This is a genomic window from Novosphingobium olei (assembly GCF_012927405.1).
Taxonomy (GTDB): Bacteria; Pseudomonadota; Alphaproteobacteria; order Sphingomonadales; family Sphingomonadaceae; genus Novosphingobium; species Novosphingobium olei.
In genome coordinates this window covers 168,155-221,758 of sequence record NZ_JABBGM010000003.1, presented here as the reverse complement: position 1 = coordinate 221,758, position 53,604 = coordinate 168,155, and the positions used below count along the sequence as shown (strand labels likewise).

Below are 53,604 nucleotides of genomic sequence, written 5' to 3'. Positions count from 1 at the left end.
GGACACCGAGATAGATATGCTCGAACTCGTCAGCGTCCTCGGCCTTCGCCGCGTCGATCACGTCGGTCATGGTGCGCGATAGAAACGGGTTCTCGGTGTAGTTGATCTGGCGCACCAGCGTCCCGCGCGGTGGCGACACGACGAACCGACGCCAGGCGAAGTCGGTACTGAGGCGCGGGTTAAAGATGATCCAGAACTGCGAGCCTTCCTTGCGGACCGTCGGCTCCAGCACTTCCCATTGTTCCGCTGTGAGGGCATGCGCTTCCTCAAGCCAGCAGATGTCGACGCCTTCGAGCGACTTGATTTCGGAGATGTGACGCCAGAGCCCGTAGAACAGGAACTCAGAACCGGTGCGCCGGTGAATGATCTTGTTATCAAGGATGCGGAACTGGTCGCGCAGCCCGAACCGTTCGATCTGCAGCACCAGCAGCGAGTAGACGGATTCCTCGATCTTGTTCTGGAACTGGCGGGCGCAGAGGACGCGGATCTTGTAGTTGCAGGCGAGGTAGACCGCGAACCCGGCGGCGTCCCACGACTTCGACGAGGCACGGCCGCCGTAGAGGACGCGGTTGCGGATCGATTCACCGCGCTCGTTGCGTTTCGCCAGCCAGAACGGCCGCAGCACAGGATTGAGCGTCGGGCCCTCCGCAGCGCGGCGGCAGGCATGCAAAGTTCCTTCGATCATTGGCCTTCTCCTTCTTCACCGTAAAATTTGTCCAAGCCCGGCGCGATGTTTATGTTTACTTGCGCTCCGCCCTCCTTGAAGGCCAGCACGTCGATATGCTTGCCAACTAATTCGAGGGCCTTGGCTGCGCCGGCCGCATTGAATTCGAACAGGGGATTGCCCGCCTCGTCGGTGACTTGCTGGCCCTTGCGGTCGAGGATCGGCGACACCTCCTGCATGCACCGCTCGTGCAATTTGACCGCTTGGCGCAGGACGTAGGCGGCATCGACCGAAGCTTTTTCCGACAGCTTCGAGCGCGCCTCTGTGAGCGCCGCTGAGACGTCAACATTCGTCAACAGCCTCCCACCCTGCTGCTTCGCCGTCTTCGCGCTGTAGCCTGCCCGGATCGCCGCCTGCGTGGCATTGAGATCGACTAGGTACTCCTCCACAAACCGCTGCTGCTTCGGGGTTAGCGCCATCTCACATCTCCATCCCTTGAACGTGCTTGTAATTCCGACCCGAAATCACGTTCCTGATCGTGCCTTCGCTGACACCAAACCGTTTGGCGATACTCGCGCGGGTCTCGGTGGACGCGGAGCAACGCCGTCGGATTTCACGCACCTGGCTGTCGGACAGCTTTCCCCGCCGCTGCTCCCAGATGACAGGGGCCTTCGCATGCGGCTCGAACCCGATCTCGTGGCGCCAGCGAGTTATGGTCGAGGCGCTCGCATTGTAGTGTCGCGCGCATTCTTTCGAGCCAATGAGCGAGAGCAATTGCGCAAAATCTGAAGGCACTGGTCGCCGGAATGTTGCGACGGAGCATGGCTTGCATCTCCCTCGCGAATGCCGATCGATAGCTGTCCCGCAATCGATGCAAAAACGTTCGGACTTGGGCAGCGCTACTTTCGCGCCGGGCCTAAGACTGAATTCACTCCAGCATTCATGGCAACGCACGGATCCGGGCCTGATAGGCTCGCCGCAATCGATGCAGGGTTTCATGACGCCATCCATGGCGCGGGCTCGGTGCTTCGCTGCGCAGGGGACGCAATATGCGTTTGCCTGTTTTGTGATCGGTGCGCCGCAGTCTGTGCAAGAGCGATCCATCACATGAACTCCCTTTTCCAGCCCAGCTTCTCAGCCCGGGCGATCAATTGCTCATCGCTCAGCACGGCATAGTTGCGCCGCCAGTGCGTGCCCTTGGGCTTCGGCGATCCGGTCTCGTCGCAGCGGTAGACCGAACCGAAGCGCCGGAGATAATCCGCAGCCTGTCCGGCCAGCGTCATGTCGCGGTTGTGGATCATGGGGCGGGGCACGAAGCCGCGATCGGGACGCGACTGGCCGATGCCCTTCTTCATGCGCGCCTGAGGCTGCAGCTTCAGCTCCCGACGCCAGCGCGTCACCGTGGCGAGGCTGGCCCGGTAGTGCTGGGCCGCACCCTGCGATCCGAACCGACGCAGCATCGCAAGGAAGTCGTCGGGGCATTCGCGCTTCAGCCCGATATGCGCACAGGCCTTGCAGCGTCCGCGGCTGCTGCGGTTGATCTGGCAGCCACAGTCCCGGCAGTGCTTCGGCGCCGGTTTCGCACCACGGCGGCGGCGGTGCATCGACGGGCGACTGTCTGCCCAGGCGAAGAGCGGGAGGTCCGACACGTTTGCCCTGATACGGACGGCCTGCAGTGAAAGCGCGGTCATGCTGCCCCCATGAGATAAGCGATGGCGTTGCGAAGGTTCGTGTCACGCGCGGTGCGGTAGTGGGCGCGGATCGGCTCAGGGTCCGAGCCATCGCGTGCCGTGCGCATCGTGTCGGCTAGGATCTGGGCTGTGTGCTTGGACCAGCAGGCGGAGAGGTCGAAACACTCGAGCGGGGCATGGGCGAAACACTGGGCTCCCCCTTTAGGGGGAGAGCCCCGCAGTGTTTCGCTCCCTGCCTTTGCCGGGGCATGCGAAACATCGATGTTTCGGTGAGTGTTTCGCTCTGTTACGCGAACCATACGACCTCACCCTCCGCATGGATTTTACCCTTAGAAATCAGAGCTTTCTTGATGCGGTTGAACTGCACGCGCGAAACATCGCGGTTGTGCGGGTCTGTTACGCCGCACCCCGACAGGTGCCTGCGCCAGTTGCCGACCGAAACAGCCGTAACAGTCTGGTTGTTTCGGCTTGTTACGGTCTCGAATCCGGCCGTCAGCATGATCCGATCAAGGGCCTCCAACGCGACGAGCTCCTTGTCGGAGAGCTTGTCCGGCGAGCGCCCGATCACGGTCTGTTGGTCGGGTTCCATGACGACGCAGGAGGTCACTGGCTTCCCCCTGCGGTTGTCTCCCAGTGCCACCGATTGCAGTGTGAAATTGAATGGATCACCGGCTTCAAGATCACGCTGCTTGGCAATACGGACACTGGAAAGGGTAAGTTCGGGATCGCGCTTGATCTCGATCTCGGTATCGGTTGCGGCACGCAGGGAGCTGTGACCGCGAGCGCCGCGTGCCTCGTCCTTGCCGCTGTGGTGAACGATGCAGACATGCGAGCCGGTTGCGTGCCGGATGGCATCGCAGTTGCCGATCAGCGCGGTCATGTCCTCAGGGCTGTTCTCGTTCCCTCCTGCCATTGCGCGTGAGAGCGTGTCGATGATCACCATGGCGACGGTGAGGCCGGTCTGCTCGGCGACGTGCTTGACCAGGGCGATGACCGCATGAACGTCCGCGTCGTTGTCGAGCAGGTTCACCGGCTGCGGCATGGCGACAAAGGGCAGGTCGAGCCCGGGCACGTTGTGATGCCGGCGAAACGCTGCGAGGCGGTTGCGGATGCCCTGAGCGCCTTCAAGCGACAGGTAGACGATAGCGCCGCGGTCAACCTCCCGGTTGCGCCACGGACGCCCCCAGGCAACGTGCAAAGCGAGGTCAACGATGAAGAACGTCTTGCCGCAGTTTGACGGGCCGTAGACCACGGACATGGCGCCTGAGGTCAGCAAGCCCTCGACGAAGTCGTTCGCCTCGAGATCTGGTTCGGCGTCCTTGAACCAGAAGAAAGGGAGCGTCTTGGGCGCGCCCGCGGCCGCCTCGGACGCTTCAGCAGCGGGCTCGGCATCATAGCCCCATTCTGGCGCCTCATCGTACGGGGGCAGGTCGTTCATCCACTCCGGCGGCTCGGCGTCGAACTGCGGCGGATAGATCACATTGTCGGCGCGGCGCTCAGCCCCCAGCTGACGAAGCGCGGCCTTGCGGTCGCCGCCGAACTTGTAGTGCGCAAACAGATCGAAGGCGTCGCCGTAGCACCCCGCGTCGTGTTTCTCGCCAAGACCGGACGCCGCGTCACTGGCGGAGAGTGACACCCACTTTGAACCGATGACCCGTGTGGCGTAGGTATCACCAGTCTGTTGCGGCGATTTCCAGTCGTCCCCATTGCGTGGAGACTGTTCGTAGCCGGACATCTCCAGCATCGAAGTCACGGAATTACTGGCGTTAAAATCGTCGATCAACGACGCGCCATTACCCTGGGGCTGGGACGCACGGCGGCGTTCGGCCTCGGCCTTCAGGCGAGCTCGCTCTCGTTCGTCGATCGCGCGCTGACGGCGGATTGCCGCGATGCCTTGCGAGACAGGACCGCATTCGAGGTCGAGGCCGGAACATGTCAGCGGCGTGGCGTGCCGCTCGAAATAGAGTGGCGTGCCGTCAGCGCCCCGAAGAGACGAGCCATCCTTGTACTTTGGCGGGACGTTGGGGAGGTAGACAGGCTGGCCGGGGCGGGCGAGCGCGTGATCCATCGCGATCCCGCGCGCTTCCATGAATGCGAAGAACGATTTCTGTGCGTCGTACCAAGTGTCGAAGCCTGTGGCGGCCGCCAGCGGCAGGATCACGCGCCAGCGCTGATCACCCGGGCGGCTGTGCGCGCTCGAATAGATCAGATGCGCGGAACTGCCTGCAAATTCGCTGACCGCGGCGACGATGGTGCTTGATTCATGGTTGCCCGCATCGATGTCGCCGGTGAGCGCGATGAAGCTGCCATGCTCGCGCTGCGCAGAATGTTCGCGAGCGTCGAAGTGATCGTAAGACGACGGGATCATCGATGGCGCAGCGCGCTTAATCGCGTCTGCAGGCGCCATCGTCCACAGTTCAGCAAGCGTGCGTGACGAGTAGCACTCTCCGGTCTGCTCGGCCTCGGCGTAGGCGAGGGCCTTAAGACGAGCCCGCTCTTCGCTGTCGACCCGCCGACCATTGGTTTCAATACGAAGCAGGCTGTCGAACTGCCCTTGGAAAAATACGAAGCGGTGTCCGTGCCAGGCGTGCGTGGCTTCGATCGGATGGCTGCTCACTCAGCGCGCTCCGGCTGATGCCAACGGGTGTGGCAAGGCTCGCACAGCGCCACGAGTTCAAATGCGAACTCCGCCCCCTTGTGAGCGTAGGTCAGGTGATGGACGTCAGTCGCTGGATTGGTGAGACAGCCTTCGCAGGTGTGATTGGCTCGGCTCAGGACCTTCGAGCGCCGGCGCTGCCAAGCAGGGGAGCGCAGGTAGTCGCTGTATTCTTCGCGCTGCTGTGGTTGGATACGATCAGCAGCGGAGTTTGCCAGCGCAGTGAGGCGCGCGAGGCGTTCTGCTCGATACTGGTTGCTGAGAGAGGCCGCACGGTCCTTCGTAAAATCGACCGCAACGCCCTCGCGCTCTGCGTCCTCCCGCTTGAGCCAACGGCTCTCGGCATATCCGCACCCGGTGCAGCAGTGCTGGTGCATGGCCTGCCCGCCTGCGTTGGTGAACCGGATGACTACGCGATGCGAATGCCGGCACGCATCGGCCTGCCATTGGGCAAACAACGCGGGGAGGCGCTCGTCACCCTTCAGGAGAACGCGGCGGCCGTCTTCGGCAGTGCCCCACTGAGGGCATTCCGATTCGTCTACAGGGTGAAGCGGCAGAAGCTTCGATTGTTCGTTCACGCCGCGATCCTCCCCACAACCGGCGCACCGTGGCTGGCAAGCCATTCCAGCGCGCGCTCGGGCGAGAAGAAGCAGGCTACCGCATGCCCCATGCGAAAGTGCGCGTTGCCCCAGTCGATCTGCGCCTGTGACAGCGAGCCAGCCTTGCCGCTCGCGTCGTATCCCTTGAACTCCGGCCAAGCGACGCCGCGGCTATTCCCGCGCGGCTGCCAGGTCACGCAGAGGTCGAAAACCCCTGCGACCATGCCTTCCTTCTTGGCCTGCGCCTGTGCCTTGAAGCCGCGCTTCGCCGCGTTCGGGATGGCATGAACGTGCACCCCGCGCGTGCAGGTGCGGACAAGATCGCGGAACTCGATGACGCGCGCCAGCTCGCTCAGGTGCTTGCGGCCGTCAGGGCGTTCCACCGGGAATAGAGGGGACGCGTCGAGCGCGCTTTCCAGATCAGCCCACTGCACGCTGGGCCTCCTGTGCCGCGCGCCATTCCGAAGCCGCGCGCGGAATCGCATCGCGCAGAAATCTACCCGCCAGATCGCAAATTGCAGGATCGCTGGTAGTAGCCTTTCCCAGCCAAGACAGATAATCTAAGTAATTGCTAGAATCATGATCACCTTCGTAGGGCTTCTCCGCGCGAAGCCTTTCATGAGTATATACCCAAAGTTCATTGAACTCGGTGTCAGTTCTCAACGCACTTTGAGCGCGCCTCATGATCCACCGAGCGGCGACCCTCTTTTTTTCCTCAGATGCCGAAGAAAATATGCCGACTGCAGCAGACTGGTTCTTAATGAAATTATCTTTATTTGCAGAGAGCATCCGCTCTCGTTGTTCTTCCCAGGTACGCTTCATCGTTTTGGAGGAGCGAGCGTTGCGAACTTTCTGCCATTCAGGGTCTGCGTGCCGCGCCTTCATTCGAGCCGAAGACTTCGCCGCGAATTCTTTGGTCTGTGTGTAAGCACGCAGCTTTTCGGCGCACTTGGCTTGGCGTTCACGATAGCGCTCGGGATTCGCGGCTCGCCAGGCAGCAAGGGAAGCATTTCGCTTTGCGATTGTTTCAGGGGATTGCTTCTTGGTCACAGGTGCCGCTCCCGCGCGGCGCGCCGCCGATCGATCTCGTTGGCCACGATCTCGCGCACGACAGCCGGCGAAACCTTCCGTGAACGCGCCATGCTGTCGATCGCGCGATCGTCGCCAGCCAGCTTGTCAAGGTCCGCATGGAGCAAGATCGACGAGACGAGCGCGGCGCGGTGGTAGTCGCGGGTGGGCTGCTTGCGCTGGTTGTAGGGAGGTTTCATCCGCTGAACCCCTCCCGAACCTGCCCAGCCAACTGCTCATACGCAGTGGGCGAAAGGCCGTGCTCGCGCATGATCCAGCCTTTGTGCTTGCCAAGGCGAATGTCGCGACGAGCGGCAGAGTTGATCGACCTGCGTTTGGCCTCGCGCTGGTGGCGCTGCTCAAGGATGGCTTCGGCGCGGGTCATGCTGCCTGCACTCCCCGTTCGCGGTGAATCTCGATAAGGCATCGTGCCACGACGGGATTGCTGTCAGCGTAGGACTGCACCCTGCGCAGCAGGTTGAGGATGGTCGTGTGATCACGCCCCAGCCGCTCGCCGATCAGCGCCAGCGACATGCCGCGGCGGCGCAGCTCTTGTGCGACGATCGCGCGCGCGTGGATCAATTCCGAGGACCGCTTGGCTGAAAGCACCTCCGCTTCGGTGACGTTGAAGCGCTCAGCGACCGCGCGAATCAGCATCCGCCACCCGAGCTTGCGCAGGTCCGCGTCGATCAGCGATTTCGGCGCGAATGCTTTGATATTGCGCCCTTCGAACGCAGCGGCAGCAATCGGATCTTCCCGCCGAAAGTGAGCAAGGACGATCTCCCGACGCTCCGCAGCCTTCAATCCATGGACGGCGAGGCGAAGATATTCGTCGCGCAGATGTTCAGGGATATGTGCCAGCCGAACAGCGCGCGCCGCTACAGAAGCCTTTGCGCGATATTCGGGGTTGAGGAATATTTCCTGCGAGCGCCGCGCGCGCTCCTCGATTGCAGCTGGCGCCATGGTCGCGTGCTTGTAGAGGTTTGCCAGATGCCGGGCCCGGTATTGCGGGTCACGCTGGATCAGCTCGCGACGCTTGGCTGCGCGCTTGGCGACGATATGGCGGTCAGTGCCGACCATGCGGGCGTAGCAGCGGCGGCAATATCCGGTCTTGCTGCACCTGGAGATCGGCGCGTCGCACTTGTGGCAGAGGCGTGGCGCTTTCATCACCGCCCTCCCGCAAGCGCCCGCAGGCGCGCCATGTTGTCGCGGTTCTCCGGCTTCAACTCCAATCCGGTCAGAGCAAAGAACCCATCGAGCAGCTTGAGCGCCCAGCGCAGGGCAGCGCGTTCCTCGCGGCTCATACGGCTTGCGGTCCGAGCATCTGGCGGATGCGCTGCAGGGCGGAGTTGCCCTGGCGCGGCGTCCAGCACAGGCGTGCGGCGGCATCAGCCACGCTGAAACCGTCGGCGAGAAGATCGGCGAAGCGATCGGTCTTGGAGAGCTGGGGCTTCATGCAACGACTCCCATGTCAGCGGCGCGCGCACGCAGCGCGGTGACGATCCCGTCGACCTCGCGCAGTTCAGTCGCGATTGCGGCCATGGTCTGGTGATTGAGCTGCGCCCCGCCACCGGGTGCTGCAGCGGCGATTTTTGCGACCAGGGCGGTCAGCGCCGGGAGGATGTTCACCGCCTCTTCGCACTGCGCACGGATCGCCTTGTGGCCGAACAGGGCCATGTAAGGCTGGATGTATTCCCCGCCGAACTTGGCCGCGACCGAAGAGATCAGCGACGCCGGGACCTTCTTCGTCTCCATGCCTTCGAGGCGCTCGACCGTGTCGACCGTGACGTCGAGCAGGCGGGCAAGATCCTTGCTGGTCACGCCCTCGTCGCGCTTGACCGCGAGGATGATTGATCGTGCGGCTTTCTGGATTTCTGCGGTCTCGGGCACGCCGAACAGGCTGTTTTGCCCTTTCGATTCAGGCATTACGCTTCACCATGAGCAGGAACAGAAAAGAGACCGGAGCGCCCGCAAAGGGTGGGGACGGACGCCCCGGCCGGAGTTGGGGACGTTGCCCCGCGCGACCCGAGATCAGGCTCGGGGTGTTGGGTGGTCGCCATGGTCAGGCGGCGTTGCTGGTGGGCCGCGACCACGGTTCGATCTGCTCGAGCGTGTCGATCTGCTCGTCAGTCAGCCCATCAAGGACGGAATGCCGCCAGCCGGTCGTGCGGAGGATGTGGATGGCGAGGGAGCGGCGCGGGTTTCGCGCACCACTCATGATCTGGGAGGCGTAAGGGAGCGATATGCCCGCAGCCGCCGCAATGCCCGTAGGGGTGACCGTTTCCATGCCGCCAATCTTTGCAGATTGCAAAGATATGGTCAAGCGTCATCAAGTAGACGAACTTTGCAGCCTGCGTGAGGACTTGATTGCAGATTGCCTTCACAATGTGGGCATGGCTGATGACAAAAACGGCGGCCCGAATTTCCTCCGCGTGTGGCGGGAATATCGGAAAATGACCCAAGAGGAGTTGGGCGCCGCTTGTCAGCCCCCGACCACCGGATCGGTCATCAGTTTGCTAGAGGAAGGTGAGCGCGGTCTGTCGTTGAAATGGCTTCGCAGATTGGCGCCAGCGCTTCGGACGCGGCCAGGCTGGCTTGCGGACCTAGATCCGCGTGAGGCTGACACTCGCACGCTGGAAATGATCGAGGCTGTTCCTGAGGAAAGCCGGGACCAGGTGATGAAAATCATCGAGACGTTTCTACTCGACGGCACGCACAACTGATGTGCCGCCAGTAAATCGTGCTGATGGCCTTTGTCCAAGGATTGGTGGCGGGTGCAGCGCTAGCAACTTTATGGGCGGCGGCGTCTCACATCTTGAAGCCGCGCCGCAGCCGCCGGGAGCTGCAACAGCTGCTTGCGCGCAAGGCTGATTTGGAAAAGAGAGCCTACGACAACGCAATAACGTTGCTTGGAAATCTGACGATTGCCTGGGGCATGTTGGAGAACTACCTCGATCAGGTAAACGAAGTGATCTTCCTGAACGGCGGCAGTCCAGGATTTAGGACAATGCCCGTCCAGCTTGAGCGCAGATTGGAATTCTTGCGCTCCGGCACTAGGCACAATCCATGGCTTCGGCCATCGGAGGCAGAAGTGCGAGAACTGTCAGCAATTATTGCTGAACTTGCCGTGAAGAGAAACCACATAATCCATGGTATTGTAGACGTCACCGCCTTACACGGTGAAACTATCGTCTTTACTAAAAACATTTATACTGGCGATGGGCTTTTGGAGAATGACCTCTCTGTTAGTCACGACGAGCTTCTGAGCTTTATCAGGAGCGTCATCAAAGCGAACAATCGAATCACGGACCTGTTCAACGCCATAAATCTCGCACTGTTTCACCACCGCCAACGCGATCTCAACTGAGGCATCGTAAGGCGCGAGGCAGACGTCGCCACTCTCGTAAGCGGCGGTCAGAATACGCCATGTGATGTCGACAGCCGGCGGGACCACAGGCGTAGGCGGATAGTGCCTGATACATTCTCGCAAGTGCGCACGACGTGCGACCACTCTGGCCGCCCAGTCAGCTGCATCATGATCGACTGGGAGTGGCGCCCTTTGATCAGCCATTTTCCGTTTTCCTACAAGCGCACCGGGCTTCATGATCGGCGCGGGTGATTCGTGGCCTACGCAGGTTGCAAAGCCTCGCGTCGACTGACTTTGCAATCTGCAATGTTTTTGACTTGACCGCAACTTTGCAATCTGCAAATGTGTTTCCAACAGCCGGTGAGCCGCAAGCGCAGACCCGGCCCAAGTTGGAGCCCCGCCCATGTGGTACCTTTCCCCCGAAGCGCTGACGATCATCGCTGGCATCACGGCCAAGCCGCCGGTCGAGCAGCACAGCCACACCTACGCCATCACCGTCGACCGCTGGAACGAGTTCACCGGCCCGCAGTGGGAGCGCCTCAAGAACCATTGGCACGCGGTCTGGGATCGCTCGAGCTGGTCCGAACGCGATGCGCTGCTGTCGTCATCGCCCGAGGACGTTCTCGGCGCGCTGTGGGGTGATCCGAACGGCAACGAGCACTTCCGGACACACCGCGATCTTTCGGCGGCTTGGGAGCGCATCCGGCGCGATGTGGCTGGGGCTCTGGATCGGAGGGCTGCGGCGTGAGCATCGACGAAGCCCTGCGCGCACTTTGCGCCAAGCACGACCTGACCACGATCAGCGTCCACATGAGTGCTCAATATGGCCCTTGGGCGAACGCTCATTGGCATGGCGAAGGCCTCACTTGCTCCTCTGGCAGCGGGAGGACCGTGGCGGATGCAATCGCTGACGCAATTGCCAACGCGAGCACGGCCCGGACGCCGCCGCCTGAGGTGCCCGCTCTGGAAATGGATGACGCAGCATGAACGCCGTCTCGCCCATCCGCCCGGTCCACGCGACCACGTTCCACGCCTGGCGCATCCCTGCCAGCACAACGCAGGCCTATCCGCTCGACACCGAAGGCGCGCAGACGCTGGCCGACGCGGTCAACGCCGCTGCCCCGCGCTGCAACCACAAGGACGCGCTGCAGGTCCTGCACACCAACGGCAAGGGCGAACGCCTGCTCGTGGTCTACGCGATCAAGCAGGGCGCGCCGACCTATCGCAAGTGCCCCGACAAGCTGATCGACGTCCGCTTCGTGCCGTTGAAGCCGGTCGAGCTGTACCGCGTCGCCGTCGAGGACTTCGCGCCGGTCGAGCCTTGGTCGTGGTCGCCGGGTGCTGATCCGGTCGGGCTCAATCGTGGGCTTGTTGAGGTGCGGGGAGGGGTTCGGTGAACGCCCCCTTCGACCTCCGCCACGACCAAGACGAAGCCGACACCGCAGCCGCGCGCGAGATGATCGCCCGGTTTCGAGCAGAAAGCGACGAGCCCAGCGGCGTCCTCGCGCTGGTTTTCGGCATGGTCATCGGCGCGACCATGATGCTCGCGCTGTGCCTGTTCTTCGCGCCGATGCTGGGAGCAGGACAGTGACCGCCGACCGCATCTTCCGAACCGCCACACCGACCCGAGATCACGCGCCGCTGATCGGCGCCGACACCGAGTTCATGGCGTTTCTCGCCTCCCGCCGTGCAGCCTCGCCATCCGGTGCACGCCCGTCCCACACCCCCGCTGCCGAGGCCGGCGCGGGCAAGGGGAGCCGCTGACATGAATGCTCCGGCCAAGATCGAAATTCCGTCGACCGACATTGCTGTCGTAGTTGAGCAGACGCCTGAAATTGTCCTGACCGACAAGGCCCAGCGCGAGAGCTTCTACGAGCATATCCAGCGCGAGGTCGACGCCTTCGAGCCCGACACCAGCACGGAGAAGGGCCGCAAGGCGATCAAGTCGCTGGCCTACAAGATCACGCGCACCAAGACCGCGATCGATGATGCAGGCAAGAAGCTCAACGAAGAGGCGAGGGCTCGCATCAACGCCGTCGACGCCGAGCGCCGCTCGGTCAAGGAGAAGCTGACCGCGCTGGCCACTGCGGTGCGCCAGCCTCTGACCGACTGGGAAGATTTCGAGGCGGAACGCGTCGAGACGTGCCGCGCCATCATCGCCGGGTTCAAGGCCTCGTCCGTGGTGACGATCGAGGATACCGAGGCATCGGTGCGGGCTCGTGGCGGTGACGTCTGGAAGACCGAACTCAATGCCGACTTGTTCGGTGAGATGCTGCCGGAAGCCGAAGCGGCAAAGGCTCTAGCGATCGACACCCTCAAGGCTGCGATGGCGCGCTTGGCGAAGGAAGAAGCCGATCGTGCCGAGCTCGACCGGCTGCGCGCCGAACAGGCCGAACGCGAAGAGCGCGAGCGGGCTGAGCGAGAGGCGCGGGAAGCGGAAGAGCGCCGCGCTGCTGAGGAAAAGGCAGCCGAGGAACGCCGCATTGCCGCCGAGAAGGCGGAGGCCGAACGCATCGAGCGCGCAAAGCAGGAGGCCGCCGAACAGGCTCAGCGTGAAGCTGCAGCCGCTGCACAGCGCGAGATCGACGAAGCTAACCGCCGTGCCGCCGAAGCCGAACGCGCGGCTCAGGTGGAACGCGACCGCATCGCTGCCGAAGAGGCCGAACGTCAGGCTGAGGCCAAGCGTCTCGCGGACGAACAGGCCGCGCGGGAAGCCGACCAGGCGCACCGCAGCGCGGTCATGAAGGCCGCGAAGGAGGCGATCATGACCTGCGGCGTCGACGAGGACACCGCGAAGAAGATCGTGCTGCTGATCCGCGCCGGTGAGGTGCCCAACGTTTCGCTGAGGTTTTGAGATGCCGGGCGTTTTCCACTGCTCGCCGACGAACAGCACGCATTTTACCCGCTGCTGCGAGACCGCGATTTGCGACAACCAGCGCTGCTGCCCCCGCTGCGGCGAGCCGGTCTACCCCCACTACCACCGCTACGGTGAGGACGCGGACGAAGATAATTACTCCGACCACTACCGATCGATGGCTCGCCACCGCCAAGCAATGGGAAGATGATCATGACCGACAATCCATTTGATCCCGACTACCGGGAATACGTCGCTGCGGTAGATGATTTGGTTTCCGGCCCCACCGACGGTCCGCCTCGCAAGCCAGCACCGCACGTCATCTACCACGGCGACCTCCTGCAGGGCTCCGACGAGTGGCTGCAGGCGCGTTGCGGCCTGCTGACCGCCAGCGAGATGAAGCTGATCATCACGCCGACCGGCAAGGTCGCGAACAACGACAAGACGCGGGCGCATGCCTACGAATTGGCGTTCCAGCGCCTCACCGGGTTCGTTGAGCCTCAGTACGTGTCCGACGCCATGCTGCGCGGGCAGGAAGACGAAATTTACGCCCGCGCCGCCTACAGTGAGCACTATGCCGACGTCGTCGAGACCGGGTTCATTACCAACGACAAATGGGGCTTCACGATCGGCTACAGCCCCGACGGTCTGGTCGGCGACGACGGCCTGATCGAGTGCAAGTCGCGCGCCGGCAAGTACCAGGTGCAGACCATCGCGACCGACGACGTGCCCGAGGAATACGTGCTGCAGCTGCAGACCGCGCTCCTCGTCAGCGAGCGGGAATGGATCGACTTCATCTCCTACTCGGGCGGCCAGCCTGTCTACGTAAAGCGGGTCCACGCAGATCCCGAATTGCAAGCCGCGATCATCGCAGCCGCGACGGCGTTCGAGGCGCGCGTTGCCGACGTGATGCGCGAGTACCGCGCCACTCTCGCCCGCATGCCCAAGGTCATCGAGACCGAGCGGCGCGCGCTTGAGGAGATCATCATATGACCGTGATCCGCGTCATCGACTTTGAGACGTCCGGCACTGAACCGCCTGCCGGAAAGGTCTGCGAAGTTGGGCTTTGCGACCTTGATCTGGACGCGCGCAAGGTGATGGAGCCGCGCTCATGGCTCTGCGGCGTCGACGCCATGCCGCCCGACGTTCGAGCGGTCCATCACATCTCGTTGACTGAGTGCGCGGGAGAGGAGCCGTTCCGTGCGGACGACATGTTTGCTCACGTCAACGGAATGCCCGCCGCCATCGCCGCCCACAACGCCGAATTCGAGACCAAGTTCTTCACCAGCCCGGTGCCGGTCATCTGCACATACAAGGCGGCGCTCCGGGTGTGGCCGGAAGCTCCCAGCCACTCGAACGGTGCGCTCCGGTACTGGCTTGAAGACGCGGGCAAGATCGCGCCTGAGCATGCCCTGACGCAGCCTGCCCACCGCGCAGGCCCCGATGCCTACGTCACCGCGCATATCCTGCTCGCGCTCTTTGATGCCGGAGCGACCGGCAAAGACATGGTGCAGTGGACGAAGGAGCCGCGCCTCCTGCCGACATGCCCGCTCGGCAAGTTCCGGGGCGTGCCCTGGCCGGAAGTCGAAGCCGGCTTCCTTGGCTGGATGCTGCGCCAACCGACCATGGAAGAAGACCTCAAGTGGAATGCGCAGCGCGAGATCACTCGCCGCCAGAAAGGAGCAGGACTGTGAACGACATGATCGACATGTCGCAATTCGTGGAAGCGAAGAGCGACCAACTCAACGCCGACGATCTGATCGGCGCGCCGCGCACCATCACCGTGCGCAAGGTGACCGGCAACGACGGCGACCAGCCCGTCTCGATCTTCTACGAGGGCGACAACAACAAGCCCTTCAAGCCCTGCAAGACCATGCGCCGCGTCCTGCTCGGCGTCTGGGGCCGCAACGCCGCGGACTACGTCGGCCGCTCGATGACGCTCTACCGCGACGACAGCGTCACGTTCGGCGGGCTCAACGTCGGCGGCATCCGCATCAGCCACATGAGCCACATCGACAAAAAGACCGTCGTCGTGGTGATGAAGACGAAGGGCAAGAAGGCCGGGATCGAGATCCAGCCTCTCGCCGATGCACCGCGCCAGCAGCGTCAAGGTGGTCAGCAGACACCCGAACAATGGGCCGACAAGTTCATCGCCAACGTCGCCAAGACCGACAACGCCGACGCCCTCAACGCTATGGTGTCCAAGCATTTGCCGACGCTTGACCGGCTCAACGACGACCTGCGCGCCAAGTGCGATGACGCGGTGGCCGAGCGCCTGGCGGAACTGATGCCGGGTGCGGGCCGCGCCGACCACGAACACGGCGACCAGTTCCCGGGCGATGAAGCCGACGGTTGGGAGGCGTGACGATGCAGACTTTCCTCCCCGTCGCGGTCTTCGCGTTCGCCACCGGTTGGTTCGGCTTCGACGCCTGGCACTACCGCCGCCGCCTCACCGCCCTGCGCAACAACTGCTGGGTCCGCAACGAGCGCCAGCACTTCGTTCGCTACGCCAACGCCTCGCCGGACGTGCGGGCGGCGGCTGAAACCACCAAGGAGAACTGACCAATGGCCGAATCCGCCGACGACCGCCTGCGCCTTCTGATCGAGCGCATCGAGCGCCTCGAAGAAGAGAAGAAGGGCATCAGCGACGACATCAAGGACGTCTACAACGAGGCCAAGGCCACCGGTTACGACGCCAAGGTGATGCGCATCATCGTCCGCCTTCGCAAGATGAAGCCGGATGACCGCCGCGAGCAGGAGTGCGTCGTCGAGACGTACAAGAACGCGCTCGGGCTCGACTAACCTTTCACCCCAAGGGAACGGCGCGTCAGCCTAAGAAGCGGCGCCGGGAGATTATGGCGGATCATCTTGAGTTTGGCGCCGGCCTTACCAAGGCCGACTACGACCAGCCCTTTCGCGATACGTTTCTCGGACAAGCGCATATCGCGGGAACCGGACCAGCTGGCGCGACCTGCCGAGAATGCAAATTCTGGCGCGTCATGGGCCGCGACGGTCCGGCAATCCCCGGGCATTACTCGCGGACCAACAAGGACAAAGCCGGCCAGCTCAAGAAGGCCAAGTGCATCTTCCCGATCCCGCACAAAGCTAACCGTATGTTCCCGCACTCGGCAAAGGCCTGTCGCATGTTCGAGCAATCGGAAACCGTTCCGCCGCTCAACGCGCCCCAGAAGCGGGACACACAATGACCATCCCCCCGCTGATCCACGACTGCCTCAACACCTGGCTCCCGGTCCACACGCATCACCTCATCACCGAGGCCGCGTCGCTGGAAACGGACCTTCGCTGCGACGCGCTGGTCCCGCTCGACCTGTCCGAGGCGCTGCGGGAGCACTTCGGCAGAGAGGTGCCCGACGCCGTTATCGAGCGGTGGGAGACGGTGGGTGATGTCTGCCGGACGTTTCGGGAGATGGAAGGAGTTTTGGCGTGAGTGCGCCGCGTGTCCTGATAGGCTGCGAACGTTCGGGTGTGCTGCGCCGCGCCTTTCTCGCGCGCGGTTTCGATGCCTGGTCTTGCGACCTTGAGCCTGCCGACGATGGCAGCAACCGTCATATCCGCGACGACCTTCTCGCCCACCTCGACGACGGTTGGGACATGCTGGCCGTAATGCACCCGCCGTGCACGATCCTCTGCAATAGCGGCGGCCGCTGGCTCTACATCGGCGGGAAGAAGGTGAACGGGCGCGACGAACCGCGCTGGGCAGAACTCGACGCCGCGGCGGCCTTCTATCGCGCGTGCCGGGAGAAGGGGAACATCCGCCGGCGGGCTCTTGAAAATCCTGTCATGCACCGCCACGCGATCGAGCGCACGCAGCGCGGCCGGACGCAGTTCGTGCAGCCGTGGTGGTTCGGCGATCCGTTCTTCAAGTCGACCGGGTTCGAGCTGATCGAGCTGCCGGACTTGCAGCCGACCAACAAGCTGATCCCGCCCAAGGCCGGTACCGACGAGCACAAGGCATGGAGCCGCGTGCACCGCATGCCCCCGGGTGCCGAGCGCGCGCGCCTGCGGAGCGAGACATTTCCCGGGTTGGCGGACGCCTGTGCCGAGCAATGGGGCGCAGCGTTGCTCAACCCGGCTCAGCCCGACCTATTTGAGAGGATCGCAGCATGACCCGTCTCACGACCAAGGAAGGCATCTGCGCCTATCTCGGCGACATCAAGCCTGCGACCTACGACAGCTGGCAGGCAAAGGGCATCGTGCCCGGTCCCGTGCCCGGCACGAACCGCTATGACATCCGCGCGCACGACGCGGTGCTCGACCGTCTCGGCGGCTTGTCGGTGCCCGCGCACGCGTCGAACCTGTCGCCGCTGGAGCAATGGGAACAGGGTCATGCGGCTTAAGCTCAAGGGCGTCTACGCCAGCCACAAGAAGGACCGGCTCGGGCGCCTCAAGGACTACTACTACCTGCGCGGCTATGGCGCCCTGCGTCCGCAGCCCGGCGACGAGGAAGCGGACTTCACGCCCGGCTCGCCTGCCTTCATGCGTTCGTACCAGGCCGCGATCGATGCGCCGCGCCGCGCGCGCGTCACCGGCACGCTGCAGGAGGTGATCGACGGCTATCGCAAGAGCCCGCAATTCCAGCAGCTCGCCGAGCGCACGCGCTCCGACTATCTCGGTCACCTCGACAAGATCGCCGCGGCGAAGTTCTCGCCCAAGACGCCCGCGTTCGGCACCTATCCGCTGGCCGTGATCGAGGACCCGAAGATCCGCAAGCGCTTGCTCGACTGGCGCGACGAGATGGCAAAGTCATCCCGGCGCCAGGCCGACGCAACGTTCGGTGTCCTGCGCATCATCCTCGAATGGGCGCGCGATCGCGGCATGATCAGCCACAACCACGCGACGCGGCCGAAGAAGGTCTACAAGGCCGACCGCTCCGACAAGCTCTGGCTGCCCGAACACCTCGACGCGTTTCGCGAGCATGCCACGCCGGAACTGCGCCTCGCGCTCGAGCTCGCGCTGTGGACCGGCCAGCGCCAGTCAGACCTGCTGCAGCTGGGCTGGAGCGCGGTGAAGGATGGCCGGCTGACGTTCCGCCAGGGTAAGCGCAAGCGCAAGGTCGACATGCCATTGCCGGCGGCGCTAAAGGCCGTGCTCGACGCCGCGCCGAAGAAGGCGACCACGATCCTCGCCACCGACAAGGGCAAGCCGTGGACCGTGAAGCCACGCCCGATCCACTTCATGCACAAGTGGCGCGAAGTCGCGCTCGCGGCCGGGCTCGACGGGCTGCACTTCCACGACCTGCGCGGCACGACCTGCACGATGCTGGCCGACGCCGGCTGCACGCCATCGGAGATCGCCGCGGTGCTGGGCTGGACGCTCAAGACGGTGAACGAGATGCTCGACCGCTACCAATCCATGACCGCGACCCAGTCGGACAGCGCGGTCGCCAAGCTCGAAAGGAAGGCGCAATGACTGCGGAAAGCGTTGCGGAAAGCGCGAATTGTGCCGGTGTTGACAGCGGCAAGACTCGCGGATTTCTGCTGGCTGGGGCGGCAGGATTCGAACCTGCGAATGCCGGTACCAAAAACCGGTGCCTTACCACTTGGCGACGCCCCAGCAGGAGGCGCGCTTATAGCCGCCTTTCGCTTCGTGAAAAGGGGGCTTGTGGCACCCGTCGGGGCAGGCCGGCAGAGCCCGCCCCGACAGCGGCTTCAGGCCGGCGAGAGCGTGTCGAAGTCCTTGGCCGAATGGCGTTCGAGCAGGCCCTTGGGGCTGTTGACCAGCCGGCCGCGCTGCGCGCCCGGCCGCGTGTCGATTTCCTTCACCCAGCGGTTCACGTTCTCGTATTCGTGCATCGACAGGAACGTCGCCGCATCGCCATAGGCATCGCCGCGGATCAGCCCGCCGAACCAGGCATAGGTGGCGATGTCGGCGATGGTGTAGTCCTCGCCCGCCAGGAACCGGCTTTCGCCAAGGCGGCGGTCGGCCACCGAGAACAGCCGCTTGGTTTCCATCGCATAGCGGTTGATCGGGTATTCCATCTTGTAGGGGGCATAGGCGTAGAAGTGGCCGAAGCCGCCGCCGATGAACGGGGCCGATCCCATCTGCCAGAACAGCCAGGACAGCGTTTCGGCGCGGCCCTTGGCGTCGGTGGGGATGAACCTGCCGAACTTTTCGGCGAGGTGCAGCAGCATCGCGCCGGATTCGAACAGGCGGATCGGTTCGGGCCCGCTGCGATCGACCATCGCCGGAATCTTCGAATTGGGGTTCACGTCGACGAAGCCGGTGGTGAACTGGTCGCCTTCGAAGATCTTGATGATCCAGGCGTCGTATTCGGCTTCACTGATGCCGGCTTCGAGCAGCTCTTCCAGCAGGATCGTGACCTTCTGCCCGTTCGGCGTGCCGAGCGAATAGAGCTGGAAGGGATGGTCGCCCACGGGCAGTTCGGCTTCGCGGATCGGCCCGGCGATCGGGCGGTTCAGGCTGGCGAAGGCGCCGCCGTTGGGCTGGTCCCAGGTCCAGACCTTGGGGGGGACGTATTCTTCGGACATGCGGGCATCCTTGCTGGCAGGTGAACGTAAGGGAAGCTGGGCGGAAGTTGGGGGGCTGGGGCAGGAACCGCAAGGGGGCTGTCCCGTTCGCCGAAGATGGAAAGCAAACCCCAGGCGCTGCGTTTCGGCAAGACCCGATTGATCTACGTCGACGATTCCCTGCCCGGCATCCGCCGTCGCCGCTGTGGCCGGGGCTGGGGGTACTGGGACGCGCACGGCCAGCGGATCACCGACCGCGAGGAGATCGACCGGCTGAACGCCATCGGCCTGCCGCCCGCCTATGGCGAGACATGGTTCTGCCCCGCCGCCAACGGCCACATCCTGGCCACCGGGATCGATGCCAAGGGGCGCAAGCAGTATCGCTACCACCCCGAATTCCGCGCCGCGCGCGAAGGGGAAAAGTTCGACGGCTGCGCCCGCTTCGGGCACCTGCTGCCGCTGGTAAGGAAGCGCGTGGAGGACGACCTTGCCGCGCCGAAGCTGACGCGCGAACGCTGCATCGCCTCGGTCGTGCGCCTGCTCGATACCGGCGGCATCCGCATCGGCAACGAAGCCTATGCCAAGGCCAACGAAAGCTTCGGAGCGACGACGCTGCGCATGGACCACGTGGCGGTGAAGGGGCAGGTGCTGCGGCTGCGGTTCAAGGCCAAGTCGGGCAAGCTGCGCGAAATGCGCATTTCCGACCGAGGCCTGGTCCGCTTCGTCAAGAAGATGCAGGACCTGCCGGGCCAGCACCTGTTCCAGTACCTCGACGAACATGGCGAGGCCTGCCCGGTGGGCTCGGCCGACGTCAATGCGTACCTGCGCGAAACGATGGGCGATGACTTCACCGCCAAGCATTTCCGCACCTGGCACGCGAGCGCGCTGGGCTTCGAACTGCTCGCCGATGCGCGCGAGAAGGTGCCGCTGAAGGCCCTGCTGCTCGACGTGTCCGAACGGCTGGGCAACACGCCCGCCATCGCGCGCAAGTCCTACATCCACCCCGCCGTGCTGGCGCTGGTCGACGAACAGGAAGCCTGGCGCGAAGGGCTGCGCCTGCCGCGCGCGACCCGCTGGCTGAGCCGCGCCGAACGCGGCCTGATCGCCCTGCTGGAAGAAGGCCCCCGCGCGGTCGAACTGCTCAAGGCGGGATGACGCAAACGCCCCCCAAGTTGACGAAGTTGACAGTGTTCTAAAGGCAAAACCGGCGGTGAGGGCGCCGCTGGCGGGCAGCTGCGGAAGTTCGCCTGATATCAACGGTTTGAAAGAACGACGCGCTGCCTTTTACGCTCGGTTTGGCGTGTAGGACAGTGGCTCAATCATTGCGTATGCAAGGTGCCTGTCAACTTGTCCGCATGCGGAGCCGTGGGGGCAAATTCGAAGGTCCGGAGACGCCCATTTGCGGACGTTCCATCGCCGAGGCATCGTGCGTCATGCTCGAAGACGACCTAGCGCAGCTACGGCGGGTGATCGCACGCGGAGCAGCAGCCCGAGATATCGATGCTGTCCTTGAGCCAATCATCTCTGTCGGAGATCCGAGAACAATAGCGCCGCTTCTGCTCATGTTGACTGATGACGCGGAAGATGAGAGTCTATGGTCACTGGTTCACGCTGTCGAACAGTTTGATGACGCAACATATGTCAGGCACTTTCTTAGCGCCTTGTCTGGCTTGGTGGTTGGTTCAAGCCGTTGGGCGTCAATACTTATGATGCGGATACTGAACTCGGAGGCATCCCAAGCGGAGTTGATACGCCAAGTTCGGATAGCGCCTGTTTATTCGCGCAAGGCTGCCGCCTTTCTCTGTGGCGCAATCAACGAACGGGACGCCCGGTTCTTAGCGAAGACGACCAGCGTTTTGCTCGCTGCATCGGACGGCAGCTAACCACCAACACCTGCCGTCGCCCCGTGCTTGACACGGGGCTTGGCTGTTTCGCGCTTGCGCCTTGCGCCGCCGCTGCCGCATGCCATTGCTCCCGAAGGTCGAGCCAATAGAAGTTGTCCGCCTCGATCAGCGCGTATTTCCTTTCCCGGCGCCATTTCCTGACGATTTTTTCGCGCGCGATGGCGACCTCGATTTCCTCGTGCCGCTTGGCGAGTGCGAGGTCGCAAGGGAAGCCAAGCCCCGTGTCAAGCACGGGGCGACGGAAGGGTTTTTATGTATTTGACCGGTTCCCGCTCGATCCCGGCCGCGCTGTGATCGTTGCGCGTCCGTTCCGATCATAAGCAAGCGCGCCAACTTCCCGCTTGACGAATACCCACCTCCATATCACGTTATATAACACGATATGGAGATGGACGTGACGGACATTCTTGCGGACATGGGGCCATCGTTTCTGGGCAGCCGGCTGCGGCGGCTGGCGGAACGGCTGCAGGCGGGCGCGATGCAGGTGATCGAGCAGGCGGGGCTGCCGCTGCAGCCGGCGCACATGGTCGTGCTGGCGGCGTTGCGCACCGGGCCGATGACGGTTGGCCAGCTGGCCGAAGCGGCGGGGATCAGCCAGCCCGGCGTGACGCGCAGCGTCGGCCAGTTGAAGCAGCTGGGCATCGTGGCCGAGGAGCAGGGCGGCAGCGACCAGCGCACGCGGCTGATCGCGCTGACGGCGGCGGGGCGCGATGCGGCCCGGCGCGCCGCTGCGGACATGTGGCCGCGCATCGGCATGGCGGTTGAAGACATCCTGGGCGAGGGCACGCGGCAGTTCATGGCCGAGCTTTCGGCGATCGAGCGCGCGCTGGATGCTGACTCCATCGCCGGGCGCGCGGCGCGGATGGTGCCGCAGGGCCTGACCCTGCTGGAATACGACGACACGCTGGCGGCCGACTTCCACGATATCAACGCGCAGTGGATCACCGCCATGTTCGCGCTGGAACAGACGGACCGGGACGTGCTGGAAAACCCGCGCGCGCGGATCATCGATGGCGGCGGGACCATCCTGTTCGTGGCCGCGCCCGGCCTTGGCGTGGTGGGCACCTGCGCGCTGCAGCAGACCGGGCCGGGCCGGTTCGAACTGACCAAGATGGGCGTGCGCGAAAGCGCGCGGGGGCTGAAGGCGGGGGAATTCCTGCTCGCCGCGATGATCGACCGCGCCCGCGCCATGGGGGCCGAGCTGCTCTACCTGTTGACCAACAAGCGCTGCGAGGCCGCGGTGCATCTGTACGAGAAGCTGGGCTTCGTCCACGACGCGCAGATCATGGCCGACTACGGCGCGCGCTACGAACGCTGCAACGTGGCGATGCGCTATCCGGTGTAGGGGAGAATGCGACGGGGGTGGCGCTCACCCCCGCCCGATCACCTCCAGCGCGGGGACCAGTTCGTCGAAGTGGTCGATCACCGCGTCGGCGCCGAGTTCGTCGGGCGGCAGGTCCCAGAAGCCGAAGCGGCAGGCGACGACGGGCAGGCCCGCCGCACGCGCTGCGCCGACGTCGAAGGTGGTGTCGCCCACGAATGCCCCGCGCGTGCCGCCGCAGCGCGCCATCATTTCGTGCAGCATGTCGGGCTGGGGCTTGGCGCGACCCGGGCCTAGCGTATCGCCGCCGATCACGCAGGCGAAGCGGTGGAGCAGGCCCAACTCCTCGAACAGGCGCACGGCCATGTCCTCGCGCTTGTTGGTGGCGACGGCGATCTTCACGCCGCGCGCGTCGAGCGCGTCGAGCATCGCTTCGCCGCCGGGAAACAGGCGTGAATGAACGGCAATGTTGGCGGCGTAGTATTCGAGCAGGCTGGCCTGCAGCGAAGGGAAGGCGGCTTCGTCCACTCCGCCGCCGGCGATCAGCGCATTGCGCAGCATCTGCGCCGCACCGCCGCCGATGAACTGGCGGACTTCCGCCAGCGGCACCGGCGCGCGGCCGGCGAGCGACAGCGCATGGTTGAGCGCGTTGCCAAGGTCTGCGGCGGTGTCGAGCAGCGTGCCGTCGAGATCGAACCCGACCACGTCGAATGAGAAATGCGTCATGTTGCGCTCACGTGCCGTCCCGTTCTGGAAACTGCAAGCAAATGCTGGCAATAGCCCGTGCCATGACCGTTTCTTCCTCCCCCCTCGCTGCTTCCTTCACCGCCCCTCTCGCGATCGTCGTTCTCGCTGCCGGCAAGGGCACGCGGATGAAGAGCGACCTGCACAAGGTGCTCCACCCCATCGCCGGGCGGCCGATGCTGATGCACCTGCTGGCGAGCGCCGCGCAGCTTTCGCCGCAGCACCAGGTGGTGGTGGCGGGGCACGGGCGCGAACAGCTTGAAAAGGCGCTGGGCAGCGCGGCGACGATCGCGGTGCAGGACCCGCAGCTCGGCACGGGCCACGCGGTGCAGCAGGCGGAGGGCGCGCTGGGCGGCTTTGATGGCGATGTGCTGATCCTCTATGGTGACGTGCCGTTCGTGCGCGCCGAAACCATGCGCGCTATGCTCGAGAGGCTGCACGGGGACGACAACCCGGCGGTGGTCGTGCTGGGCTTCGAACCGGCCGATACGTTGCAGTACGGGCGCGTGATCGCGCACGATGGCGTGGTTGCCAAGATGGTCGAGCACAAGGACGCGACCGAGGCCGAGCGCGCCTGTCGCCTGTGCAATTCGGGGCTGATGGCGGTGCGCGGGGCCGATCTGTTCGGCCTGCTGGCGCGGGTCGGCAACGACAACGCGCAGGGCGAATACTACCTGACCGACATCGTCAACGTGGCGAACGGCGACGGGCGCGTCTGCGCGGTGGTGGTCACCGACGATGCCGACGAAGTCATGGGCATCAACAGCCGCGGCGAACTGGCGATTGCCGAAGCCCGCTGGCAGGACAAGCGCCGCGCCGCCGCGATGGCCGACGGGGCGACGCTGGTGGCGCCCGAAACGGTGTGGTTCGCCTGGGACACGCAGGTCGGCCGCGACGTGACGATCGAGCAGAACGTGGTGTTCGGCCCCGGCGTGACGGTCGCGGACAACGTGGTGATCCACGCGTTCAGCCATGTCGAAGGGGCAAGCCTGGCGAGCGGCGTCAGCATCGGCCCGTTCGCGCGGCTGCGCCCCGGCGCGGTGCTGGAAGAAGGCAGCAAGATCGGCAACTTCGTCGAGATGAAGGCCGCGCGGCTGGGCAAGGGGGCAAAGGCCAACCACCTGACCTACCTTGGCGATGCCGAGGTGGGCGAAGGCGCCAACATCGGTGCAGGGACCATCACCTGCAACTATGACGGGTATTTCAAGCACAAGACGGTGATCGGCCCGCGCGCGTTCATCGGCTCGAACTCGGCGCTGATCGCCCCGGTGCGGATCGGCGCGGACGCGATCGTCGCGGCGGGCAGCGCGGTTAGCCGCGATGTCTCCGATGGCGAGCTGCGGCTGGTGCGCGCCGAACAGCTGATCAAGCCGGGCTGGGCCGACCAGTTCCACGACGCGATGAAGAAGAAGAAGGCGGAAAAGGCCGAAAAGGCCAAGGGCTGAGCGCTACCGCCCCCCGCGCTCACTCCTGCCGCTTGAGGAAGGCGATCAGCGCGGCGAAGTAGGCCTGCTGATCGTCGTAGAGCGCAAGGTGGCTGCCGTTGGCCATCAGGGCGTAGCTGCCCTTGGGAAACTCCTTCGCCATGCGCTCCATGTACGCCGGGTCCATGGTGTCGTGCCGCGCGCCGATGACCAGCGTCGGCACCTTGATCGTGTGCAGGTCGGCAAAGCGGTCCCACTTTTCGAGCCGCCCGCTCGAGCCCAGCTCGCTCGGCCCCTGCATCAGCGTGTAGACGTGCACGTTCTGCCTGGCGAAGGCGCGGTTGACCGGTTCGGGCCACTGCGCGGCGGGGCGGCGCAGGATGTGCTTTTCGTAGAAGCCGGGGATCAGGATGCCCATGTAGCGCGGATCGCTGGTCTTGCCCTGCGCCTCGAGCTGTTCGACCATGGCGAGGTCGTCGGGCTTCATCTGCGGCTTCAGCACCTTGTCGGCATAAGCGTTGTAGGCCGGGATCGACGCCATCATGTTCGAGATCACCAGGCACTTGAGCGCATCCTGGTGCTTCAGCGCATATTCCATCGCCAGGATGCCGCCCCAGCTCTGGCCGTAGAGGCAGAAGTTGCCGGGACCGAGGCCCAGCGCGGTGCGCACCTGGTCCACCTCGTCGACATAGCGCTCCAGCGTCCACAGGTCGTCGTCGTCCGGCTTGTCGCTGAGCCCGGCGCCAAGCTGGTCGTAGTAGATGTATTCTATCCCTGAGCCCGGCAGGAAGCTGTCCATCGCCTCGAGATAGTCGTGCGGCACGGCGGGCCCGCCGTGGAGCAGCAGCACCTTGAGCTTGGGATTGTTCCCCACGCGCTTCACCCACACGCGGAAATCGCCCTTTGGCGTATGGATCGGGATCATCGTCGCGCCGCCGCTCCACGCATCGGGCCGACCGGCGGTGGCGTAGTAGCTGTCGGGCGGGGCGGCTTCCCCCGGCACGGTGGACAGTACGAGCGACAATGGCGCGAGCCAGCGCGCGATGCGGTGCAAGGTCATGGTCTGCGGTCCCCCCGTTCAGCCCCCGGGGCGGGCAGGGTATGGCGATCCCGGCGCGTCGACAAGCCGCCACTGGACGTATGGACGATTACGCAGCATGAGGTTCCTGCCCGGGGTTCCCGCCCCGCTTGCCGCAAAAGATCGAACGAGGGTCCATGCCGATTGCCCAGATCAACGTCGCGCGGTTTCGCGTTGCCAAGGACGATCCGGCCAATGCCGACTTCATGGCCGCGCTCGATCACGTGAACGCGATGGCCGAAGCCTCGGACGGGTTCGTCTGGCGGCTGGTGGGCGATGGCGGCAATGCGACCGACATCGCCGCGATCCCCGACGATCCGGACTTCATCGTCAACATGTCGGTGTGGCGCGACGTGCCCTCGCTCGAAGCCTTCGCCTATCGCCAGGCGGACCACCGCGCGGTGCTGGCGCGGCGCAAGGACTGGTTCAACCCTATGGAGCCGTCGATGGCGCTGTGGCCTGTGGCAGAGGGCCACGAGCCGAGCGTGTCCGAGGGCATGGCGATGCTGGCGAAGCTGGGCGCGGAAGGGCCAGGCGATGGGGTGTTCACCTTCCGCTGGTGGCGCGAAAACCGAACTGCCAAGGCTTGACGATATCATGATATGATATCATGATATCGTCATGACCCGCATCCTTGCCGACTTGTCCGACGAAGATATCAAGTGGCTCGATGCCCGTGCCGCGGAGCAGGGCACGTCGCGCGCGGCGCTGGTGCGCGAGGCTGTGGCGAGCTTCAAGGCGCTGAGCCCGGCGTCTGGCAGCAAGGACTGGATCCAGCGCGGCGCCGGATACTGGAAGGACCGCGCCGATGTTCGCGACGGCGTGAATTTCCAGCGCGCCATCCGCCAGGATCGTCGATCTTACGACGACCTCTGACCCGTGTCCGATCCCTTCTTCGACACCAACATCCTGATCGACTGGCTGCTCGATCGCCCGCAGGCGGCGGCAGAGCTATCGCGCTATCGTCGTCATCGCATCAGCCGGATCGTCTGGACCGAGATCATGGCCGCCGAACCGCTCGAACGGCGCGATCATGTGCGCGAATTAATCTCCCCGTTCGAAGTCGTAGAGGTTGATGCCCGTATAGCGAGTGCAGCAGCCGATATCCGGCATCGAACGAAGATGAGCTTGATGGACGCCACAATCCTCGCCACGGCGCAAGTGAATGGCGCGATCCTGATTACGCGAAACACCAAGGACTTTCCGGCCGAAATGCCGGGGATCCGCGTCCCTTATACTCTCTAACCAAAGGCAATTGCTCCCATGTGCGGAATCATCGGTATCGTCGGCAAGGATGAAGTGGCCGACCGTCTTGTCGATGGGCTCAAGCGGATGGAATACCGCGGCTATGACAGCGCGGGCGTCTGCACGGTCAAGGACGGCGCGCTGATCCGCCGGCGCGCCGAAGGCAAGCTCAACAACCTGGTGATCGAACTGGCGCGCAATCCCGCCGCCGGGCAGATCGGCATCGCCCACACCCGCTGGGCCACGCACGGCGCGCCGACCACCAGCAACGCCCACCCGCATGCCACCGGCGAAGTGGCGCTGGTGCACAACGGCATCATCGAAAACTTCCGCCCCTTGCGCGAGGCGCTGATCGCGCGTGGCCGCAAGTTCGAAAGCGAGACCGACACCGAAGTCGTCGCGCATCTCGTGTCCGAACAGGTCGAGGCGGGCCTGTCGCCGACTGACGCGGTCAAGGCCGTGCTGCCGCAATTGCGCGGTGCCTTCGCGCTTGCCATCGCGTTTCGCCAGCATGACGACATGCTGATCGGCGCGCGATTGGGCTCGCCGCTGGTGGTGGGCTATGGGGAAGGGGAAACCTACCTCGGTTCCGACGCGCTGGCGCTCGCCCCGCTGACGCAGAAGATCAGCTACCTTGAAGAAGGCGATTGGGTGGTCATCACCCGCGAAGGCGCGCAGATCTTCGATGTCGACAACAATGCCGTCACGCGCCCCGTGGTCGCTTCGGGCGCCACGGCAGCCGCGATCGAGAAGGGCGAATTCCGCCACTTCATGCAGAAGGAAATCTTCGAGCAGCCGACCGTGGTGGCGCAGACGCTGCGCAGCTACCTGCGCCGCATCGACCAGACCGTGGCGCTGCCGCAGATCGATTTCGACCTGTCGAAGATCAACCGCGTGACGATCGTCGCCTGCGGTACCAGCTTCTATGCCGGGATGGTCGCCAAGTACTGGTTCGAACAGTTCGCGCGCCTGCCGGTCGATATCGATGTGGCGAGCGAGTTCCGCTACCGCGACCCTGTGCTCGAGCCGGGCGGCCTCGCCCTGTTCATATCGCAGAGCGGCGAGACCGCCGATACGCTGGCGGCGCTGCGCCATTGCAAGGCGGCGGGCCAGACCATCGCCGTTGTCGTCAACGTACCGACCAGTTCGATGGCGCGCGAAGCGGACCTGCTGCTGCCCACCCACGCCGGGCCGGAAATCGGCGTCGCCTCGACCAAGGCGTTCACCTGCCAGCTTGCCGTGCTGGCGGCATTGGCCGCGCACCTTGCGGTCAAGCGCGGGCGGCTGACCCGCGCGGAAGAGGCGGACATCGTCGACCAGCTCGCCGAAACGCCCGCCTGCCTCAACGATGCACTGTCGCATGACGACGAGATCGCGGCGATGGCCCCGCTGATCGCGCCGGCGCGTGATGTGCTCTACCTCGGGCGCGGGCCGGACTATCCGCTGGCGCTGGAAGGGGCGCTCAAGCTCAAGGAAATCAGCTACATTCACGCCGAAGGCTATGCTTCGGGCGAAATGAAGCACGGCCCCATCGCGCTGATCGACGAAGCCGTGCCGGTGATCGTGCTGGCGCCCAGTGGCCCTCTGTTCGAAAAGACCGTCAGCAACATGCAGGAAGTGCGCGCGCGCGGCGGCAAGGTGGTGCTGATCTCCGATGCCGAAGGCATTGCCGAAGCGGGCGAGGGCTGCCTTGCCACGATCGAGATGCCCAAGGTGCACCCGCTGATCGCGCCGCTGGTCTATGCCGTGCCGGTGCAGCTGCTCGCCTATCACGTGGCGGTCGCCAAGGGCACCGACGTGGACCAGCCGCGTAACCTGGCCAAAAGCGTCACGGTGGAGTGACGCGACCGGCAGGGGCGCGCGTCACGGGGAAGTAACGCGCCAGCCGACGCGAAAAGGCCGCCGCGAACCGATGGTCGCGACGGCCTCGTCGTCCGTGGATGGTCCGGCGGGGTGAGCCCGCCGGCGGAGGATCAGGGCATCGACACCGCGTAGGTCACGCGGCCGTTGTTGGTGTTCACGCCGCCGTAGGTGCCGGCTGCGACGATGTTGCTGTTCTTGTAGCTGAAGGTCCACTTGGCATCGAGGTTGGTGACCTTGGTGCCGCTGGTCGGCGTCAGGTTGATGCTGGTCGTGCTGTTGTCGGCCAGCGTCGGGTGGGCCAGCGCGGTCGTGCTGGTGTTGGTCGCCACCGCGACGTTCATCTGCGACCACGAGATCGTGTCGCCGCCGCCGTTGCCCAGCGCGCCGGCGGTGGTCGACGAGAAGGCGATCGTGCCGTTGTTGCCGGTGACGCGGGCGGTCACGACGCCGCCGGTCAGGTCACCGCCGGTGCCGGCGATCGAGGTGCCGTCGCCGACGTTGGCGGCGGGCACGCTGAACACCAGGCTGTCGACGTTGGTGTTGTTGGCAACGTTGGTGCCGGTGCCCACGCGGATGTAGACGAACTTGGGAATGGTGATGGTGAAGTCGAGGCTGGCCGACGCGGTCAGCGGCGATGCCGTGCCGGTCACGAACTTCGATTCAGCATGCGCGGCCGGGGCCATGGCCACCGATGCGGCCAGCGCAGCGAGCGACGCGCAAAGGATCTTCTTGGTCATCAAACTAGCTCCACACTCTTGCAACCGGCCCCCCCCAATTCGGTTGGCCTTGAATGTGGTTAATGGCGTCGATTGGTTGAAAAGTGCTTAATGGTAAATCTTGACCAGCAACTTTATTCGTAATCGAACGTATGACCGTGACGTAACATAACGCTGGTTAAGGAAATACCTCCTTTGGTATATCGGCTAAGTAAATGGCGGATTTTGGTTCGGACATTTCAGCGAGTTTCGTCGTGATTGTTGCGATGGGCGGATTATAGAACTGAAAAAGGGGCTTTCCGCTCGCTGTATTTAAAATGTCCTCCGCTCGTCCTATGGCCTAATTGTCAGTGCAGGGCGTTTCGCAGGGCCGTAAACGAGGCTTAAAATACGGGAAACAACAGCTCTCATACGCGCAAATGCTGATCTGCGCTCACGCAATCCTTTGCCATTTCGCCGTCGTTAACCCTGTCGGTTCACTCGCGCTCGGCGGCGATGTCCAGCTCGGTGGTGCGGCGCACGCCCACGTCCACGGTCTTGAGGTAGGTGCCCTGCGTGCCCGCGCCTTCGGGTGCGGCGATCGACCAGGGCAGGGGCAGCGCATCGGCGTTGAGCGTGATCCGGTGCGGTCCCTCGGCCACGCTGTCGAACCGGTAGTAGCCGTTCTCGTCGGTGCGCACGGCATAGAGCCCATCCATGTAGACCAGGATGTCGGCCGCGCCCTTTTCGCCCGGATCGCGCCGGTGGTTGCCGTTGGCATCAAGGAACACCCGCCCGACCAGCTCGCCCGTGCCGCTGAAGGGATAATGCCGCAGCCCGTTGGTCTGGTGGGCCGATCCCGCCGACATCGAATAGCGCAGGGTCAGGTACCCCGCGACCAGCCGGAACGAGGTCTTCTGCCGGCTGTCGTAATCGCCCGGCAGCGTCCCGATCGGCGATTGCGACGGATCGGTCAGCCCATAGCGGTTGAGCGTGTTCGAGCGGGTGCTGATGAACGAGGCGATCGCCGTCCACTTCGACGACAGCCGCGCCGATGCAGTGACGTTGGCGGTCAGCGTGCGCCCGCTCTGCGTCGACAGCATGCTCAGCACGCCGCCGCCCGCGTCGACCGGACCATAGACGCTGGATGACAGCGCCGTGGCGCTTGTGCTGTAGACCACGCTCGCATCGAAGCCCACGCCGGCAAAGGGATTGGCTCCCGCGTTAACGCCGATCGACACGGCGTTGCTGTGGCTGTGCGCGGATCCCGCCGATGCCGTGGTGGTGGCGACGAGCTCGCTTTCGCGGCGGTGGTCGAACGCGATCTGGGTGGTGAGCCGCGCTCCTGCCGGCAGCGAAGGGGGCAGGCTCCAGGTCTGGTTCCAGGCGACGCGGTAGAGGTCGTAGGTCGGCACGTGGCTCCACCCCGCTTCGGCCCGGGTGGTGCCGAAGCGCGTGGAGAAATCGACATAGCCCAGCGCCTGCGCGGTGACTCGGCCTTGCGAGGCGCGCAGCGCGGCGTTGACGCCGACGTCGGTGGTGAAGGTCAGCTGGCGGCGCACGTCGGCGGTGGCGAGCGCGCCGTCGGTGCCGCGCCGGTTGACCGAGCGCACCGCGTCTATCGTGCCCGTCCAGCGCCAGCGCTGCGAGGATGTGCTGTAGCGGTAGTACCCGCCCCAGACGTTGTTGATCACCGCCGCGTTGCCCCAGGCAAGGTCGGGCGCGAAGTAATAGAACCCGGCGGTCTGCGTGGTGCGGCCCGAACGGTGGCTGCCGTCGATCCAGGCCCCTGCGGCAAGGCCGCTGCTGGCGATGAACGAAGCGCTGCCCCCGGTCGAACGCACGCTCGAAACGATGGCGTTGGCCTGCAGCCGCCAGCCGGGCGCGCGCCAGGCGAGGCTGGCGATCCCCCCGCGCGAGGTGACGCGCGGGACGGCGGTGGTGCCATCGCCCGTGCCGAACACCACGCCATAGGGATCGCGCGTGTTTTCCACCGCGATGCCCTGGAACGCGGCGGTCAGCCGCCCGCTCAGTTCCGACTGCGCGCCGGCGCTGATGGCCAGGCCGCCAAGCCCGGTGAAGTTGCCCAGCCGCAGCCCGCCGAACAGGCCCGGCTGCCCGATGGCGAGGTTGACGGTGGAAACCGGCTTGGGATTTTCGTCGGCATCGCTGGGCGTCAGCGCGCGATAGCGGTTCAGCACCACGCCGCCGCCCAGCAGCGGCAGCGACGGGGTGTAGAAGCGCGGCTGCTGGCTCATCAGCGTCAGCACCGGGGCCGAAAGCGTGCCCAGCGTGGTATCGGCCAGCCACCCGCGCCCCAGCGCCAGCCGCCGGTCGCTCAGCGCCAGCGTGCCCTGCAGCCGCCTGCTGCTGTTCGTTCCGCTGCGCCCGGCGGTGCCGCGCCACAGTTCGCCATCGATCCCCAGCATGCCCCAGTTGTCGGTCTGGTAGCGGCCCGAAAGCGACAGGCCGATTTCGCGCTGGACCTGGTCCGATCCGCTGGAGGTAACCCCGTTGATCCGCGTGCGCGGGGAAATCAGCGTGCCGCCCAGTTCGGCCACGATCGAGCGGATGCGCCCGCTGCGATTGTGCGCAGGCTCATCGCTGCGCGATGTATCGGGCGCGAGCTTGCCGTCCGAGATCAGCCGGTCGCTGTAGCCCGCCGGTTCGGCAGGAGCCGGCGCGTCCTTGGCGAAAGCCGGTTCGGGAATGGAGGCGTGCGCAGGCTCGGCCTTGCGGTCGCTCGGCGGATCGTCGGTGCCGGCGGGGTGCGGCGCGGTCTGCGCCGTGGCGGCCTGGGGCACGGCCAGCAGCGCGCCGGCGACCGCGAGCAGCGAGCCCGCGTCGCAGCGCGCGGGGCGCGGGGCCCCTTGCGGCTGGTCGTCCCCCCCTTTGGACATCAGGGCTCGAACGTGCCTTCAAAGGCGAAGGCGCTGACCGAATCGTTCATCGTGCCAGACACCTTGAGCGGGAAGGTGATCGGATCGGGCTTGGCCGGCGGGCTGGCCTTGTCGGCCTCCACCGCATCGGTGCCGTTGTCGACGCCCAGCGAGATCGTGCGCGTTTCGCCCGGCAGGATCGGCAGCGTGGACGGCGCGAGTTCGCGCTTCACGCCCTTGGCATCCACGCTTTTGAGGAAGGCGGACAGGCGGCCGTGGGCCTGGCCGTTGTTCTTCACTTCCAGCACCGGGGTCTGCTGCCCGTTGATCGTGCGCACGTCGGCCTTGACGATTTCGAGCTGCGGCTTGACCCCGCCGACCGCGACATAGACCAGCACCGCGATCTGGGCCGAAACGGGAAACTCCAGCCCGTTCGACTTGATGTTCTCGTCCCGCCCGGCAACGATGATGGCAAAGCGGCATTCGACCGGCGCGGTCCCGGCAGGCGGCGTCACCTCGAAGCGGTAGCGCAGCTGCGACTTGGCCTGCAGCGTCGTCTCCTTGCGCTCGATCGCCACCCACGGGCGGCAGGAATTGGGCCGCAGCGCATCGCTGGTGCGCACCCCGCCATCGGGGTTGAGGTCCCATTCCGCGGTCGAGAACTTCAGCGGCGTCGCCATCGCCGATGCGTTGGACAGTTCCACCACGCCGCGCACCGTCTGGCCCGCATCGGCGCTCAATTCAAAGCGCGGCGGCGAAACCGACAGCGCGAATTCCTCGGCATGGGCGGCCGGCGCCAGCGCGAAAAGGCCGGTCAGCGCAGGCAGCAGCATCAGGCCGGAACGGGCGGCGGAACGGTTCATGGATCGACCTCGATTTCAAAGCCGAAGGCAAGCGCCTGCGGCTGGGTAAGGCGGGTGCTGTCAACCTGCAGGCGCAAGTCGAGCAGGTCGGTCAGCAGGGGGCCGCGCACCGCGCCGCTGTAGACCAGCGCGCGTTCGCCAGAGAGGACCTGCCCCGGCAGCAGCTTGCCCCCGCTGGTCTAGGTGGCGCGCACTGTTGGGCCGGTGCCGCGCGGCAACACCATGTAGATGCGGCCCGACCGGCCGATGTAGGGCGCAAGGTTCAGCTGGACGCTGACCCGCGTGCCGGATTCGACGATGCGCGATCCGGCGTTGCCGGGCTTGGGCATCCATTTCATCTCGAGATAGGGATCGATCACCACCGTGCCGGTGTCGTCGACCCGCAGCGCGGCGCTTCCGGCTGTCGACTGGGCGGCAGTCGTTTGCGCAAGCGCCGGGGTGGCGAGGGCCGGCGCGATCAGCAGCGCGCCGGCGGCGAACAGGATGTGGCGCATCACGGCAGCGAAAGCGTGTAGACCGCCCGGCCGGTGTAGGTGCCGGCGGCCGGGATGGCATCGTTGAGGTAGATGAAGGTCATGCACTGCTCCTTCCACGTGTTGGGAGGGATCGTGCCGAGCGTCTGCGTGGCGCCGTTGAAGGTGCCGTCGGGAAACTGGAACGTGGTGTCGTTGTTGCCCGACATCGTCCAGCGGATCTGGCTGAACGGGATCGTGCTGGTGCCGCTGGTCAGGTTGGTGGGCGTCGTCACGGTCAGCGTGGCGCTGCCGGTGCCGGTGCCGGGGCGCGACCAGGCGCCGATATAGACTTGCGCGGGCGGATTGCAGAAGGCGAAGCCATCGATCGGGCTCTGCGCCACGGTGCTGTTCGACGTCATCGTCTGGTCGGTGCCCGAACCGACGTCGGTGGCCGCGACCGAGACCGAAACGGTGTTGATGGTGCTGTTGCTGGCCGGCGTGCCGCCTTGCGAAGAGGGCGCGTTGTAGCCGCCCGCGCCGACCTGCAGGTAGATCGCCCGCGTGCCCGATGCGATGGTCACGACATAGGCATGGGCAAGCCCCGGCGCGATCGCACAAAGCAGCGCCGCGCCTGCCATTGCGCGCCTGTTAATGACTCCACAGCGCGGCCACTGTGCGTGACCATGCGCGACCCACCCCATTTTCATTCCCCGTCCCGATCGTCGTCGTGCCGATCCCGCGCCACGCCCCGATCGCCATTCCATCGCCTTCGGACGGCGTGCGGCCCTTGTGCCGACGCATCCTCCATCCTTGCCACCGATTCTTGCAGAAGCGCCGACCCGGCGCAAGCGAGCCAATGCCGGCGGCTGCGGCGGATGCCGTGAAAGTGCCGAGTTTTCAGATGGAATTAAACAATTTTTAACAGGAATTGGACCCGTTCCGGGGGCTGTTCAGGGCATCGCCAGCGAATAGGTCACGCGCGTCGGCAGTCCGGCGCTGACGGGTACGGCGTCCGCATAAGTCCACGTGGTATCGAGCCGGGTGATCCCGTTGCCCGAAACCGGCAGCGCCTGCGCCAGAGCCTTTGACCCTTCGGCCCCTTGCGCATCCGTACCGAGCGAAAGGCTGCCCGCATTGCCGAGCACTTGCGCCGACAGGACCGAGCTTTCCGTCGTGGTCGTGGTGGTCGTCGTGGTGGTCGTCGTGGCGGTCGTTGTGGTCAGGGTCATCGTCTGCGGCGCGGGCGTCGTTGTCCCGGCGGTGCCGAAGCGGAAGAAGGCGACGCTCGGCACGATGATCGTGAAATCGAGGTGCGCGCTCGCCCTGGTGGGCGATGCGGTGCCCGTCTCGAACCGCGAATCCGCCCGCGCCAGCGCCGGCCACAGCGCAACGAGCGCCATGGCGAGGGCTGCACTGCGATCGGAACGGCGCGAAAGCACGGCGCGAATGACCCCTTCGATCGTGTCCGGCAAGAAGCTGCCGGGGCTGCAACGCATTGCCGGCAATCTTGTGCCGATCGCGTGAGATCGGGGTGAAGCCCTTCCTGCGGGGAATTGCGGGGAAGGGCGGTAACCCTGTTTCTTTCGCGACTTTTACGGTTCTTTCAAACCCTTGGCGGTGCGGCAACACTTTCGTTCGGGCAAAGTGTACCTTTATGGGAATTGATTAGTCGGTTGATTAAGGCCATCACTGCGGCATGTTCGAGAAACTTTCCGCCCCGCTGATGTGCGCGCCGATGAGCATTGCCTCCTCGGTCGATCTCGCCACCGCCTGCGCGCGCGCCGGCATCATCGCCGGCTGGCAGGGCGGCACCTACACCCAGATGGACGAATTCGAGCGCTATCTCGAAGCGCTGGCGGCCGATCCGGGGGCTGGTCCGGCTGCTGGCCCCGCCATCGTCAACCTGCCCGCGCGGATCGCTACCGAACCGACCGGGCCGGCCAAGCTGGACCTGCTGGAAAAGCACCGCGTGCCGCTGGTGCTGACCAGCCTTGGCGATCCTTCCGCGGTGGTCGAGCGGGTGCACGGCTGGGGGGGCAAGGTCATCCAGGACGTGACGACGATGCGCCATGCCGAAAAGGCGATCGCGGTGGGCGTCGATGGACTGATGGTGACCTGCTCGGGCGCGGGCGGGCACACCGGGTTCCTCACCCCCCTGGCCTTCGTGCCGGCGGTTCGCCGCGTGTGGGACGGACTGCTGATCGTGGCGGGCGGGATCGCCGATGCCGCGGGCATGGCGGGCGCGCTGGCGCTGGGCGGCGACATCGCCTGCATGGGCACGCGCTTCATCGCCACGCCCGAAAGCGGCGTGGTCGAAGGCCACCGCAGCCACATCGAACGCGCCGGAGTGGACGGCATCGTCGTTTCGGCGGCGATCAATGGCGTGCCGGCCAACTGGATCCGGGATTCGCTCGCCGAAGCCGGGCTGGACGACGTGACGATCCGCTCGCCTGGCAAGGTCGACTTGCCCGAAGGCCTGGTCGGCTGGCGCGATACGTTCAGCGCGGGGCAGAGCGTGGGGCTGATCGACGGGATCGAGCCGGTGGCCGACCTCGTCGCGCGGCTGGCGCAGGAATTCGCCGCGCGCGTCCCCGGCGACGGCTGGCGCAAGCGCCTGGCCGCCGTCGAGGCCGGCTGGGGCTGAGCCGTCAGGCGGCGGGGGCGAGCGTGGCCATGTCGATGACGAAGCGGTACTTCACGTCGGCGCGCTCCATCCGCTCGAAGGCGTGGTTGATCTCGTCCATGCGGATCATCTCGATTTCGGGCAGGACCTGATGTTCGGCACAGAAATCGAGCATCTCCTGCGTTTCGGGAATGCCCGCCACGCCCGATCCGGAAACGGCGCGGCGGCCGCCGAGCAGCAATCCTGTATGCAGTTCGGGCATCATGTCGATCATGCCCACGATGCACAGCGTGCCGTTGCGATCGAGCAGGAACAGGTACTTGGTCACGTCGTGGCGGACGGGCACGGTGTCGAGCACGAAGTCGAACTTGCGCGCGGCGGCGCGCATGGCGTCCTTGTCGCTCGACAGCAGCACTTCGTCGGCGCCGAGCAGTTCGGCATCGGGGATCTTCGAAGGCGAGCCGGTGATCATCGTCACGTGGGCGCCCAGCGCCTTGGCAAACTTGACGCCGAGGTGGCCGAGCCCGCCAAGGCCGATGACCGCAACGCGCGTGCCGGGGCCGACCTTCCAGTGGCGCAGGGGCGACCACGTGGTGGCACCGGCGCAGAGCAGCGGGGCGGCGGCCGCCATGTCGAGATTGTCGGGCACGCGCAGCACGTAGGGTTCGGCCACGACGATGTCGGCGGAATAGCCGCCATAGGTGGGGCTGCCGTCGATGCGGTCGGTGCCGTTGTAGGTGCCGGTGTTGCCGACCTCGCAATACTGCTCGTCCCCGTGCGTGCATGCATCGCAGGTGCGGCAGGAATCGATCACCGTGCCGACCGCCACCCGATCACCGACGGCAAATTTCGTCACGCCGGCGCCGACCGCGCGGACGATGCCCACGATCTCGTGCCCCGGAACCGCCGGGTACTTGGTGCGGCCCCAGTCGTTGCGCGCGGTGTGCAGATCCGAATGGCACACGCCGCAATGGGTGATCTGGATCGCCACGTCCTCGTCGCGAAGCGGGCGGCGTTCGATGGTCAGCGGGGCCATCCCCGAATCCGGCGCGGTGGCGCCCCAGGCAGCAGTGGACATGCTCGTTCTCCCATTGCGCGCGACGTCCGGCGCGTTGCGCAATGCAACTTATAGCGCCTTGCCGGTTTGGCCAGCCTGCCAAAGCTGATGAGGCGACGAAACGACAACCAACACGAAAAGAGAGGAAGAAAGCACATGAAGATCGACAGTTCGGTTTCCGCCGTCGTCACCGGCGGTTCGTCGGGCCTTGGCCGCGCCAGCGCTGAAGCGCTTGCCGGGGCGGGGGCCAAGGTCACCATCTTCGACATCAACGAGGACTGGGGCCAGAAGGTCGCCGCCGAGATCGGGGCGACGTTCGTCAAGGTGGACATCACCAGCGAGGAATCGGTCGTCGCAGGCTTCGAGGCGGCCCGCGCCGCCAACGGGCAGGAGCGCGTGCTGGTGCACTGCGCGGCGACGATGAAGGGCGGCAAGACGCTGGCCTGGGATCGCGAGAAGGGCGCCTACAAGCGCTTTTCGACCGAGGACTACACCTATTCCGCGCACGGCGTGCTGATCGCGAGCTATCGCCTCGCCTCGCTCTCGGCGCTGGGCATGGCGAGCCTAGAGCCGCTGGAGGACGGCGAGCGCGGGGTGATCACGCTGACCGCCTCGGTCGCGGCGCAGGACGCGCAGATCGGCCAGATCGCCTATGGCTCGCTAAAGGCAGGGGTGAACGGCCTCGTCCTGCCGATGGCGCGCGACCTGATGGACATCGGCATCCGCGTCAATTCGATCATGCCGGGCATCTTCGCCACCCCGCCGATGCTGGCGGTGAAGGACCGCGCGCCCGCGATCTTTGAAGGCCTCGAAGCCTCGGTGCCGTTCCCCAAGCGCCTCGGCCGCCCGCCCGAGTTCGGCAGCCTGGTGCTCGAACTGGTGCGCAACGGCTATTTCAACGGGCAGAACCTGCGCCTCGACGGCGCGATCCGCATGCCGCCGAAGTAAGGCTCCCCAAGTAGGGGTGAGGGGCATCGCCGCCGGACGCGCACGAGCGATTATCCGGCGGCGAGCCCGGACGATAACGCCGTTGGGAAGTGTACGGACCTGCGCGACCGGCGCGGGCGCCATGCGTGGCGCTTGCGCGTGGAGGGCAAGAGGAACGCTGTGGCGAGTGGCCGGCGGGGCGTTGGCTATCCCGGATCGGCTCAGCCTGTAGTCGGACGGGGGCTCGAAACCCGGGCGGCGGCTCGCAAGGCGGCCCGGTCCGTAGCGATAAGTCCCTGAAGGATCAGCCCGGACGGCCTCGATCGGCGCTAGGGCCATCTTGGCAGGTCATGGGGCACTGTGACTTCAGGGAGGCGCTGCCACGCGGTTGAACCACCGCACCACATCCGCCCGTCCGTTGCAGTGGCTTGGGTGTGCCCTGAGGGACTTGGGGCTTAACGCCCTCGCTGCCGTATCCCCCGAAAGGGATGCGGCTCCCGCAGCGCCGACCCGCGCCGGTCGCGTCGGGCCATACCCCACGTGGAGATTGGCCCGAAGGAGCGAAGAGCAAGCCGGCCATGCCGCTCCCGGTCCGTGAGGTGGCATATAACCTATATGGTACGTTTTGTCAAGGTTGGTGGGGGAAGGCCAGAGAGCAGGATAGATGCGAGGGGGTGACCCCCTCGCGCTCCCGGGACGTCTTCCGGCGCTGGTCAAGCGCTTTGGGGAGGTGCTGCGTTCGATCTCGCTGTTGCGCTGGAAGGACGAGGGCAGCCCTTCGACAGGCTCAGGGAAGGCGGTTTGGGGGGTAGGGGTGGTTCTTGCTTCCAAGGCCGTCATGCCAGCGTAGGCTGGCATCGCTCTCGGTTTGCGGAACGGTTGGCGCGCGCGACACGGCCAGCGTCCCAGCCTTCGCTGGGATGACGCTGGGGGCGGGGGCAGGCGCTGCCTCCACTCCCCGTCCGTCCTGAGCTTGTCGAAGGACTGTTCTTATTTCTTGGGGCCGCACCCCCTCCCCTTGGTGGGGAGGAGGGGTTCATGCAACCAGGCTTGCGGGCACCTTGATCGGCATGTCGAGCAGTTGCTGCGCCTTGCCCTTGGCGAGGGGGTCTAGGCGCAGGGAGGAGAACTGGCCGCCGCCGAGCGCGTCGAGGAAGTGGAGGTTTACCGCATCGAGGCCGGGCAGGTCATAGCGCAGCACGGCGGGATTGGCGCCGCCTTCGAATTCGTGCGCGAACCACTTGAGCATGGCATCGGGCGAAAGCGCGGCGCGGATCCAGGGGAGGGCGTCGGGCTTGCGGGCGATGACGCCGATGTTGAAGGCATCGCCCTTGTCGCCGCTGCGGCCCCAGGCGACTTCGACCAGCGGGACTTCGACGAGCTCTTCGCCGCGCGCGTCGGGTTCGGCGGGCGGGACGGGGCGTTCGATGGCGGATGCGTCGAAGACGGAGGCGGGGACGGGCTCGGTCAGTGTTTCCTGGGCATCGCCCAGCGTGATGGTGACGGGCACGGCATCGCGCGCAATGGCGACGGAGAACACGCGGAACACCGGGGTGACTTGCGCGCGGGCGCCGAACCAGCCGGCGGTGCCGACCGACATCGAGGTGGTGGGGCTGTCGAATTCGCGCAGGAAGGGTTTGAAGGCCTCTTCCTCGTCATGCTCGGCGGCGAGCTTGTAGACCACTTCGCGGGTATCGGTGTTGCGCGCGTTGGCGCCGTAGCTCGATTCCGCGCCGATCAGTTCGATGCGGCTGGCGCGATAGGGGCCCATGTTGCGATCGCGCAGCATGCGATTGCAGCGGGCCAGCACGGCTTCTGCCTGGCGCTGCGCCTTCCTGGCGGCATCGCGACCGACCAGCGCCATGAAGCCGATGCAGCGGAAGCCGTCGGCCCAGGTGACGCAGACCTTGTATTTGCCGGTGGGCGCGCGGCCGATCGAGCCGGTGACGCGCACGCGGTTCTCGCCGACCTGTTCGAGGCGGACTTGCGTGAAATCGCAGGCGACGTCGGGCAGGAGATAGGCCTGCGGATCGCCGACTTCGTAGAGGATCTGTTCGGCGACGACCGCCTTGTTGACGAGGCCGCCGGTGCCTTCGGGCTTGGTGACGATGAACGAACCGTTGGCATGGGCTTCGACGATGGGATAGCCGATGTTCTCCCAATCGGGCACGTCTTCCCAGTCGGTGAACAGCCCGCCCGATCCTTGCGCGCCGCATTCGATCACGTGACCGGCAAGGCTGGCCTGCGAAAGCTTGTCGTAGTCGGTGGGCGCCCAGCCGAATTCGTGGATGCAGATGCCGAGCGTGAGCGCGGAATCGACGCAGCGACCGGTGATGACGACATCGGCGCCCATGGCCAGCGCCCGGGCGATCGGGCCGCCGCCGAGGTAGGCGTTGGCGGTGATGATCTTGTCACGCGGCGGGAAGGGCGCGTGGGTGAACATCTCGGTCTGGTCGGCGATGTCGTCGAGACGGCCGAGCATGTCGTCGCCTTCGAGATAGGCGATCTTGAAATCGGGGTAGCCCGCTTCGGCCGCGATCGCCTGCATCCGCGCAACGCAGGCTTTGGGGTTCACGCCGCCGGCATTGGTGACGATCTTCGTGCCGGTGGCCTTCAGCGCGCCGAGGTTGTCCTTCCACACCCATTCGGTGAAATCGCTGGCATAGCCGAGGTCGGCGCGGTGGCGCTTGAGGCTGCCCAGCGCCGACATCGTCGCTTCGGCGAGGTAATCGAGGATCAGGTAATCGACCCCGCCCGCGATCAGCTGCGTTGGCGCGACGCTCGAATCGCCGAAGAAGGCGCAGGCGCCGCCGATGCGCACGGTTCTGGACATGAGGATCCTCTCTATGGTTATTTAACCGATGGATTAACATGCGCGGGGCCGGTGGCAACCCGTTAGTGCAAGGCAATTGCCGGGGCCATTTCACGGCTTGCCTTGCCGCGCCATCCGGTCCAGTTTAATGGGGCGATTAAACAAATCGCCGCGTCGCCGCAGGGCGCACGTCAGGCAGTGTTGGGACAGGAAAACAAAGGGATGTCGATCCTTTACGACGAGGGGCAGCAGGCAATCGCGACCGAATCGCGGCGCGTTCTGGAAGCCCGCACGAGCAAGGACCGCTTGCTCAAGTTGCTGACGACCACGGGTGAGGTGGACAAGCCGTTCTGGGATACGGCGGTCGAGCAGGGCTGGACCGGCCTTGCCATCCCCGAGGAGCATGGCGGGCTGGGCCTGAGCCTTGCCGAACTGGGCCTGGTGGCGCAGCAGGCGGGCGCGGTGATCGCCGGCGCGCCCTATCTGACCGTGGGCTATGGCGCTTCGCAGGCGCTCGTGGCGAGTGGCGTTGCCGAGGCGCAGGCCGCGTGGCTGCCGAAGCTGGCGGCGGGCGAAGCGATCGGCACCGTTGCCTTTGCCGAAGGCACCGCGCCGCTTCCGGCCAATCCGAAAGTGACCTTCGCCGACGGCAAGCTGTCCGGCACCAAGCCGGGCGTGACCGCGGGGATCACCGCCGACGTTGCGGTGGTGCTGGCCAGCCATCAGGGCAAGCCTGCGCTGGTGCTGGCCGATCTTGCGGGCGTGACGCGCAACGCGATCGACAGCTACGACAACACCCGGCTCTATGCCGACCTGGTGTTCGACGGCACGCCGGCGACGCTGCTGGTCGAAGGTGAGGCGGCATCGACGCTGGCGCTCGACCTGCTCGCCCGCATGGCGGTGGTGACCGCGCACGAGCAGACCGGCGCTGCCGAAGCGCTGCTGTTCACCGCGCGCGACTATGCGCTGACGCGCAAGGCCTTCGGCCAGCCGATCGGCGCCTTCCAGTCGGTGAAGCACCGCATCGCCGAGCTTTACGGCTTCGTCGAGATCGCGCGGGCCAACTGCATCCATGCGGTGGCGAGCGAGGGCAAGGACAACTTCCTTCTCGCCGCGGCCGACGCGCGGATTTCGGCGACCGACGCCTATGACACCGCCGCGCGCGATACCGTACAGATCCACGGCGGCATCGGCGCCACGTGGGAAGGCGGCCTGCACCTGCACATGCGCCGCGCGCGCAGCCTTGCCGTGGAGCAGGGCAACCTGATGTTCTGGGAAGACCTTCTGGTGGATCACCTGGGAGAAGCGGCATGACCGATTTCGAAGCCTACCGCGCCAGCGCGCGCGAATTCCTCGAATCCGTGGCCGGAGAGTTCGGCAAGGACGCCCGGCGCGGGCTGGACGTGGAGCAGGACCTGGCGCTCGGCCGTCGCTACATGGCGACCAAGTACGACGCCGGGTTCGGCGGGATCAGCTGGCCCAAGGAATACGGCGGGCAGGGGCTGACCCACACGCACAAGCTGATCTTCGACACGGAAGAGGCCAAGTACGGCATGCCGGTGGTCTATTTCGGCATTTCGCTGGGCATGCCGGTGCCGATCCTGATGCACTACGGCCAGGACAAGGACTTCGTGAAGGAGCGCATCGTCAAGGCGCTGCGCGGCGAGGAGATCTGGTGCCAGCTGTTCTCAGAACCTTCGGGCGGATCGGACCTTGCAGGGCTTCGCACCCGCGCCGAAGTGGACGGCAACGGCTGGCGGCTCAACGGGCAGAAGCTGTGGACCAGCTGGGCGCAGTATTGCGACTATGGCGTGATCGTGGCGCGCACCGATCCTACCGCGCAGAAGCACAAGGGCCTGACCTACTACTGGGTCGACATGAAGGCGCCCGGTGTCGAGGTGCGGCCGGTGAAGCTGGCGGCGGGGGACAGCCACGTCAACGAAGTGTTCTTCGACGACGTGCGGCTGGAAGACAGCCAGCGCATGAGCCCGGTGGGCGGCGGCTTTGCCGTGGCGATGCACACGCTGATGATCGAACGCTATATCGCAACCGACAGCGCCGGCTTCGGCCCCCCGCTCGACGTGTTCGTCGAACTGGCCAAGACCACCGACTACAACGGCCGCCCAGCCATTTCCGACGGGCGCATCCGGTCGCAGATCGCGCGCAACCACGCGATGCGCGCAGGGCTGGAATCGATCACCGCGCGCGCCATGCTGATGATGCAGGCGGGCATGGAAGCGGGGCCGGAAGGTTCGCTCAACAAGCTGGTGGCGGTGCGCAGCCGGCAGAAGCTGTCGGAGCTGGCCATGGACCTCAAGGGCCAGTCGGGCTTTGCCTATAGCGAGCACAACTCCCCGCGCGAGGACTGGACCAACAGCTGGATCAGTGCGCCCACCGGCCGCATCGCCGGCGGCGCGGACGAGATGTTGCTCAACACCATTGCCGAACGCATCCTCGGCCTGCCGCAGGATCACCGCCCCGACAAGGGCGTGCCGTTCAACCAGATCCCGGCCTGACGCGCCGGCAACCTCTTGCCCGTCGCCTTTGAGGGAAGGCGGCGGGCATCCCTTTTTCAAGAAGCTTCGAGGGGGGCTTTTCCCATGGCTTTCAAGACCCGCATCACCGAAATGCTCGAGATCGAGCATCCGATCGTCCAGGGCGGCATGATGAATGTCGGCACCGCCGAGATGGCTTCGGCCGTGTCGAACGCGGGCGGGCTCGGCATCGTCACCGCGCTGACCCAGCCAAGCCCTGAAAAGCTGCGCGAGGAAATCGAGCGCACGCGGAGCATGACAGCCAAGCCATTCGGCGTGAACATGACCGTGTTCCCGACGATCAATTCGCCCGACTACAAGGCCTATGCCCAGGCGATCATCGATGGCGGCGTGAAGGTGGTGGAAACCGCCGGCACCCCAGCCGTGCGCGAGATCTGGGAGCAGCTGAAGCCCCACGGCATCAAGATCCTGCACAAGTGCACCGCGGTGCGCCACGCGGTTTCGGCCGAAAAGGCGGGCGTGGACGTGATCTCGATCGACGGCTTCGAATGCGCCGGCCATCCGGGCGAGGACGACATTCCGGGCCTGATCCTGATCCCCGCCGCAGCCGACAAGGTGAAGATCCCGCTGCTGGCGAGCGGCGGCTTCGGTGACGGGCGCGGCCTGGTCGCGGCGCTGTCGCTGGGGGCCGAAGGCATCAACATGGGCACGCGCTTCTGCGCCACGGTCGAAGCGCCGGTGCACGACAACGTCAAGCAGGCCTACATCGACAACGACGAGCGCGGCAGCCACCTGATCTTCCGCAACTTCAAGAACACCGCGCGCGTGGGCAAGAGCGCGGTTTCGGACGAAGTCGTGCGCCGTCTGGCCCAGCCGGGCGCGGTATTCGAGGACGTGCGCGAACTGGTGGCGGGAACGGCGGGCAAGGAACTGCTCGACACCGGCGACCTGTCGAAGGGCGTGTTCTGGGCCGGCATGATCCAGGGGCTGATCCACGACATCCCCACCTGCCAGGTGCTGATCGACCGGATCATCGCCGAAGCCGAAGGCATCATCGAGGGCCGCCTGCAGGGCTTCCTGAAATGAAGATCGACACCAGCATCGCGGCGGTGGTGACGGGCGGGGCTTCGGGCCTTGGCCGCGCGACCGTCGAGGCGCTGGCGGCGGCGGGCGCGAAAGTCGCGATCTTCGACCTGAACGAGGAACTGGGCGCCGAAGTCGCCGCGGCGACCGGCGCGCTGTTCGTGAAAGTGGACATCACCGACGAAGCTTCGGTCGAGGCGGGCTTTGCCACGGCGCGCGCCGCGCACGGGCAGGAACGCGTGACCGTCCACTGCGCGATGGTCAACCGCAAGGGAAAAACCGTGGGCCGCAACCGCGAGACGGGCGCCTTCACGCGGTTTTCGAGCGAGGACTATGCCTTTGCCGTGCACGGCATCCTGACGGCCACCTACCGCGTGGCGTCGCTGTCGGCGCTGGGCATGGCGGGGCTCGATCCGCTGGAGGATGGCGAGCGGGGCGCGATCGTGCTGACATCGTCGGCGGCGGCGCAGGATGCGCAAGTGGGGCAGATCGCCTATGGTTCGGCCAAGGCGGGTGTCTCGGGCCTCGTGCTGCCGATGGCGCGCGACTTGATGGATCTGGGCATCCGGGTCAACGCGATCCAGCCGGGGATATTCAACACGCCCCTGCTTGCCCGCAACACGCAGAAGGTGCTGGACGGGCTGAACGCTTCGGTCCCGTTCCCCAAGCGCATGGGAAAGCCGGAAGAATTCGCCAGCTTCGCGCTGGAACTGATACGCAACACATACTTCAACGGGCAGAGCATCCGCCTTGACGGCGCGATCCGCATGGCCCCGCGATAAAGACGAGAGGAACGTTTCAATGGGTCAGGTAGGCACCACCGAAGTCGTCGACGGCATCGGCATTCTCACCATCGACAATCCGCCGGTCAACGCGCTGAGCGCGGCGACGCGCCAGGCGCTGGCCGACGGCTTCGGCGAACTGTTCGCCAACGACGAGGTCAAGGCGATCGTGCTGATTTGCGCGGGCCGCACCTTCATCGCCGGCGCGGACATTTCCGAATTCGGCAAGGAATCGAAGGGCCCCGATCTCAACGCCGTGTTCAAGACGATCGAGGAAGGCACCAAGCCGGTGATCGCCGCGATCCACGGCACCGCGCTGGGCGGCGGTTACGAAACGGCGCTGGTGTGCCATTACCGCGTGGCAGTGCCTTCGGCCAAGGTCGGCCTGCCCGAAGTGAACCTGGGCCTGCTGCCGGGCGCGGGCGGCACGCAGCGCCTGCCGCGCATCGTCGGCATCGAGGCCGCGCTCGACATCATCACCGGCGGCAAGCCGATCGGCGCGAAGAAGGCGCTGGAATTCGGCATGATCGATGCGCTGGCCGAAGAGGGCAAGCTGCGCGAAGGCGCGATCGATTTCGCGAAGAAGCTGGTGGCGGAGGGCGGCCCGCTGGTGCGCGTGCGCGACCGGCAGGACAAGGTCGAACCCTATCGCGGCAAGAGCGAAGTCTATGCCGAATACCTCAAGAAGAACGCCCGCGCGTTCCGCGGCTTCAAGGCGCCGTTCAACATCGTAAAGGCGATCGAGGCTTCGGCCGAGTTGCCCTTCGACCAGGGCATGGAGCGTGAGCGCGAACTGTTCCTCGAACTGCTGACCAGCACCGAGAGCGCGGCGCAGCGCTATTACTTCTTCGCCGAGCGCGAAGGGGCGAAGGTGCCCGACCTGCCCAAGGGCACGCCCGAGCGCGAGATCAGGAAGGTCGGCGTGATCGGTGCCGGCACGATGGGCGGCGGCATCACGATGAACTTCCTCAACGTGGGCATTCCGGTGACGCTGGTGGAAATGAACCAGGCCGCGCTCGACCGCGGCGTGGGCGTGATCCGCAAGAATTACGAGAACACCGCCGCCAAGGGCCGCATGACCGCCGAACAGGTGGAACAGCGCATGGCGCTGATCACCCCGGCACTGGGGCTGGAGGCGCTGTCGGACGTCGACCTGGTGATCGAGGCGGTGTTCGAGGAAATGGGCATCAAGAAGGACGTGTTCGGCAAGCTCGACGGCATTGCCAAGAAGGGCGCGATCCTCGCTTCCAACACCTCGTTCCTCGATCTGGACGAGATCGCCTCGGCGACGAGCCGCCCGCAGGACGTGGTGGGGCTGCACTTCTTCTCGCCCGCCAACGTCATGCGCCTGCTGGAAATCGTGCGCGGGGCGAAGACGGCGGACGAAGTGCTGGCGACCGCGCTGAAGGTTGCCAAGACCATCGCCAAGGTGCCGGTCGTGTCGCGCGTCGGGCCCGGCTTCATCGCCAACCGCGTGATGGCGCCGCGCTCCTACGCCGCGAATGCGCTGGTGCTCGAAGGGCCGACCCCGTCGGACATCGACGCCGCGATCTTCAACTATGGCTTCGCCATGGGCCCGTTCGCGATGACCGACCTTGTCGGCCTCGACGTGATCGGTCGCGGCAGCAACGAGCGCACGCTGTCGGGCGACCTCGTCAAGCTGGGCCGCCTGGGCCAGAAGTCGGGCGGGGGCTTCTACGACTATGACGAAAAGCGCAAGGCATCGCCCAGCCCGGTGGCGGCGCAGGTGATCGCCGATTTCGCCAAGGCCAAGGGCGTGACCGCGACCGGCGCGCTGAGCGAGCAGGACATCGTTGCCCGCCTGCTCTACCCCGTGGTCAACGAAGGCGCCAAGGTGCTGGAAGAAGGCGTGGCGATCCGCGCAAGCGACATCGATGTGGCCTGCATCCTGGGCTATAACTGGCCGCTCTACACCGGCGGGCCGATGTTCTGGGGCGATACCGTCGGCCTGTCGAAGGTCGTCGAAGGGCTGAAGGCCGCCGGCATCGAACCGTGCAAGCTGCTGGTGGAAAAGGCGGCAAGCGGCGGCAGCTTCACCCGCGGGTGAGCTTTTGACCGACGGTCAATACGAGGGGGCGGTCCGGCGGGCCGCCCCTTTCGCATGTGGCGCGGGGTTCATGGTTAAGACCTCTTAAACGCCGGGCCGCTATGCCTCGCGGTCATGGCGACGATCATGGCGACGGGGGCTTTGGCGCAAGGCGACGAGACGCGGCGTGGCGAGCGGGCCGCTGCGTGGTGGCCTGCGCTCGCGATCCTGCTGATGGCGCTGGCGTGCCGGTTGTGGTGGTTCGGCAATCCGGCGACCGACCTCGACGCGCCGTTCTATTCCTACGTCGGCAATGCCATGCTGCACGGGCAGCTGCCGTATGTCGACGTGTGGGACCGCAAGCCGATCGGGCTGTTCCTGATCTATGCCGCCGCGCACGCGGCATTCGGGCCGGGGGCGAATGCCTACCTGACGGTGGCGCTGGGCTTTGCCTGGGGCGGGGCGTTCCTGACCTTCCTGATCGCGCGGAGGCTTGCCGGGCAGGGAACCGGGCTTGTTTGCGCCGCGCTCTACCTGCTCGGGCTAGACGCCTATGGTTCGCGCGGCGGGCAGAGCGAGCTGTTCTTCGCGGTGCCGTGCCTTGCCATGGCGTGGCTGTTGGTCGTGCGGCGGGGGAGCTTTCGCGCGCTGGCGCTGGCCATGCTGCTCGGCGGGATCGCCATCCAGATCAAGTATTCGGTCGCGCCGTTCTGTGCGGTGGCCGGCCTGATCGCGCTGGTGCAGCGCTGGCAAGTGTATCGCCGGCCGTTGCGGCTGGGCGCTGAGGCGCTGGGCTTTGCCGCCATCGGGCTCGCGCCGACGCTGCTGGCGTGGCTTGCCTATGTGGCGATGGGCGAAGGGCAGGCGTTCGTCTTTGCCAACTTCGTGTCGATCTTCCTGCGCCCGGTGACGGTGGGGCGCTGGCCGGCGGAGACGTTGGCGGCGATCGGGCCGCTGTTCCTGACCGCCGCGGTGGGGCTGTGGGCCTTCTTCCGCATGGGGCGAAGCTACGCGAAGGGCGACTATGCCATCCTTGCCGCGCTGGCCGCAGGGGCGATCGCGGCGATCTTCAGCACGGCCAATGTGCTGGCCTATTACTACGCCTTCCTGGTCCCGTGGGCGGTGCTGCTGGCCGTGCCGTTCATCGATGTGCGCGTGCGGGCAGGTCAGATTGGCGCGGCGCTGCTGCTGGCGGCGTTCCTGGTCGCCGCGAACTATCCATCGCGCATCGCCGAGAGCCGGCGCGACGTGGCGACGTTCGACCGCATCGTGCAGCGCATCGGCGATGGCGGGCGCAGGGGCGGGCTCTATGTCGTCTACGGGCCTTCGTCGCTTTATCTTGCGACGGGGACGCAAGGGGGGCGGTTTGCCTTCCCTTCGCACCACAGCGCCGGGTTCGAGGACGGCGCGCTGGGTGTGTCGCAGCGCGCGCTGGTCGAGGCGGCGCTGAACCGGCATCCGCGCTTCGTGGTCACGCTGACCGACCCGCGCATGGACCCGCAGTCGCACACCGCGCCGATCGTGGCGCGGGCGATGCGGCAGGGCTACGTGGCGCGCGAGCGGGGCACGATCCTGTCGCAGGACCTGACCTTGTGGGAGCGACGCTGACACGAAAAAGGCCCGGCGCATCGGGTGCACCGGGCCTCTGTCGGTTGGTGGGGCTGACGATCAGCCGAGCTTGCGCAAGGGCTCGCTGCCGTCCCAGTTCTTGCCCGCATCCTTGATCATCTGGAACAGGCCGGGTGCAGCGGCAGTGTTCTGCAGCAGTTCGATCACGTGGCCCGGGCCCCCCCCGCCATCTCTGGCACCTGGATCGACGTAGATCACTTCGCCATCATCGCCGACCTTGCCTTCGACCAGCACTTCGGCACCCGCTTCGGCACAGGCGGCGCGCGCTTCGGCGATGGAATCGACAAAGATGCAGATGTGGTGCAGCTGGTCGGTGACCGCGTATTCGCCAGTGTAGATCGACGGTTCGCGGTTTTCCGGGCGGATCAGCTCGATCTGGACATCGCCCCAATAAGCGATGGCGATCGAGAACATCGCGTCCGTGGGCACGCCCTTGTACTTGCAGTCGGTGAGCTGGATGTTCTCCATCAGGAAGAACGGGCCCACGCCCATCGTCTGCGTCCAGTACTTCAGCGTGGCGTCGAAGTCCGAGGGCAGGTAGGCGAGCTGGCCGACCGGACCCAGTTCGTGGATCTTGCGGGTCATTGGAACAGCCCTTCCGGCGCTTCGATCAGGCCCTTCAGCGTCTGGAGGAACTGCGCCCCTGCTGCGCCGTCGATGGCGCGGTGGTCGACCGACATGGTGAACTGGATGCGGCTTTCGAAGCCGATGTCCCCGTTCGGCAGCTCGACCGCCACCTTGTTCACGCCGCCCACGGCAAGGATCGCGCCCTGCGGCGGGTTGATGATCGCATCGAACTGTTCGATCCCGAACATGCCGAGGTTGGAGACGGAGAAGGTGCCGCCGTCCATGTCCTCGTAGCCAAGGCGACCGGCCTGCGCCTTGTCGATCAGGGCGCGCGTGGCGGCCGCGATCTGGGCGATGTGCATCCGGTCCGCCTGCCGCACGATCGGCGTGACCAGGCCCTTGGGGCTGGCAACCGCGATGGCGACATCGGCGTGCGGGAACACGTGGACGCTGTCACCATGCACCTGCACGTTGACGTCGGGGTGCCTGACCAGCGCGAGCGCCACCGCCTTGACCAGGTAGTCGTTGATCGAGGCCTTGACGCCCAGCACCATGTTGGCGGTCTTGCGCAGGGCGATCAGTTCGTCGACCGCAGCCGAGACGCGCAGGTAGAAGTGCGGGATCGTCTGCTTGGCTTCGGTCAGGCGCTTGGCGACGACCTTGCGCACCTTGTCGAAGGGCTGGATCTGCGGGCGGTTGTCCACCGGCTCGAACGGCGCGCCGAACACAGGCGCCCCTGCCGGAGCCTTCGGCTTCACCAGCGCGAGCACGTCGGCCTTGCTGATGCGGCCGCGCGGGCCGGTGCCGGCAAGGCCCGACAGATCGATGCCGTTCTGCGCGGCGATGCGGCGCGCGAGCGGCGAGGCGAAGATCGCGCGGATCTCTTCAGGCAGCAGCGCGGTGCCGCGATAGCTGGCCCCGCGTTCGGGCTTCAGCGCCTGGGCCACATCCTGGTAGGTGATGCGCCCATTGCGGCCCGAACCTTCGATCCCTTCGATGTCGACGCCTTCGGCTTCGGCAAGCTTGAGCGCTTCGGGGCTGATCGGACGGTTGGTGACGATCTTGATCGGCTGGCGCGCAGGGGCTGAGGCGGCTGGCGCAGCCGGGGCAGGGGCGGGCGCTTCTGCAGCTGCGCCCGCGCCAGCCTTGGCCGCGACCGCGGTGTCGGCCGGCTTGAAGGCTTCGACGAAGGCATCGACTTCGGCGTCGGTGGCGTCGGCATCGGCGAACACGGCGAGGAGAGCCCCCACCGGGTGCGCATCATCCCCTGCCGGCACGAGCAGGCGCTTGAGCACCGCGTCGTATTCGGCCTCGACCTCGTTGGTGATCTTCGCGGTTTCGATCAGGCAAAGCGTCTGGCCCTTGGAAAAGGCCTCGCCTTCCTTGACCATCCACTCGGCGATGGTCCCCTCGGTCATTTCGATGCCCCACTTGGGCATGCAGAACGGGCGGATATTGGCCATGTTCTGGCTCCTCAGCGGTAAGAGAGAACCTTGCGCACCGCCGCCTCGATCTTGTCGGCCGAGGGAAGGTAGGCAGATTCCAGCTCGCGCGCGAACGGGACGGGGGTGTGCGGCGGGTTGACCGCCTGCGGCGGCGCCTTGAGGCTGGCGAAGGCCTTGTTGGCCACGGTCGCGCAGATGTCGCTGGCAAGGCTGCAGCGCGGCGGCGCTTCGTCGACGACGACGAGGCGGCCGGTCACTTCGACCGAATCGAGGATGGTCTCTTCATCGATCGGGCTTGTGGTGCGCAGGTCGATCACGTCGCAGCCGATGCCTTCGGCGGCAAGCTTGTCGGCCACCGCTTCGCAGAAGCCCAGCAACAGGCCGGTCGACACGATCGTCACGTCCTCGCCCGCGCGGCTGAGGCGCGCGTGGCCGAAGGGGATGGTGAAGTCCTTGTCGTCCGGCACTTCGCCGGTGACGCCGTAGAGCGCCTTGTGTTCAAGGAAGATCACCGGATCGTCGTCGCGGATCGCCTGGCGCAGCAGGCCCTTCACGTCGGCTGGCGTGCTGGGCATCACGACCTTGAGCCCGGGCATGCCGGTCAGCATCTGGTGCACCGCCTGGCTGTGCTGCGCGGCGGCGTTGTAGCCCGCGCCATAGGCCATGCGGATCACCGCCGGGCACTTGGTCTTGCCGCCGAACATGTAGCGGAACTTGCCGATCTGGTTCCAGATCTGGTCCAGCGAAACGCCGATGAAGTCGGCGAACATCAATTCGGCCACCGGACGCTTGCCCGACAGCGCGAGGCCCGCCGCCGCGCCCACGATGGCGCTTTCCGAAATCGGCGTGTCGATCACGCGCGCGGCGCCGAACTTGCCGTATAGGCCGGTCGAGGTTGACCAGATCCCGCCGATGGCTTCGGGGCCGCCGGGCGTGCCCATGCCGCCGACGACGTCTTCACCCAGCACGACGACGTTTTCGTCGCGCTCCATTTCTTCCGCGATCGTCGTCACGACGGCGTCGCGATACATCATCTTGGCCATCTCGTTCGCTCCCCCGATCAGTACGAAATGTAGACGTCGGCAAGGACGTCTTCGGCGGTCGGGCGCGGGGCGGCCTTGGCCTGGCGGACGGATTCCTCGATCGCTTCGAGCACTTCGGCATCGAGCGCGTCGAGATCGGCGTGATCGAGCAGCTTGGCGTCGGTCACGCTCTTGCGGAAGTTCTTGAGGCAATCGCGCATCTCGCGGATGCGGTCGAGTTCGCCCGGGCCGCGGTAGCGCTGGGGATCGCCCTCGAAGTGGCCGAAGAAGCGTTCGGTATCGAATTCCACCGCCGCCGGGCCGTTGCCGGGCACCCGGACATAGTCAAGCACTTCGCGCATCGTCTCGTAGACCGAGAAGAAGTCGGTGCCGTCCCCGCGCCACACCTTCATGCCGAAGGCTTCGGCGCGGCTGGCGATGTCGTTGCTGGTGCCCACGGCATATTCGAAGCCGGTGTGTTCGGAGTAGTGGTTGTTTTCGAAAACGAACACGCATGCGGCTTTTGTGACGACCGCCATGTTCATCGCTTCGAAGGTGGTGCCCTGGTTGCACGCGCCGTCGCCCGAGAAGGCGATCGCCACCGCGCCCTTGGCATCGATCTTGGCGGCGATGCCCGCGCCGACCGCGATCGGGGCGCCCGCGCCGACGATGCCGTTGGCGCCGAGCATGCCCTTGTCGACATCGGCGATGTGCATCGATCCGCCCTTGCCCTTGCACAGGCCTTCGCGGCTGCCCCAGATTTCCTTCATCATGCCGTTCACGTCGCAGCCCTTGGCGAGGCAGTGGCCGTGGCCGCGGTGGGTCGACACGATCTTGTCGTCATCGGAAAGATGTTCGCACACGCCCACCGCGACGGCTTCCTGCCCGCAGTAGAGGTGGGTGAAGCCGGCGATCTCGCCGGTCTGGATATCCACGTGGAGCCGTTCTTCGAACTCCCGGATCACTTTCATCTGTCGATAGGCGCGCAATAGCGCCTCACGGCTCAGCTGCATCCTGCTTCTTCCCTCAGAGTCCCAGTACTGTCTTGGCGATGATGCCCGACTGCACTTCGTTTGTCCCACCAAAAATAGTCCACGCTCTAGAATTCAGATAGCGTGCTGCGGCAACCTGCGCTTCGCGACCCTGCACCGGCGGCGGCGCGTTGTCGCCATAGAGCGGGCGGATCGTGTCGAGCTGGAGGCCGGCGGTGCCGAGCGCGTCGACCGCGAGCAGGTCGACGTCCTGGCGTAGGTTCGA

General features: G+C 65.6%; 64 protein-coding genes and 1 tRNA gene (2 of these 65 only partly in view). 34 read left to right on the top strand and 31 right to left on the bottom strand.

The genetic code is table 11. The features are described from left to right. From HHL27_RS08940 to HHL27_RS08875, 14 genes are all read right to left on the bottom strand, one after another. Positions 1-685, bottom strand: partial view of a PBSX family phage terminase large subunit gene (locus HHL27_RS08940; RefSeq protein WP_169493055.1) — the 5' portion only. The gene continues 779 nt to the left of window position 1, outside the view; the window shows 685 of its 1,464 coding nt (coding positions 1-685); its start codon is at positions 683-685; its stop codon lies off the left edge, out of view. Continuing rightward, complete coding sequence (locus HHL27_RS08935) at positions 682-1,143, bottom strand: terminase small subunit (protein ID WP_169493054.1); 462 nt, start codon at positions 1,141-1,143, stop codon at positions 682-684. Before HHL27_RS08935 ends, HHL27_RS08940 begins: the two co-directional genes overlap by 4 nt. Before the next feature lie 624 nt (positions 1,144-1,767). Further along, positions 1,768-2,355 (bottom strand): hypothetical protein, encoded by a 588-nt coding sequence (locus HHL27_RS08930; protein WP_169493053.1) that lies wholly within the window; start codon positions 2,353-2,355, stop codon positions 1,768-1,770. Between the two features lie 286 nt (positions 2,356-2,641). Further along, positions 2,642-4,972 (bottom strand): AAA family ATPase, encoded by a 2,331-nt coding sequence (locus HHL27_RS22765; protein WP_169493052.1) that lies wholly within the window; start codon positions 4,970-4,972, stop codon positions 2,642-2,644. Continuing rightward, on the bottom strand, positions 4,969-5,589 hold the full coding sequence (locus HHL27_RS08920; protein ID WP_169493051.1) for an HNH endonuclease: 621 nt from the start codon (positions 5,587-5,589) through the stop codon (positions 4,969-4,971). Before HHL27_RS08920 ends, HHL27_RS22765 begins: the two co-directional genes overlap by 4 nt. Then, positions 5,586-6,044, bottom strand: coding sequence for a hypothetical protein (locus tag HHL27_RS08915; protein WP_169493050.1), 459 nt, complete (start codon positions 6,042-6,044; stop codon positions 5,586-5,588). The genes HHL27_RS08920 and HHL27_RS08915 overlap by 4 nt, the downstream gene beginning before the upstream one ends. Continuing rightward, positions 6,031-6,660, bottom strand: coding sequence for a hypothetical protein (locus HHL27_RS08910; protein ID WP_169493049.1), 630 nt, complete (start codon positions 6,658-6,660; stop codon positions 6,031-6,033). Before HHL27_RS08910 ends, HHL27_RS08915 begins: the two co-directional genes overlap by 14 nt. Further along, a complete protein-coding gene (locus HHL27_RS08905) occupies positions 6,657-6,878 on the bottom strand; it encodes a hypothetical protein (RefSeq protein ID WP_169493048.1) in 222 nt (73 codons plus the stop codon). The genes HHL27_RS08910 and HHL27_RS08905 overlap by 4 nt, the downstream gene beginning before the upstream one ends. Next, positions 6,875-7,063 carry a hypothetical protein gene (locus HHL27_RS08900; protein WP_169493047.1) on the bottom strand — a complete coding sequence of 63 codons (189 nt, stop codon included), beginning with the start codon at positions 7,061-7,063 and terminating at the stop codon, positions 6,875-6,877. Before HHL27_RS08900 ends, HHL27_RS08905 begins: the two co-directional genes overlap by 4 nt. Further along, complete coding sequence (locus tag HHL27_RS08895) at positions 7,060-7,845, bottom strand: helix-turn-helix domain-containing protein (protein ID WP_206069481.1); 786 nt, start codon at positions 7,843-7,845, stop codon at positions 7,060-7,062. Before HHL27_RS08895 ends, HHL27_RS08900 begins: the two co-directional genes overlap by 4 nt. Next, positions 7,845-7,982, bottom strand: coding sequence for a hypothetical protein (locus HHL27_RS08890; protein ID WP_169493045.1), 138 nt, complete (start codon positions 7,980-7,982; stop codon positions 7,845-7,847). The genes HHL27_RS08895 and HHL27_RS08890 overlap by 1 nt, the downstream gene beginning before the upstream one ends. Further along, positions 7,979-8,134: a hypothetical protein gene (locus HHL27_RS08885; RefSeq protein WP_169493044.1), complete on the bottom strand. Its 156-nt coding sequence runs from the start codon at positions 8,132-8,134 to the stop codon at positions 7,979-7,981. Before HHL27_RS08885 ends, HHL27_RS08890 begins: the two co-directional genes overlap by 4 nt. After that, a complete protein-coding gene (locus HHL27_RS08880) occupies positions 8,131-8,604 on the bottom strand; it encodes a hypothetical protein (RefSeq protein ID WP_169493043.1) in 474 nt (157 codons plus the stop codon). The genes HHL27_RS08885 and HHL27_RS08880 overlap by 4 nt, the downstream gene beginning before the upstream one ends. A 136-nt stretch (positions 8,605-8,740) precedes the next feature. Further along, positions 8,741-8,965, bottom strand: a complete 225-nt coding sequence (locus HHL27_RS08875) for a hypothetical protein (protein WP_169493042.1) — start codon at positions 8,963-8,965, stop codon at positions 8,741-8,743. On the opposite strand from HHL27_RS08875, the gene HHL27_RS22395 reads away from it, so the two are divergent. The 18 genes from HHL27_RS22395 (at position 8,952) to HHL27_RS08785 (ending at position 18,329) form a co-directional block, all read left to right on the top strand. Beyond that, positions 8,952-9,401, top strand: coding sequence for a helix-turn-helix transcriptional regulator (locus HHL27_RS22395; protein WP_206069480.1), 450 nt, complete (start codon positions 8,952-8,954; stop codon positions 9,399-9,401). The two genes, HHL27_RS08875 and HHL27_RS22395, sit on opposite strands and share 14 nt — an antisense overlap. 23 nt (positions 9,402-9,424) lie before the next feature. Beyond that, entirely contained in the window at positions 9,425-10,045 is a 621-nt protein-coding gene (locus tag HHL27_RS08865) for a hypothetical protein (RefSeq protein ID WP_169493040.1), read from the top strand. Positions 10,046-10,448: 403 nt separating this feature from the next. Beyond that, positions 10,449-10,793 (top strand): hypothetical protein, encoded by a 345-nt coding sequence (locus HHL27_RS08860; protein WP_169493039.1) that lies wholly within the window; start codon positions 10,449-10,451, stop codon positions 10,791-10,793. Then, positions 10,790-11,032 carry a hypothetical protein gene (locus HHL27_RS08855; RefSeq protein WP_169493038.1) on the top strand — a complete coding sequence of 81 codons (243 nt, stop codon included), beginning with the start codon at positions 10,790-10,792 and terminating at the stop codon, positions 11,030-11,032. The genes HHL27_RS08860 and HHL27_RS08855 overlap by 4 nt, the downstream gene beginning before the upstream one ends. Next, a complete protein-coding gene (locus tag HHL27_RS08850; RefSeq protein WP_169493037.1) occupies positions 11,029-11,442 on the top strand; it encodes a hypothetical protein in 414 nt (137 codons plus the stop codon). Before HHL27_RS08855 ends, HHL27_RS08850 begins: the two co-directional genes overlap by 4 nt. Further along, positions 11,439-11,636 carry a hypothetical protein gene (locus HHL27_RS08845; protein ID WP_169493036.1) on the top strand — a complete coding sequence of 66 codons (198 nt, stop codon included), beginning with the start codon at positions 11,439-11,441 and terminating at the stop codon, positions 11,634-11,636. Before HHL27_RS08850 ends, HHL27_RS08845 begins: the two co-directional genes overlap by 4 nt. Then, positions 11,633-11,809, top strand: a complete 177-nt coding sequence (locus HHL27_RS08840; RefSeq protein WP_169493035.1) for a hypothetical protein — start codon at positions 11,633-11,635, stop codon at positions 11,807-11,809. Before HHL27_RS08845 ends, HHL27_RS08840 begins: the two co-directional genes overlap by 4 nt. Position 11,810: 1 nt before the next feature. Continuing rightward, the gene (locus HHL27_RS08835) at positions 11,811-12,899 is read left to right on the top strand and encodes a hypothetical protein (protein WP_169493034.1); all 1,089 of its coding nucleotides are present in this window, start codon (positions 11,811-11,813) and stop codon (positions 12,897-12,899) included. Between the two features lie 207 nt (positions 12,900-13,106). Beyond that, the gene (locus HHL27_RS08830; protein ID WP_206069479.1) at positions 13,107-13,892 is read left to right on the top strand and encodes a lambda exonuclease family protein; all 786 of its coding nucleotides are present in this window, start codon (positions 13,107-13,109) and stop codon (positions 13,890-13,892) included. Continuing rightward, positions 13,889-14,593: a 3'-5' exonuclease gene (locus tag HHL27_RS08825; protein ID WP_169493033.1), complete on the top strand. Its 705-nt coding sequence runs from the start codon at positions 13,889-13,891 to the stop codon at positions 14,591-14,593. Before HHL27_RS08830 ends, HHL27_RS08825 begins: the two co-directional genes overlap by 4 nt. Further along, positions 14,590-15,264: a hypothetical protein gene (locus HHL27_RS08820; protein WP_169493032.1), complete on the top strand. Its 675-nt coding sequence runs from the start codon at positions 14,590-14,592 to the stop codon at positions 15,262-15,264. The genes HHL27_RS08825 and HHL27_RS08820 overlap by 4 nt, the downstream gene beginning before the upstream one ends. Positions 15,265-15,266: 2 nt before the next feature. Further along, positions 15,267-15,461, top strand: coding sequence for a hypothetical protein (locus tag HHL27_RS08815; protein WP_169493031.1), 195 nt, complete (start codon positions 15,267-15,269; stop codon positions 15,459-15,461). A 3-nt stretch (positions 15,462-15,464) separates the two neighbouring features. Then, positions 15,465-15,701, top strand: coding sequence for a DUF2312 domain-containing protein (locus HHL27_RS08810; RefSeq protein WP_169493030.1), 237 nt, complete (start codon positions 15,465-15,467; stop codon positions 15,699-15,701). A 53-nt stretch (positions 15,702-15,754) separates the two neighbouring features. Continuing rightward, positions 15,755-16,105, top strand: coding sequence for a hypothetical protein (locus HHL27_RS08805; protein WP_169493029.1), 351 nt, complete (start codon positions 15,755-15,757; stop codon positions 16,103-16,105). Beyond that, positions 16,102-16,347: a phosphopantetheine-binding protein gene (locus HHL27_RS08800; protein WP_169493028.1), complete on the top strand. Its 246-nt coding sequence runs from the start codon at positions 16,102-16,104 to the stop codon at positions 16,345-16,347. The genes HHL27_RS08805 and HHL27_RS08800 overlap by 4 nt, the downstream gene beginning before the upstream one ends. Further along, positions 16,344-17,027 (top strand): hypothetical protein, encoded by a 684-nt coding sequence (locus tag HHL27_RS08795; protein WP_169493027.1) that lies wholly within the window; start codon positions 16,344-16,346, stop codon positions 17,025-17,027. Before HHL27_RS08800 ends, HHL27_RS08795 begins: the two co-directional genes overlap by 4 nt. Then, entirely contained in the window at positions 17,024-17,257 is a 234-nt protein-coding gene (locus HHL27_RS08790) for a hypothetical protein (RefSeq protein ID WP_169493026.1), read from the top strand. The genes HHL27_RS08795 and HHL27_RS08790 overlap by 4 nt, the downstream gene beginning before the upstream one ends. Further along, entirely contained in the window at positions 17,247-18,329 is a 1,083-nt protein-coding gene (locus HHL27_RS08785; RefSeq protein ID WP_169493025.1) for a tyrosine-type recombinase/integrase, read from the top strand. Before HHL27_RS08790 ends, HHL27_RS08785 begins: the two co-directional genes overlap by 11 nt. 69 nt (positions 18,330-18,398) lie before the next feature. Here HHL27_RS08785 and HHL27_RS08780 read toward each other — a convergent pair. Continuing rightward, positions 18,399-18,473: transfer RNA gene (locus HHL27_RS08780), tRNA-Gln, on the bottom strand. Between the two features lie 95 nt (positions 18,474-18,568). Beyond that, complete coding sequence (gene yghU, locus HHL27_RS08775) at positions 18,569-19,408, bottom strand: glutathione-dependent disulfide-bond oxidoreductase (protein WP_169493024.1); 840 nt, start codon at positions 19,406-19,408, stop codon at positions 18,569-18,571. Positions 19,409-19,504: 96 nt separating this feature from the next. Here yghU and HHL27_RS08770 point away from each other — a divergent pair, with 96 nt between their 5' ends. The 3 genes from HHL27_RS08770 (at position 19,505) to HHL27_RS08760 (ending at position 22,636) form a co-directional block, all read left to right on the top strand. Further along, complete coding sequence (locus tag HHL27_RS08770) at positions 19,505-20,542, top strand: DNA topoisomerase IB (RefSeq protein WP_169493023.1); 1,038 nt, start codon at positions 19,505-19,507, stop codon at positions 20,540-20,542. Between the two features lie 173 nt (positions 20,543-20,715). Continuing rightward, positions 20,716-21,270: an Imm30 family immunity protein gene (locus tag HHL27_RS22880; RefSeq protein WP_420874047.1), complete on the top strand. Its 555-nt coding sequence runs from the start codon at positions 20,716-20,718 to the stop codon at positions 21,268-21,270. A gap of 415 nt (positions 21,271-21,685) precedes the next feature. After that, entirely contained in the window at positions 21,686-22,636 is a 951-nt protein-coding gene (locus HHL27_RS08760) for a bifunctional helix-turn-helix transcriptional regulator/GNAT family N-acetyltransferase (RefSeq protein WP_338114855.1), read from the top strand. Between the two features lie 24 nt (positions 22,637-22,660). Here the strand turns inward: HHL27_RS08760 and HHL27_RS08755 are convergent, their stop codons facing one another. After that, entirely contained in the window at positions 22,661-23,338 is a 678-nt protein-coding gene (locus tag HHL27_RS08755; RefSeq protein WP_169493020.1) for an HAD-IA family hydrolase, read from the bottom strand. A gap of 62 nt (positions 23,339-23,400) precedes the next feature. Between HHL27_RS08755 and glmU the strand changes: the two genes are divergently transcribed. Continuing rightward, positions 23,401-24,801, top strand: a complete 1,401-nt coding sequence (gene glmU / locus HHL27_RS08750; protein ID WP_169493019.1) for a bifunctional UDP-N-acetylglucosamine diphosphorylase/glucosamine-1-phosphate N-acetyltransferase GlmU — start codon at positions 23,401-23,403, stop codon at positions 24,799-24,801. Positions 24,802-24,820: 19 nt separating this feature from the next. Here glmU and HHL27_RS08745 read toward each other — a convergent pair whose 3' ends face one another. Then, positions 24,821-25,840, bottom strand: coding sequence for a proline iminopeptidase-family hydrolase (locus HHL27_RS08745; protein WP_169493018.1), 1,020 nt, complete (start codon positions 25,838-25,840; stop codon positions 24,821-24,823). Between the two features lie 155 nt (positions 25,841-25,995). Between HHL27_RS08745 and HHL27_RS08740 the strand changes: the two genes are divergently transcribed. Genes HHL27_RS08740 through glmS form a run of 4 tightly spaced genes read left to right on the top strand, consistent with a single transcriptional unit; the run spans position 25,996 to position 28,945 of the window. Further along, the gene (locus tag HHL27_RS08740) at positions 25,996-26,448 is read left to right on the top strand and encodes a DUF3291 domain-containing protein (RefSeq protein ID WP_169493017.1); all 453 of its coding nucleotides are present in this window, start codon (positions 25,996-25,998) and stop codon (positions 26,446-26,448) included. A 31-nt stretch (positions 26,449-26,479) separates the two neighbouring features. Further along, positions 26,480-26,734 (top strand): ribbon-helix-helix protein, CopG family, encoded by a 255-nt coding sequence (locus tag HHL27_RS08735; RefSeq protein WP_169493016.1) that lies wholly within the window; start codon positions 26,480-26,482, stop codon positions 26,732-26,734. 3 nt (positions 26,735-26,737) lie between these two features. Further along, a complete protein-coding gene (locus HHL27_RS08730) occupies positions 26,738-27,103 on the top strand; it encodes a PIN domain-containing protein (RefSeq protein ID WP_169493015.1) in 366 nt (121 codons plus the stop codon). 18 nt (positions 27,104-27,121) lie between these two features. Continuing rightward, the gene (glmS, locus tag HHL27_RS08725; protein WP_169493014.1) at positions 27,122-28,945 is read left to right on the top strand and encodes a glutamine--fructose-6-phosphate transaminase (isomerizing); all 1,824 of its coding nucleotides are present in this window, start codon (positions 27,122-27,124) and stop codon (positions 28,943-28,945) included. A 131-nt stretch (positions 28,946-29,076) separates the two neighbouring features. On the opposite strand, the gene HHL27_RS08720 is transcribed toward glmS, so the two are convergent. The 6 genes from HHL27_RS08720 to HHL27_RS22200 all read right to left on the bottom strand — a co-directional run bounded on the left by HHL27_RS08720 (position 29,077) and on the right by HHL27_RS22200 (position 35,354). Next, positions 29,077-29,703, bottom strand: a complete 627-nt coding sequence (locus tag HHL27_RS08720; protein ID WP_169493013.1) for a hypothetical protein — start codon at positions 29,701-29,703, stop codon at positions 29,077-29,079. A gap of 455 nt (positions 29,704-30,158) precedes the next feature. Further along, a complete protein-coding gene (locus tag HHL27_RS08715) occupies positions 30,159-32,561 on the bottom strand; it encodes a hypothetical protein (RefSeq protein ID WP_169493012.1) in 2,403 nt (800 codons plus the stop codon). Next, a complete protein-coding gene (locus HHL27_RS08710; protein WP_169493011.1) occupies positions 32,561-33,403 on the bottom strand; it encodes a fimbrial biogenesis chaperone in 843 nt (280 codons plus the stop codon). The genes HHL27_RS08715 and HHL27_RS08710 overlap by 1 nt, the downstream gene beginning before the upstream one ends. A gap of 179 nt (positions 33,404-33,582) precedes the next feature. Beyond that, positions 33,583-33,900, bottom strand: coding sequence for a hypothetical protein (locus HHL27_RS08705; RefSeq protein WP_169493010.1), 318 nt, complete (start codon positions 33,898-33,900; stop codon positions 33,583-33,585). Continuing rightward, entirely contained in the window at positions 33,897-34,496 is a 600-nt protein-coding gene (locus tag HHL27_RS08700) for a hypothetical protein (RefSeq protein WP_169493009.1), read from the bottom strand. Before HHL27_RS08700 ends, HHL27_RS08705 begins: the two co-directional genes overlap by 4 nt. A gap of 312 nt (positions 34,497-34,808) precedes the next feature. Then, positions 34,809-35,354, bottom strand: coding sequence for a hypothetical protein (locus HHL27_RS22200; RefSeq protein WP_206069478.1), 546 nt, complete (start codon positions 35,352-35,354; stop codon positions 34,809-34,811). Positions 35,355-35,554: 200 nt separating this feature from the next. On the opposite strand from HHL27_RS22200, the gene HHL27_RS08690 reads away from it, so the two are divergent. Beyond that, complete coding sequence (locus tag HHL27_RS08690; protein WP_169493008.1) at positions 35,555-36,502, top strand: NAD(P)H-dependent flavin oxidoreductase; 948 nt, start codon at positions 35,555-35,557, stop codon at positions 36,500-36,502. Positions 36,503-36,506: 4 nt separating this feature from the next. Here HHL27_RS08690 and HHL27_RS08685 read toward each other — a convergent pair whose 3' ends face one another. After that, positions 36,507-37,559 (bottom strand): NAD(P)-dependent alcohol dehydrogenase, encoded by a 1,053-nt coding sequence (locus HHL27_RS08685; protein ID WP_169493007.1) that lies wholly within the window; start codon positions 37,557-37,559, stop codon positions 36,507-36,509. Between the two features lie 135 nt (positions 37,560-37,694). On the opposite strand from HHL27_RS08685, the gene HHL27_RS08680 reads away from it, so the two are divergent. After that, positions 37,695-38,486 carry an SDR family oxidoreductase gene (locus HHL27_RS08680; RefSeq protein ID WP_169493006.1) on the top strand — a complete coding sequence of 264 codons (792 nt, stop codon included), beginning with the start codon at positions 37,695-37,697 and terminating at the stop codon, positions 38,484-38,486. Positions 38,487-39,501: 1,015 nt separating this feature from the next. On the opposite strand, the gene HHL27_RS08675 is transcribed toward HHL27_RS08680, so the two are convergent. Further along, positions 39,502-41,298: an acyclic terpene utilization AtuA family protein gene (locus HHL27_RS08675; protein ID WP_169493005.1), complete on the bottom strand. Its 1,797-nt coding sequence runs from the start codon at positions 41,296-41,298 to the stop codon at positions 39,502-39,504. A gap of 201 nt (positions 41,299-41,499) precedes the next feature. On the opposite strand from HHL27_RS08675, the gene HHL27_RS08670 reads away from it, so the two are divergent. From HHL27_RS08670 to HHL27_RS08645, 6 genes are all read left to right on the top strand, one after another. Further along, positions 41,500-42,591, top strand: a complete 1,092-nt coding sequence (locus HHL27_RS08670; RefSeq protein ID WP_169493004.1) for an acyl-CoA dehydrogenase family protein — start codon at positions 41,500-41,502, stop codon at positions 42,589-42,591. Then, the gene (locus HHL27_RS08665) at positions 42,588-43,793 is read left to right on the top strand and encodes an acyl-CoA dehydrogenase family protein (protein WP_169493003.1); all 1,206 of its coding nucleotides are present in this window, start codon (positions 42,588-42,590) and stop codon (positions 43,791-43,793) included. Before HHL27_RS08670 ends, HHL27_RS08665 begins: the two co-directional genes overlap by 4 nt. An 84-nt stretch (positions 43,794-43,877) precedes the next feature. Then, the gene (locus tag HHL27_RS08660; RefSeq protein ID WP_169493002.1) at positions 43,878-44,858 is read left to right on the top strand and encodes an NAD(P)H-dependent flavin oxidoreductase; all 981 of its coding nucleotides are present in this window, start codon (positions 43,878-43,880) and stop codon (positions 44,856-44,858) included. Further along, positions 44,855-45,637 (top strand): SDR family oxidoreductase, encoded by a 783-nt coding sequence (locus tag HHL27_RS08655; RefSeq protein ID WP_169493001.1) that lies wholly within the window; start codon positions 44,855-44,857, stop codon positions 45,635-45,637. Before HHL27_RS08660 ends, HHL27_RS08655 begins: the two co-directional genes overlap by 4 nt. A gap of 19 nt (positions 45,638-45,656) precedes the next feature. Next, the gene (locus HHL27_RS08650) at positions 45,657-47,705 is read left to right on the top strand and encodes a 3-hydroxyacyl-CoA dehydrogenase NAD-binding domain-containing protein (RefSeq protein ID WP_169493000.1); all 2,049 of its coding nucleotides are present in this window, start codon (positions 45,657-45,659) and stop codon (positions 47,703-47,705) included. 114 nt (positions 47,706-47,819) lie between these two features. Next, the gene (locus HHL27_RS08645; RefSeq protein ID WP_169492999.1) at positions 47,820-49,292 is read left to right on the top strand and encodes an ArnT family glycosyltransferase; all 1,473 of its coding nucleotides are present in this window, start codon (positions 47,820-47,822) and stop codon (positions 49,290-49,292) included. Positions 49,293-49,352: 60 nt separating this feature from the next. Here the strand turns inward: HHL27_RS08645 and HHL27_RS08640 are convergent, their stop codons facing one another. The 5 genes in view from HHL27_RS08640 to HHL27_RS08620 are tightly spaced (at most 17 nt apart) and all read right to left on the bottom strand, a layout consistent with a single transcriptional unit that may run on beyond the window. Beyond that, positions 49,353-49,898, bottom strand: a complete 546-nt coding sequence (locus HHL27_RS08640; RefSeq protein ID WP_169492998.1) for a VOC family protein — start codon at positions 49,896-49,898, stop codon at positions 49,353-49,355. After that, positions 49,895-51,343 carry a dihydrolipoamide acetyltransferase family protein gene (locus tag HHL27_RS08635; protein WP_169492997.1) on the bottom strand — a complete coding sequence of 483 codons (1,449 nt, stop codon included), beginning with the start codon at positions 51,341-51,343 and terminating at the stop codon, positions 49,895-49,897. The genes HHL27_RS08640 and HHL27_RS08635 overlap by 4 nt, the downstream gene beginning before the upstream one ends. An 11-nt stretch (positions 51,344-51,354) precedes the next feature. Beyond that, positions 51,355-52,368 carry an alpha-ketoacid dehydrogenase subunit beta gene (locus HHL27_RS08630; protein WP_169492996.1) on the bottom strand — a complete coding sequence of 338 codons (1,014 nt, stop codon included), beginning with the start codon at positions 52,366-52,368 and terminating at the stop codon, positions 51,355-51,357. A gap of 17 nt (positions 52,369-52,385) precedes the next feature. Further along, positions 52,386-53,360: a thiamine pyrophosphate-dependent dehydrogenase E1 component subunit alpha gene (locus tag HHL27_RS08625; protein ID WP_169492995.1), complete on the bottom strand. Its 975-nt coding sequence runs from the start codon at positions 53,358-53,360 to the stop codon at positions 52,386-52,388. A gap of 13 nt (positions 53,361-53,373) precedes the next feature. Then, positions 53,374-53,604, bottom strand: the 3' end of a protein-coding gene (locus tag HHL27_RS08620) for an acyl-CoA dehydrogenase family protein (RefSeq protein WP_169492994.1). The gene runs 984 nt beyond the window's last position; 231 of the gene's 1,215 nt are visible here — the last part of the coding sequence; its start codon lies off the right edge, out of view; the stop codon is at positions 53,374-53,376.

Excerpts from the sequence above, each read along its gene's own strand:
- HHL27_RS08655 (WP_169493001.1), top strand. The coding sequence starts at position 44,855 with ATGAAGATCGACACCAGCATCGCGGCGGTGGTGACGGGCGGGGCTTCG.
- HHL27_RS08735 (WP_169493016.1), top strand. The coding sequence starts at position 26,480 with ATGACCCGCATCCTTGCCGACTTGTCCGACGAAGATATCAAGTGGCTC.
- HHL27_RS08930 (WP_169493053.1), bottom strand. The coding sequence starts at position 2,355 with ATGACCGCGCTTTCACTGCAGGCCGTCCGTATCAGGGCAAACGTGTCG.
- glmS (WP_169493014.1), top strand. The coding sequence starts at position 27,122 with ATGTGCGGAATCATCGGTATCGTCGGCAAGGATGAAGTGGCCGACCGT.
- yghU (WP_169493024.1), bottom strand. The coding sequence starts at position 19,408 with ATGTCCGAAGAATACGTCCCCCCCAAGGTCTGGACCTGGGACCAGCCC.
- HHL27_RS08720 (WP_169493013.1), bottom strand. The coding sequence starts at position 29,703 with ATGACCAAGAAGATCCTTTGCGCGTCGCTCGCTGCGCTGGCCGCATCG.
- HHL27_RS08650 (WP_169493000.1), top strand. The coding sequence starts at position 45,657 with ATGGGTCAGGTAGGCACCACCGAAGTCGTCGACGGCATCGGCATTCTC.
- HHL27_RS08810 (WP_169493030.1), top strand. The coding sequence starts at position 15,465 with ATGGCCGAATCCGCCGACGACCGCCTGCGCCTTCTGATCGAGCGCATC.
- HHL27_RS08895 (WP_206069481.1), bottom strand. The coding sequence starts at position 7,845 with ATGAAAGCGCCACGCCTCTGCCACAAGTGCGACGCGCCGATCTCCAGG.
- HHL27_RS08700 (WP_169493009.1), bottom strand. The coding sequence starts at position 34,496 with ATGGCAGGCGCGGCGCTGCTTTGTGCGATCGCGCCGGGGCTTGCCCAT.
- HHL27_RS08790 (WP_169493026.1), top strand. The coding sequence starts at position 17,024 with ATGACCCGTCTCACGACCAAGGAAGGCATCTGCGCCTATCTCGGCGAC.
- HHL27_RS08685 (WP_169493007.1), bottom strand. The coding sequence starts at position 37,559 with ATGTCCACTGCTGCCTGGGGCGCCACCGCGCCGGATTCGGGGATGGCC.
- HHL27_RS08755 (WP_169493020.1), bottom strand. The coding sequence starts at position 23,338 with ATGACGCATTTCTCATTCGACGTGGTCGGGTTCGATCTCGACGGCACG.
- HHL27_RS22880 (WP_420874047.1), top strand. The coding sequence starts at position 20,716 with ATGCAAGGTGCCTGTCAACTTGTCCGCATGCGGAGCCGTGGGGGCAAA.
- HHL27_RS08860 (WP_169493039.1), top strand. The coding sequence starts at position 10,449 with ATGTGGTACCTTTCCCCCGAAGCGCTGACGATCATCGCTGGCATCACG.
- HHL27_RS08635 (WP_169492997.1), bottom strand. The coding sequence starts at position 51,343 with ATGGCCAATATCCGCCCGTTCTGCATGCCCAAGTGGGGCATCGAAATG.
- HHL27_RS22200 (WP_206069478.1), bottom strand. The coding sequence starts at position 35,354 with ATGCGTTGCAGCCCCGGCAGCTTCTTGCCGGACACGATCGAAGGGGTC.
- HHL27_RS08660 (WP_169493002.1), top strand. The coding sequence starts at position 43,878 with ATGGCTTTCAAGACCCGCATCACCGAAATGCTCGAGATCGAGCATCCG.
- HHL27_RS08905 (WP_169493048.1), bottom strand. The coding sequence starts at position 6,878 with ATGAAACCTCCCTACAACCAGCGCAAGCAGCCCACCCGCGACTACCAC.
- HHL27_RS08805 (WP_169493029.1), top strand. The coding sequence starts at position 15,755 with ATGGCGGATCATCTTGAGTTTGGCGCCGGCCTTACCAAGGCCGACTAC.
- HHL27_RS08710 (WP_169493011.1), bottom strand. The coding sequence starts at position 33,403 with ATGAACCGTTCCGCCGCCCGTTCCGGCCTGATGCTGCTGCCTGCGCTG.
- HHL27_RS08625 (WP_169492995.1), bottom strand. The coding sequence starts at position 53,360 with ATGCAGCTGAGCCGTGAGGCGCTATTGCGCGCCTATCGACAGATGAAA.
- HHL27_RS08640 (WP_169492998.1), bottom strand. The coding sequence starts at position 49,898 with ATGACCCGCAAGATCCACGAACTGGGTCCGGTCGGCCAGCTCGCCTAC.
- HHL27_RS08675 (WP_169493005.1), bottom strand. The coding sequence starts at position 41,298 with ATGTCCAGAACCGTGCGCATCGGCGGCGCCTGCGCCTTCTTCGGCGAT.
- HHL27_RS08885 (WP_169493044.1), bottom strand. The coding sequence starts at position 8,134 with ATGAAGCCCCAGCTCTCCAAGACCGATCGCTTCGCCGATCTTCTCGCC.
- HHL27_RS08935 (WP_169493054.1), bottom strand. The coding sequence starts at position 1,143 with ATGGCGCTAACCCCGAAGCAGCAGCGGTTTGTGGAGGAGTACCTAGTC.
- HHL27_RS08665 (WP_169493003.1), top strand. The coding sequence starts at position 42,588 with ATGACCGATTTCGAAGCCTACCGCGCCAGCGCGCGCGAATTCCTCGAA.
- HHL27_RS08875 (WP_169493042.1), bottom strand. The coding sequence starts at position 8,965 with ATGGAAACGGTCACCCCTACGGGCATTGCGGCGGCTGCGGGCATATCG.
- HHL27_RS08835 (WP_169493034.1), top strand. The coding sequence starts at position 11,811 with ATGAATGCTCCGGCCAAGATCGAAATTCCGTCGACCGACATTGCTGTC.
- HHL27_RS08850 (WP_169493037.1), top strand. The coding sequence starts at position 11,029 with ATGAACGCCGTCTCGCCCATCCGCCCGGTCCACGCGACCACGTTCCAC.
- HHL27_RS08770 (WP_169493023.1), top strand. The coding sequence starts at position 19,505 with ATGGAAAGCAAACCCCAGGCGCTGCGTTTCGGCAAGACCCGATTGATC.
- HHL27_RS08880 (WP_169493043.1), bottom strand. The coding sequence starts at position 8,604 with ATGCCTGAATCGAAAGGGCAAAACAGCCTGTTCGGCGTGCCCGAGACC.
- HHL27_RS08630 (WP_169492996.1), bottom strand. The coding sequence starts at position 52,368 with ATGGCCAAGATGATGTATCGCGACGCCGTCGTGACGACGATCGCGGAA.
- HHL27_RS08900 (WP_169493047.1), bottom strand. The coding sequence starts at position 7,063 with ATGACCCGCGCCGAAGCCATCCTTGAGCAGCGCCACCAGCGCGAGGCC.
- HHL27_RS08815 (WP_169493031.1), top strand. The coding sequence starts at position 15,267 with ATGCAGACTTTCCTCCCCGTCGCGGTCTTCGCGTTCGCCACCGGTTGG.
- HHL27_RS08680 (WP_169493006.1), top strand. The coding sequence starts at position 37,695 with ATGAAGATCGACAGTTCGGTTTCCGCCGTCGTCACCGGCGGTTCGTCG.
- HHL27_RS08800 (WP_169493028.1), top strand. The coding sequence starts at position 16,102 with ATGACCATCCCCCCGCTGATCCACGACTGCCTCAACACCTGGCTCCCG.
- HHL27_RS08745 (WP_169493018.1), bottom strand. The coding sequence starts at position 25,840 with ATGACCTTGCACCGCATCGCGCGCTGGCTCGCGCCATTGTCGCTCGTA.
- HHL27_RS08785 (WP_169493025.1), top strand. The coding sequence starts at position 17,247 with ATGCGGCTTAAGCTCAAGGGCGTCTACGCCAGCCACAAGAAGGACCGG.
- HHL27_RS08740 (WP_169493017.1), top strand. The coding sequence starts at position 25,996 with ATGCCGATTGCCCAGATCAACGTCGCGCGGTTTCGCGTTGCCAAGGAC.
- HHL27_RS08865 (WP_169493040.1), top strand. The coding sequence starts at position 9,425 with ATGGCCTTTGTCCAAGGATTGGTGGCGGGTGCAGCGCTAGCAACTTTA.
- HHL27_RS08645 (WP_169492999.1), top strand. The coding sequence starts at position 47,820 with ATGGCGACGATCATGGCGACGGGGGCTTTGGCGCAAGGCGACGAGACG.
- HHL27_RS08830 (WP_206069479.1), top strand. The coding sequence starts at position 13,107 with ATGATCATGACCGACAATCCATTTGATCCCGACTACCGGGAATACGTC.
- HHL27_RS08670 (WP_169493004.1), top strand. The coding sequence starts at position 41,500 with ATGTCGATCCTTTACGACGAGGGGCAGCAGGCAATCGCGACCGAATCG.
- HHL27_RS08825 (WP_169493033.1), top strand. The coding sequence starts at position 13,889 with ATGACCGTGATCCGCGTCATCGACTTTGAGACGTCCGGCACTGAACCG.
- HHL27_RS08890 (WP_169493045.1), bottom strand. The coding sequence starts at position 7,982 with ATGAGCCGCGAGGAACGCGCTGCCCTGCGCTGGGCGCTCAAGCTGCTC.
- HHL27_RS08715 (WP_169493012.1), bottom strand. The coding sequence starts at position 32,561 with ATGTCCAAAGGGGGGGACGACCAGCCGCAAGGGGCCCCGCGCCCCGCG.
- HHL27_RS08690 (WP_169493008.1), top strand. The coding sequence starts at position 35,555 with ATGTTCGAGAAACTTTCCGCCCCGCTGATGTGCGCGCCGATGAGCATT.
- glmU (WP_169493019.1), top strand. The coding sequence starts at position 23,401 with ATGACCGTTTCTTCCTCCCCCCTCGCTGCTTCCTTCACCGCCCCTCTC.